Origin of the sequence: Brevibacillus sp. AG, assembly GCF_028369215.1 — a bacterium.
GTDB classification, from domain to species: domain Bacteria; phylum Bacillota; class Bacilli; order Brevibacillales; family Brevibacillaceae; genus Brevibacillus; species Brevibacillus porteri.
Window position 1 is genome coordinate 399,212 of the sequence record NZ_JAQMYO010000003.1, and the last position, 57,671, is coordinate 456,882.

Below are 57,671 nucleotides of genomic sequence, written 5' to 3' on the forward strand. Positions count from 1 at the left end.
CAGTCTGTCGACGATGTCAAATATTTTTGGCAAGGAGGCGACAAGGGCGCTTATCAATGGGCGAGCGATACGAACTGGTATAACAGCGTGTGGCAAATCTATCAAAAATTCCGCTCAAGCACGGAGTTTGATGCGATTCCAGAGTGGGAGAGTACCGCACCCGCACCTGTCCCAACCGAACCAACTGCCAAAGCTGCCTACCTCAAATCCGCCATCGTACAAGACTTGATCGCTTATGCAGGAATGTACGGCTGGCGCAGTAATCCGCAAGACATTTTCTACCCCTATGCCATTGTACAAGAGACGAGCTATACCCACGTGACGCAGGCGACAGGCAAAGTTTTCAAAGCTGTACCGGATAAAGAAGGCGAATTCGTTGAAGTCGATCCCGAATCCACTTTGACCCCAAAAGGTTGGAAAAATCCTTTTGTTGAACCACCCGGACGCAAATTCGAATCGTATCAATACAAAGTCGGAGAAGCCATCGCGGAAATCATGAAAGAGACGCCTTTCCGTTCCTATTGTGACCGTTACGGTACGTATCGCCTGGAAGAGATTGATATGAATCGGCCGATTGTGGCTACTTTTACCGAGCATGACAATTTGATCACGATTCATAAGACCATCGATTTTTCACGTGGCAAAAGCCATCTTGTCATTTTGGATGAAGAAAATAAGGTTGGTCATTTCGTAGACACGGAGATTTTGATGGAGCTGAAGGGCGAGGTACGTACAGGCGTTAGATCCGTTCCTTTTGCCAAAACAGACGAGCTGAAGAGGCTGGCTGCCCAGCGAACGTTTTTTGATTTGAAACGCTTGTGCCGTACGCTGCAAATTTCCATTCCCGGCAACCCTGCCTTGGATGTCCTCGATCGCATTTACATTATCGACTCCAATACAACCACCCGCGAAGCGTATACCATCAAAGGAATCCGCACGATGTTTGATGCGCAGAACGGCTATATGCAAATCCTCGATTTATTTTGGAGCAACAACGAGGGGGCGATTGTGTAATGGCGGGGATTGCCAATGATTATTTAATTTACCCGATCCTCGATCTGATCCGTGATGAAGTGCACCGTACTACGACAGTCACGGCAGACCCGTTCGCAGAGGAACCCTCTGTTCGTCTGATCCGGGAGCATCCTCTCGATCCGGAAAAGGTCACGGGCGCCAAGCTATTCTACGAGTCTGGCTACATGCTGGACATCTCCCTCACGTTTGGCTCTACCGACACTACCACCTTCCCCCTTGAAGTCGATCAGCTCCATCCAGACTGGGAGTACTATTCTCTTTGGCGCTTGACCTCAGTAACCACTGCGGGATACGCACCTGACGGAAAAACGGTAGGATCTTACCTGATCCGTCTACTCTATGATACGAGGGGCCTCTTAACTGGCACTGATGTCCTTCGTATAGAGAAAGAGAGGTGAGTACTAGTGGGCTTCTCCGTTGCTTATTCGGGCGGGGGCGTAATCGACAAGGTACGAGAGCTCCCCTACCCACACTTTTCCAAATTTACCGAGCCCTTCATTCGCGGACGCATGATTGATGTGACCGCGTCCAAGCAAGTCTTTTCCGATACCTATGCCCTTCCCTATCCGACAGAATTTTTATCTGTGGCGTTTGCTACCAATAATTATTGCGTCGGCGATTACTGGGAGCTGAGTCTGGACGGCGTGAAGGTCTGTGAAACGATTTATACCAAAGAGCTCCCGGAGTCCGTCTCGATGGGAAATAGCTTTGGGATCGTCTATCCGTTGAAGCCAAATGCGCAGATCCGCTTTGACTTCCACAACATTTCAGGTACGGAAAAGAAAGTTTGGTACAATGTAAAATTTTTACGCAAGAAACTGTAAAGGAGGCGTATGGATGCCTAGTAAACAAGTAGCTTGGATCGAGGGCGAGGTCACAGCCGATTTGCTTATCAACAAGCTGGCTGATGAAATCGTCAACGCCAAAATCCCGGATACGAAGAACCGATGGGAAAAGGTGTTTGAAGTCAATGAAGATACGTGGGTTACGTATAAGAAAACTACTGTTGCGGATATGCAAGGGACGTACAAGCATACGGATGGGAAGAGTTATCCGGTTTATGTGTTGCCTGATTTGAGGGAGTTAAGAGCCTCGTACGCTGATATTCCGCTCGTTGATGAAGATGGTTATGTCTATGAAACTCTCAACAATAGCAATACAAAGTCCGGTAAAAAAATCCAAGTCAAGGAATTTGGATATAAGGATGCTGAAGGCAACGATATGACCCTTTCTGTTCCAGGACTACTGGTGGTTAATATCGATGATGCTGATCCCTCTAACACTGTCGGTAAGAAATGCTATGTACTCCTTCAAGGTAAATACGAGCTTGATGGGGTTACTTTTACACCTGGTGTCGAATGGAACGAGTACAAGATCATGACACAATTGCCTTCCGATTGGAACGACCTACTTTCAAAAACGAAATGGACTACCTATTATTCGGGAGGTTACACCACTTACGTTAGTGCCCCACTATACAAATTCGGAATGGTCAAATACATTGCCAACCCCGTCCATCACTACGACCGCACTGTCGTCCTAAAAGCCGTTCCTGACGTACCTTCGGGCCAAGCGCCTAACGATTATTTCGTCATGCTCAAGCATCCCATCCAGCAATACAACTACTTGGATGTGTCCTACGGCAAAGGCTTCACAGGCAAAAATCCGGTTGGAAACTCTGCCGATACCTACATGCTCGCCTGCGATAAAAGTACCGTCATTCCTGGCAAAGTACCCGTCATCCTCGACCAAAAACAAGCCGAGCTTCAATACAGCAAATGGAACAATCCCGATGATACCGACAAATACACTCCACCTCACGAAGCATGGGCACTCGATTACGATGACAAAGTGGAAATCAAAAGCCCTTCCTCCCACTTTTTCTATGGTGCCGACTCTGTCGTCTCCTGGGTACCAAACAAGAAGCGTCGCCCAGACTACTGGGTCGAATACAATCTCTCCATCAGCAATGATCGTGTAGCAATCGTAATTGAGGGTGACCCTTCACCTGATATGGATGCCTACTACAGCAGCTTTGCTTATATCGGGAAAACCATTCCTTTTGCTGACTATGACCACAAAGGCAATTTTGGAATTACAGTTGGCATGGGCGATTTGACAAAGGAAAAATCAGGATTCCTTCCAGCCGACATCAAGCAGGACACCAATCCTAACTATTCGGGCTGGGGACGCTATACCTCCAACGGCATGTACTCCTTCTCCATGCTGCAAACCCGAAGCTCCGTCTACTTCCAGGCGTACTACCCCGCCTTCATTACTCAGCTCCCCAAATACGATGGAGTGGGCACGCTCCCTCCAGAGCTGTCCAAGATGGTACTCGAAGCAAACGGCTTCCAAAGCTCGAAATGGACGAAGAAATATCATGCATCACCGATCTATCTGGTACACCAGTTCGAAGGCTATCGGGGCTACCTCGATAGTGTCGTAGCAATCGAGGACCATAATCTAATCAACAAGGACGAGCTCGTCGTAGATACAGAGGAACCAAAAGACCCGAAGGACCCCGCTGCCGGAACCTGGACAGAGGTATACAAGTTCTTCCGAATCAATACCCCTGTCAACTTCTTCAAGTACTCCCCCAACCCTACAGATTGCACCATCGCCATCTTAAAAGAAGTATATTAAAGGAGGAATTTCACATGGCCAATTTTAAATACATTGAAAAAATCACCACTTCTAAAGAGCTCCTGGATACGATTAAATCTGAATTCGAACAACTTACTAACTATACCTTTAACCCAGCTGCCGGAGAGACACAAGAAAAATCAACCTGGACAGTCATGACCGATCTCACCAAAAAAGATACCGCTTCTGGCAAAACCTCCGAGCTGGTCCTAAAGGGTAGCTCCAAGATTAACAACGAGACCAAAGATTTTTATGTCAAATTCGTCAATCCAGGCTTCACCAACCCGAAGGAACACAGCTCCTTGACGGTTCAAGTATTGGCAGACTACAATTCCACAGCCAAAACCTTCGCGACAGAAGGACACCCAGTCAATTTTGAATGGGCTGACGAGAAATTCGTCGTGAATGGCAAACCGACAGATCGTACGATTGATAAACCTGTCTACCTGTACATGAACGTGATGAACAATCGCCTTTCACTCGTAGCTGTTGGTGATCCGGCTGTTCACTTTGAAGATTATCGCAAGAGCTTCCTGTATGTAGGTGCACTCAAGCCATTCAAGTACAACATGGATGACGTAGTTGGAAACATCATGCTGACAGCCGGAGCTGTCGCTGCTGAGCCTGCTGCTCCGGTCGCCCCACACGATTATGGTCAATACACCTCTTTTGGCAACAACACCTTGCAAATGCTAGCGACAAAATCGGGCATTCGCTTCCAAAAGCACTATCCTGCCTTCATTACCCAAGCTCCACAGCCGGGCAAGGCATATAAGGATGGTCCTCTAGGCGATACTGGATTGCTGCTGGAGCCTCAAGGCTTTAACGCATCTGCTTGGACACGCCGTTACCATTTGAGCCCGATTTATGTCGTGCACGGATATGATGGATACCGCGGCAGCTTGGATGCATGCATTGCTGTTTCGAAAAACAACATTCTCCACTTGGATGAATTGATCATTGATGTCGATCCGAGCGACACGACTAAGAAACACAAACAGGAAGTTTACCGCTATTTCGACCACAATACTGAGCAGAATTTCATGAACTACTCCGCCAACGTAAAAATGGGAGTCGCATTCCTGAAGGAAGTTCGCTACTAAAAGAAGTCCCTCTAAAACCGTATAGCTAGCAAAAGGGGGAAACTAGAACGCATCTCTGGTGTTCCCCCTTCTTTTTGGGAGGTGAACCATTTGACCGGGATTTCTTCTCTAGCAGCCTATCAATTCAGACTTGCAGACCACTACGCTTCTATTCGCAACTATATAGGAAACGTAACTTTCACGACTTCGCCCTCCCGTAAGTATTCCTTCGTCTATATTCCCTACGGACAAAGTGCCAGTATGGTCATGCTGGATTATTTGCTCGCGAATCGGAAATCATTTGCTGCTGATCTTCAAGACTCTTTGCAGGATATGATCCGGAATGATACCAGCATGGCCAATCCCATGGAACTGGTCGTGGTATCCGATCGCTCGCCGCTTAAAGAAAGCTTGCTTCAGGACGATGCCTTGGATGCTGACCGGATCATCAAGCAGCCATTACAAGTTATTCGTCGCGTTCATTTATCAGATCGGATCAAAACAGCAGGAATGGCAAAGCTCAATCCAGCCCAAATGTCCGTGCGCGTAAATAAGGATGAGCTGTATATTGATTTGCCACCAGCTGGAGCGAACCGTACCTTTTCCGCAGAAGCTGATCTTATGAAAGATCATTACAAGGCAACACGGACTGAGCGATTCGCCGGGAAAAAGATAGATGAATGGTTCACGGGAGAGCGTAATTCCACGTTTGATTTATTCGTCAACACGGAAAGAAGCTTAGCTGAGCGGAAGTTTTGGGCGTTGCTCTTTGTGCAGTTAGAAAGAGAATACGCGACTAGATCGAATGCTCACAACCTCACTGTGGAAACCGCCATTCCCCTATCCATCCGCGACAACAAACATGCCATGTTTACGGATTGGTCCCGTTCCATTGGTGAGCGTCAATTTGCCTTCCAGATGACCCGACACTTCGTGCAAGCCTTCCACCGGATTAAAACAAAGCCGACGAAGGTACTTCGCGACATGGACTGGGCTTATCTGAAAGCCCGTCAATATGATGCCTTACTGCACTTCCTTCACCGTGCAAGCAGGATCGCTACGCAAGATTTAGCTATCCATACGGCTTCCACAGGCTTCCGAACCATACACCAAGGTGGTTCTATTTTACAGAAGCACGACTGGGGTTATCGAGATTTCACGCGCCTTCTCTCCCTTGATTCCTTTTCACCAACAGCTTTCCGTCCGTACCAAGATGATTTGTTCATCATTAGCTCTCAACTCCATGCTTTTCGTCCCTATCAATCACCAGGCACACTCATGACACAATATACAATCGGTAATCGAGACGCAGCTTCGGACTTAGCTATTTTTATGTCACAACTTACTGGCACACGTTCGATTCAAACAGATGCATCGATCCTGAGCTATCTCGAACAAGCTTTTCGACGCAACAGTCCTCAACTGTTTATCCCCAATCCTCTCATTCATTCTCAGCGTGAAAAAGCCAGTAAGCTCTGGATTCCCCAGCACCTCGAACTTGGAAAGAAACATCTTTCTCGCCCCACTTCGATTATCAGGGATGACGTTCGCGCAGATCGCCAGCTCACACATGCTACTCATCTTTGGGAAAAGGAACGCGCCATCGATCTTAGCGGGGGCAAAGCACCTAAGCCATCTTTTTATCAGGATGAGGATGACATTTTCGCCCTCTTGGAAAATGTACGCCCAAGTCTCCTGGCTGAAGATATGGTCTTCGCGACCATCTTACGGTTACTGCCCGCTCATCTTTTGGAGGATATCCTCGCCTCTAAAGAATTTCCTTCCCACGTGATGGACGACATGATTTTTGCCTCCCGCCTTACAGACGGTCAAAGCATTTTGGAAGCACTCATGGAATGGGCACTGACCAACAAGACTTTCGAGGCTTATGTGGATGAAGAATTTTTGGAGGGTGTGCGTACGCGGGTTCAGGCATTGATCGAATCCGAAGTCATCTTCAGTAAGACGTTGCAAGAAAAGGCAGGGATTCTTTCCTTTGAGACATGGGAGTCCACCCGCCCGAACGAGGTTATCTCGCATCTTGAAGAGGACAGAGTTTTAGGGAAACGGGAAGTTTTACTCTCTTCCACGGTCGCAGAAGAAGGAATCGCCAGCCAATTAGAAGCGGCTCCTGCATCTATAGCAGAAACACTCGTTGGCGAAGATGTATTCCGTCCAGCCGAGCTGCAAATTGAGCATCCTTTTGGTTACATGGAACCCGATCCGTCCTTTTTGTTCGACGAGCATACCGCTCGTAAATCCGCTCACGCCAGCGATCTTGACGAATTGCCGGTCACCGCACTGCTGCGCAGCAGAATCACGGAATTGTGCAGCGGCTATCTCTTCGCTACCTCCCCGCATGAACGAGCCAGTTACCTCGTCGATTTATACGATGTGGCAGAAAAAAGCGCCCGCGATGGAGAACTGCAAGACGATGAATGGCGTAAGTATGCCAAGCTCGCGCTGGAACAAACGGTATTGCATGAGCAACTGATTGCCTATCAACCGGAAGCAGCAGCTCATTTGATCGAATCCATCCTCAGCTACAAGCAACCAGATCAAGCTGTTATGAACGCGGATTGGATAGCCAACAACCAAGAGCGTGCTACCTCACTTCTCACCCAAATCATGGGTAAAAAAGAACTCGCAGATGCCGTCATCCTGGAATACTTCGCTGGCCAATTGGATCGCGGAAAAGGTTATATCGAACAACCATTGATTTCGGTCCGCGACTACAAGAATGCCTGGGCAGATCGTATAGAAGAAATAGGACAAGGTTTGATCTACGACTACTCCAACGATGTACTCGAAGCTGAACACGATCCTGAGCATTGGTCAGGTGGTTTTTCTGTTCCAGAAGCATACGATCCCCACGATCCATTCAATGCGTACTACCCATGGGCGACAGATAGGAACGCACTCGCGATGGGGCAAGACAACTGGACTCGTTTTGGTTCTGGTACATGGGAGCATAATCGCGACCAAGGCACATTTACCCACACAAAAGGCTCTAGTGGCATGAGCGGCTACATTCGAAATGACTTTACCTATACAGACTATCAGTTTGAGGTCGATTTCAAAGTCGATGAGCCCGCAGATGGAGACAGCGCTGGTATCGTGTTCAAATATCACAACGACCAGAACTACTGGATGTTCGTCGTCAGTGATGGAAGCGCCAGCGGAATGCCGCGACCCATGCAGCTTTTCAAAGTAGAGAATGGCAGCTCAACCATGTACTCTACCCCGATGAACCCGTTTGCCTGGGAAAAAGAGAAATGGTATACGCTGCGTGTTTGGGTAACGGGTAACCGCATCCGCGTCTGGGTAGATCATAACCTGCAATACGACTTTACCGATTAGAGGTGATCATTTTGGGTCATACGTTTGGCATTTTTTCTAAATCAGTGGGCAACGTCACATTCGGAAAAATGCGCTCCTCATTGGTAGAGGGCGCATTCCACCCGAATCATCCGGACAATCCGGACAGCCCCAATCGTCCTCGCGCAGAGGATCGTTACGCTGGATATCAGAATCCGCTGCTAGGTGATCCCGGCAAGGGTCAGATTGGTCGTTGGCAAACTGTCAATCTCGACTCTCTCGAAAGCATGATCGATCAGATGATGGAACAATTTGTCCGGGACAAAAATTGGTACGCCAAGGTTCGTTGCCGCGAAGCGCTTTGGAACATGTACCGTCGCCTGGAATGGTGGGTCAACCAACAAATCGATCCGCAAAAAAACGACTACCAGCGCGCCTTGCTCATGGTACGAGATTGCATTTACAAAATCCTAAAAAACGCTGAGCAGCCAGATGGAACCCATCAAAATGTTTCGCTGCCAGTTTGTCCAGCTCCTTACTATCATCACTTCAGCGGCTACTACCTCAATCATTACGATGCCATCGATAAAGAAGTCCCGACCTTCGATATGCGGACTCTCCCACTGTCGGACAAGTTTCACGGCCTTTTCCGTTACGTATCCTCGACAGAAGATCAGGAATGGAAGATGGTTCACTCTATCGGCTCCAATGAGATGGCGGGGAATGAAAATATCATGAAGCTGGATGTGACCACGCTCAAGCATGGCAACTCCAGTAAAGTGACTTTTCAATGGCGCTTTAAAAAGCAAGGCTTTATTCGTTTCAAGTACATGGCTAGCACCGCTCCTGGCGATGGGTTGCTGTTTTTTATTAACAACAATCAGGTTGGCGGGGAATGGAATCAAAGCAACAGCTGGCAGGAGGCAAAGTTTCACGTCAAGCCGGGGCAGACGTACAAGTTTGATTGGTTTGTACGTCGGATGAGTGATCGGCGGTTTGGGAAAAATGCGGTTTATGTCAAGGATGTGGAGTGCGTCGAGGTGGTGCAGAGCCTGGATGAGCAGACTCCGCCGGATGTGGATACGTTGGGGAATAAGGCTTTTGCTGATCCCAAATGGGAATGGCTGACCAGATCAAGCAAAAGCATCATGACGACTTACTATAACGGTGAAGTAACCGAGGATATCAATGGGAGAGAAGTCTCCGTGTCACTAGACAACGAATGTGACGGAGTCTTTTCTTGGAGTCATAAAATGGGGAGAGTATCTCCTCCTTATCAATTTGATGTTAACACCTTTTTTGATGACACTTTTCAGCAAAACATTATGCATAGCAGTGGCCTCCACGGAAGTCACGCCTCTTCTCATCATGGCCCTCCATGGTCACTTGATCCCTACGAACACTATTCTGAAACCAAATCTAGTGATGCCAACATTACTTACGATGTCCACGTAGGAGATAAAACCACAGTCGACGTAAAAGGCGAAGTTGAAATAATATGCCCTCCGCTTTCGATCGATCATTACAACCCACAAGTTATCTCTGATCTGGACGCAGACACTGCATACTTCTCATTTTCCGGCGTAAACGTTTGGAAAAGATGGTCTCATCCCGATTTCAATAGGCAAGCATTGGTTATGGAAGACCCCATCCGTCAAGGTACAGGAGATGCTTCTACTACCGTTACTCTTTTTGACGATGGCTGGTTTGAATTTGATTATGCTTGTGATTTTCGTCCTTCTGAAATACTTGAGGTGCTGGTAAACGGGGAGCAGGTACTTGTATCAGCCTCTACCACAGAGATCCATTCGGCAAAAATCCCTCTTACCAAAGGCACTCATACGATTACTTTTCGAGTGACAGACAGTTATACGGAAGAGCCTTTTCGAGCTGAAAAGGACACAGACTTTGATTACGATGATGATTCTGAAAAAATACGTGGCCGCTTCGGAAGCTATATTTCTGTAGATCGCCCTAATGATTGGGACTATAATCGCACCAAAAAGATGGCAACTACAACCGAGAATCGAGCAGAAATAGATTATCGAGTGAAGCTGAACCCAGGTGCTTCACTGAATTTTGCAGAGAAAGTTTTACTGGAGCCTGCCATTGATGTAACAGACTTTGACCCGGATCGAACTAAATACGTTCGTATCTTTTCAGAGGACTTCAATTCAGGTGACGGACGTTGGAGCAGAGACATAGATGTTCGGGATAACTGGAAATGGGTAGACATTTACCAGCTATATCATCCTGAATCGAACACAGGCGATATTGATGATGGCGTATTGATGGTCAAAGATCAGGATGGAACCACAAACCGCGTTTATTTGCGTGATATTAAATTGAAGAATCCTGGCTTTGTCCGCTTTGAATATGGAGGAAAGTACAGTCGTTATGAATCGTTGAAGCTATATGATAACAACAAACTGATTTGGGAAGGAAACGAAAATCACGAAGCAGCCGTAGGTCTTTATCGGGAAGTGCCACTCTCTACTGGAAATCATTCCTTGAAATGGGTTTACGAGGATTTAGAAGAAATCGAGGTAGAGGTAGGATCTGGTTCGGGATCTGGAGGCAGTGGTTCAGGAGGTACTGACGGCTCTGAAGAACTTACCCCGGAGGAAGGGGGACAAAAATGTTACAAGGCTGGGATTAAGAATCATGACATAGATTATTCTCTTTACGATAGTGGATTACCTAGTAGTATCACAGGAAAAATGTTATATAAGGGACATGAGCAATCAAAAAATGGCGGAATTGTCACTCGGGAAGTGACTGCTCCTAGTTTTGCCTCTTATACCTATTCCGAGAAGCTTAAAGTTTTTGGGGGAACAGGCATACCGAATAACACCCCTTCAAAAACTTATCTAGATTATAGCGGATTGAAACTAGATTCAAATCTGAAAATAATAAACGGATATCCCGTTTTATTTACAGATTCAATCGTTCCAGGGAACACGGTTGAACACGTCATCAGTTTTTCTGGTGGCGGTATTATAACTTTGCGTTTTAATTTCGCTTCTTTAGTAAGAGACCTGAATAAAAAAAATAAATCAAAGCTAGGTAAAGAATATACAGGCACTCGAGCATCCTTTAGGATGATATTATCCGCTAAATCAGAAGGTGGCGGTGAGGTAATATTTGACTCTGTCAAAAATGAAGGTAGCTCTCTTAGTTATGCAAATATTGATTGGTCAAAATCTTTATTCGTCACCAAAAAGGCAAATTCCGGAAATGAAATGGACGTAAAAAAATGGTATTTACGACTTATCTTTAAGGATGAATACTCTGATAATGATCAGGTGGATAGTAATCTTCAGTTTGCCGCCATCAATAACTTAGTAATAACCACCACAAAACGGGATAACGAGGGAAAGGATATTTATGACACGACAGAAGTAAAAATGGAAGTAATCGATAAATCCACAGGAAAATCAATAGGTAAACCATATCCTGCCTACTTTAACGGTGTAAGCTCCTACAATAAGGCAGAGAGGGAGCATCCTATACAAGTGGTCATTCCACCAGGTAAAACCTATCAAATCCGATATACACTTGTAAAAGGCCCTGGAACGAAAGGCGGATTACACGGTAATGGCGGATCATTTCGATTGTCTGAAGGAAAATTCAAAGAGAAATGGGAAGATTATTGTCACGACTCCAACGGACATTACTACCCCAAAAAAGAAACCCCTTATACGGGAACTCCTCCAACCCAACCTGCTACAGAATGGGTAATCCCACCCGACTCATGGTGCTGGTTAGATGCCATCGAAGTATGGGAAAGCCCTGATCCTGTTCGTTTGTGCAAAGACACGAGATTGCGTGTCAGAGTCTATGACGAGGATTCCGACGAATTGATCTCCGAGGATGAATACGATGGTGATGACGAGCAATTAATCGAAGTTGCATTAAGCAACAATACCCCAGAAGCCAAAAGGTATAGAGTGAATTATCGATTTTTAACGAAATGCGACGACATGGTTTCCTTATCGGACGCACATGTGCAATTGGAAGACGTGAAGCCTCTCGAAAAGTCATCCTGTACCGTCATTGGGTTCAAGGTGACCGAAAACACGGCTGTTTGGATGGGTGGATGCAACGGAAGCAAGATGTATTTAAACGTGTATGGACAAAACGGAGCTTTGATACATTCACAAACATTTCTGGAAGAAGGCAAGCAATCCTTTGGTCTCGCTTCTCTCCTACCTACCCCTACCCCTTCCTATCGCTTTGAATTCATCACCGAACAAAAAGGCACAACTAGCGCCGTCACCGGAAAAGAATACAAAACAACATTCCGCATGAGGGATTTCCAAGCTATTGAAACATGGGAGTTGATTCCCGAACCTTTCAACTCCAAGCTCGAATTTTATATCGACAACGTATTAATGGACACTTTCACGCAACAAGGCGGCTTCTATGATCACTACTACCCTGTCGAAGCAGGCAAACATACGTATAAGTGGAAATTCATCGCACAAAGCAGTGGACAAGTCTGGGATGGTTGCGAAGTAGACTACATCAAACTAACCAACTGGATCTGCGACAAGGTTCTCGTCACCCCCTACTGCGATCCCGGCAGTGGAGACAAATGCGTCGAAGCACTGATCAAATGCTTGCTCGCTATCTGGAAACAACGCCCTGAGGCATGTGTGATTGGCAAACGAATATGGCTATTTACGTAAGGAGGTACTTCTATGAGTGTGGTTTCTCTGCGAAAATCGGGGTTTCTCTTCGAGGATCCTTTCGATTCTCTTACCCTAGATTCCAAGTGGAACATGGCACCAAATGATTCTTCAAGGTGGTCGCTATCAGACGCACCAGGCTCGCTCCGTTTAAAAGGCGGAGCTGAGCCACTTCAACTCTTTTTAGATTCACTGACACCCGTAAAGCAATTCGTCCTCGATATGAAAAATTCATACAATCCAAAAGCTTCCGGAAGCACAGGCGGATTGACTGTCTTCATAAACCACAATGACTCTTTCCGCATCGAAGAATATTACGATGCATCGCAAGGCACTGCGAAAACCTTCCCCTGGCTCCGGTTAGTACGCGACTACAATACCTACACCGCTTATTGGTCCGAAGACGGAGCCATCTGGAACATCATCGGCTCAGAAGAATTCAATCGCCTCGCTCCCAAAATCGGTATGTTTCTCAACAGCAACGCAACAGATGACTATCTGGACATGGAACACGTCCGCGTTTTCTCCCTCCCCACTCTCACTGTCTCAAACCTTTCCCCCGGCACCCGCGTGGAGCTGCTCGATTCCAAAGGAGCTCCTATCGACTCCAAAACGTGTCGGACAAGCCAAACATCCATTCAATTTGACATGACCCAGCATCCTATTCCTTTTACAGGTTCCCTCCGTTTTATTGAGGCAGACGGAAAAACAACCATTAGCTCCAGCGACCAGATGGAAATGTGGGGTGGGGACGAATACAGTTTTTCCCCTTCTCCCACCCTCTTTTTTATCGATGGCGAAGGAAATGAGGTCCCTCTGCAAGACAACACAGAGGAATTTCTCGGTCATATGCTCCAAGGCCAGTACAAAGAAGTGAAAATGATCGCCCGAAATACGATGCGTCATGGAACTTTTACGGGTATCCAAGGTGTTCTCACCTCCTATGCAGGTACCGATCAGTACAAGCGGCTTGTAGATGTCGCCACAGACAAAAACGGTGTGCCCGGCGCGTGGGGCGATTCCTTCACCCTGCCAGATACTGCGGCAGGAAATGAACAAGTTTTCTGGACGCGGATTTCCCGAGAAACCGATCCATCCCTCATAGATAAAACGACGCATGTCCATTTCGGTCTCAATTTGTCCGCCGTTTATACCAAATAAATCAAAAAGGAGCTGAACGTATGTCGGTCAGAATCACCCGAGCAGGCACCGAAGTCGTCCTCGATCATAAAGAGTTGGCCAACAAGGGAAAACGTACCCATGCCGAAATCGACTCCTACCTCCAGGAGCTGGATGATGCCAGAGAAGATAAACCGAGCTTAAAGGATAAATTCCGTGAGCTAAAAGACAAAGATGATGAACAGGATCGTCAGCTTGATGCCGTGAAAAGTGATGTTTCTACCTTTCAAACGCGGCTGAATACGTTATCATCAACGGTCAGTGCGGCAGAAGCGAAAAATCAGGCGCAAGATCTCCGTCTGTCACAAGTCGAACAAAAAAACGCGCAGCAAGACCAAGCCATTTTGAAGCTGCAAAGCGATGTATCCTCTAACCCGAACGCCGAGGTGGTCGCTGCACGCCGGGATCGGGATGGGAAGACTTTTCCCAGTCTAAAAGCTCGGTTGGATGATATGCAAGGGAAGATTAGTACGGGAGGTGGCGGAGGAAATAATGGGGGAGCCTCAAGCAGCTCCTTTGATTTACAGCCCCCAATCAATATTTTGCTGAATACCTTCCGTGATGCGGAAACACATAACAGATCGGCCTATCGTCAAAACAACATGTATGTAGATGTATTTAGCGATTCCTCAGGAATTGATATCGAAAAGTCGTCTTCTTTTGCCATTATAAATGGTACTGTCTCACCCGGGCTTTACAATACAAACATCATCATGTCCAGTCCAACTGAACCCGCCCCTTATCACGTAACCTCGTCTAGTGAAACATCTGGTTACCCTGGATGGATGGGAATCAACGGAAATTTAACTGATTCCTATTATACAGATGGAGCGACTCCTCCGGCAGAAGGTCATTGGTGGCAAATTGACTTTTTCGTCCCCAAAATTATTACTAAGCTCGCAATACGAGCTATTGGAATCTCAGCTGGACAGTACAGTCTTGCCACGTTTACTCTGCAAGGTTCACAAGACAGTACGAATTGGACAGATTTATACGCAGGATCTCATGCAAACACAGGTTCAGAGTTAGAACACAGCTTTACGAATACCTCTGCATACCGTTATTACCGCCTGGCCAAGCTTCGCAGTTATCGTAGTGCACACCCGGTAATTTATACCGGCTGGCACGAGATTAAATTCTATGAAATTATTGACGCGGTTACTCTCGTGACTAAGGCAATTAATGTTGGCCGCTCACCAAACAAGATTATTACGACTGCGGAGTATACTGACGCGGTCACCTTCGACCTAACCCTTGATGGAACAACTTGGGTAAACAACATCGATTTAAACAAGCTACTCGATACCTCTTCACTAAAAGGTACAAACCTCCAATTACGAGCTAACATTCCAGCTACAGGCAGTTTAAAATCTTTAGGGTTTACTTGGTATGACGATAGCATGCTTATTGAGATGCCAGGTAAAGAAGGGGGAGGCCGGGATCAAAGCAGTACCAAACCGTTAGTAGACATCGTGGCAGCTACTAATATTTTGCGTAATGCTTATCGCACTTTGGAATATACGAATCAGGGAGCGTCGGTTCGGCATAATTTGTATGCAGACGCTTTTGTAAATTCATCTGGGGTCGATGAATCTAAGTCAGAAGCATTTCAAATACGAAATGGAAAGTTTATCAAAGCTGCTGGAGTACCTTTCAACTGGAAGGATCTAGGTGTGCAAACCGCTTCATCTACTGGAGATTGGTATAATAGTAGCACCGGTTTTAGACCTTACAAATCAAATAGTACTTCCCCAACCTATGCCGTTGAAAAAATCGCAGACGATAATGCTATTGCAACACCAGGTGGATACACCGATTACTGGCTTCATAGTAGTACAAGTGCTGACTTATTCATGAAATGGGTAACACCTGTAGAAATATATAAAATCATTCTTTGGATGAATGGTAGTTTAGGACAAAACGGACACGATTACTGCGATCATCAAATTTTTGTAAAAAATCCATCAACAGGTAAATGGGAAGCAGTTACCCCAAGGATTAATCTTGCTTCTAAGACCGATAAAGGCGTCCATGGTGACGGTTCATGGCACTACCCCATCAACCTAGACTATCTCATTAATGAAGTCAAAGTAACTGTCTGGAATAAAAGTTCATATATGACCGTCACTGAGATACAAATATTGCAGGCATCTGATAAAAATCCTGTTATGGTTTCCAAGGCAATTCCATTGGCAAAAGCCCCGACCCATCTTTTATTGGATGCAGAGTATGAGGGTAACGCCAGCATTGATTTGTCATTCGATGGAGGAACCACGTTCACAACTGGTTTTCCTTTGAATCAGTTGGTGGACTTAAGCACTTTCCTACCGGGTAATTCTCTTGTCATTCGAGCCAACCTTAGTGATAAAGCAGTCCTAAACAGTATTGGCTGCATTTGGTATGACAAAGACACTCTCCCTACCTATACAGATACGGTAGGAGGTGGTTTAGGGGGTAACGTACCTGGAATGATCCAAGTAGAGAAATATGGCGTTATCGCATCTCCTGTTTCTCCTTCAGAAGTAAATATCACCATCCCCTACACTTCTAACTATAAATTACCCCCTATTGAGGTTCTGAAATTTGCCCCCGGTGAACAAATTTACACTCACGAAATTGCATCCTTTTCTAGCAACGAGGCCTCAAACTTTGATCATGACCATTATATGGAGTTGGATGGTACATTACGGCTTAAAACCGACTACTCAATTGAATTGACAGAAGACGCAATGCTTCCATCTGGTAATAGTGTGTATTCGCTAACCCTTGATGCGAATCAATTTTTGAGTATAGAGAAAATCAAGGTGAATTGAATATGTCTCTGATTAGAGAGCAATTTAGCATTAAGAAAAGTTCAATGAATTGTTGAGGTGACAAAAATGCCAATTCCAGCAACAACCGGACAATTAAGAACAAAAATTTCAGATATGCAAATCGGTGACTACGTGAAGTGTTGGTACTCCTTCCACGGAACTAGTGGAAGCTTGACTGATAGTCCAGCAGGGATATTAGTTGGGTTAGGGACAGATACTTTCTCTACGGCTGAAGAAAAGCCAGTAACAGGAGAGTCCACTACTAACAACTCCAAATTATTTTATTTTGTGAAAGTTGCCAAAGGATTGCTGATCGCTGATAGGGTGTGTCAACACTCCATCTCTTGGGATGCCCTGAATACAGGGAAGGTGATACAAGGGAATCCCTATTCGTTTAGTACAAGCTCGAATATCTCACAAGGCTATGCTTCGAGTGAGAATATTTCAGGTACACTCCGATCTCTCTCAGGTGGAGTAGCTTATGCAGATACAAATGAAAATAAAACCTTAGATGCCAGATTGAGCAATGGAACATGCTTTCCTGTGAACAACGAATATGATAAGTACTTAATGGGATTTCCTCAAAGCATGATAAAAGATGGATATACAGTAGATGATGTATTTCATTACAAAGTACGTTTTACAACTACGCAAGATACCACTATGACAGGTTCTCGTATATCAAGTACAGGAACTATTGAAGTTCAAGACAATACTTGGCGAGTTGGAAGGGGAAGTGAGGATAATTTCCCAATATGGAAGGGTTTAGGGATGGGTAAAACATCAATTGCTTATGCGAGTACAGGTTTTCGTCCAGTATTTGAATATAGGGAGGTGTAATACATGGCTACAATTGGAGATCAATTAGCTGTACCAGAGGCAGGATGGAAGCGGTATGATAACACTTATCCGTCTATTGCATATAATGGAACATGGGCGAAAAGAACAGGATATGCAGGTAGTTATGAATTAACAGATACCTACACTTCAACAGCAGGAGACACGGCAACGTTTGACTTTGTAGGAACAAAAATCCGTATCATATCTTTTTTCTGGAACAACTTCACGGCAGATGCGAAGATCACGATTGATGGGGTCGCACATACATTTAGTGAAAGAAGTGCTTCCAATACTTCACAAGTCATCGTATTTGAAAAAATGGGATTGTCTGAAGGTAAGCACCGTGTTGAGCTGAAATTGTATTCTGGGACAGATTATCTTGGAATTGATTCAATTGATATTGATGATACAGGGTCTATTGAATTTCCTATCGGCGTTCAATTAACTGCACCAGCTCAAGGTTGGAAAAGGTATGACGACGGTGATCCATCTATAAAATACTTGGGGACTTTCGTAAGAGAATCAAATCAAAGCTTTTATGGTGGGGCCTCCAACTATGCAACAAGTGCAGATTTTAAAATAAAATTTAATTTTATCGGCACTAGAATCAGAATTATAGGTAACATGTACCAGAACAAATTCCCTAATGTTCCAATAACTATTGATGGTGTAACTGAAACATTCAGTCAGTATGGGGATTTAAAGTTTCAAGCTTTACAGTACGAAAAAATAGGGTTAGAGAATAAAATGCATACTGTAGAGATTACAGTTCCTTCCTATGCAGGAAGGATTGGTTTTGACCCAAATAACGTGAACGTGAAGAACATACAGATTGATGCCGTTGATATTGATGCTAATGGTAGGATTCTCCACCCTGATGAAGTAGTAGATGTTAAAGATTTAACAGTAGGAAAACGTATTCGTTTGAACTACTTGGCACCTGCTGGTGCGTTCGGAACCATATCGATCGGAAAAGAAATGTCAGGATTTCTTCCCAATGCTTCTGGAACAAGTGCAAATGGTGATGGGTATTTCATTATGTACGGTACAAATCACAAAGGTGATAAATTGCTGATGGCTGACCGCAATATCCAGATCATTTCATGGGATGCCTTAAATACAGCAGGAATTGCAAGCGGAAGCGGGCTGTCAATAAAAAGCCTGCACACCATTCCAGGATTGTCTGGGTATTCTTCTGCCGTGTGTAACGTTTCTGCTTCAACAGAGTATGACACAGCAAGTTATCAGGCATGGAAGGCTTTTGATGGATCAGAGACTACGTACTGGACAAGTACTGCTGCTACTGAAAGAACAGAAGAGATGTTAAAGATCGAGTATTCAACGCCAACAATCATTACTTCGTATGATCTATATGCTATATACAGTCCGAAAAAATGGGTCTTCGAAGCTTCTAATGACGGAACTTCATGGGATATCTTGCATAATGGAAATGAAGTATCAAGCTGGCACGGTCTTAAAAAGACCTTCTCATTCAATAATGATAAAGCTTACACACAATATCGGATCAGAGTATCAGAACGTTTTGTGTGGAACGGACATTATTATGTCGGCTTTTATACTGCCCAATTATTCACATCCTCTGATATAGAAATAACATTGCGACTGCCGACAGGTGGAGTAAATGCATCGGATAAAGACAACGAATGGGATAAGTACATTACCGATGACCAGATCTGGAATAATGTAAATCACGGTTCATGGACCAGTACAACTGATCAATCCAATTCAAAGACCCGCGTGATTCGAGGTTATAACGGTCTCACAAACTGGACATCTGGATCAACAGATCTTACAACCCCAGGTAGAGGCTTCCGTCCGGTTCTCCTGATTGAGTCAATAAACAATAGATTCCTCGTACAAGACGGTTCAGACGTGAAAACGTACACTTCTTCCGGCTGGGAAACCGTTGGTACGACTCCCCCCACAGACGATATGTTTCTAAATAAAGGCATGCTTGATCTCAGTGCATGCGCCCCATACTTGAAAGATTTAAAAGACACATCCAACCTCAAAATCCTTGTTTCGAAACCTAAAAAAGAACCAACAGTCGCTCATCTCACTGGAGTTCCTGTACCAAGAATAGTGAAAATGAAAAATGATACTAGCTTTCTTGGCGTAGCTAAAATCAACTCTTTAACCTTATCAGGTACAGAGAAAGGCGTTTTAAGAGTCGCAATAAGTACGGACAGTGGAACAACATGGGAAGCAAAACAAAAAAATGGCTCGTGGACAACAGTTGATGTTACTAACCCCATTGATTTCAAAGTAAAAGCAATGACAATAGACGATTTCAATGGCATCTCAGAATGGGACGAGAAGATTGGCCAAGCTAGAAACTTGCGATGCGCGTTCTACTTCGAACAGTCTTCATCCACTGATGAAACATGTCTAGACTCATTGACCATGAATGTCGACTTACTAGATTCCTGGGACATGTCGATGCCCGGAGTCGATTACAAATACGGGTATAATCGAAATACCAATCTCCGAGTACTTTTACTCTCAGATGGAGATTACAAGATAAACGTAGGCACTGGCGGTAGCAATGGCTCCACGATCACAGAAGTAGATGGAGGCACATTCTAATGACACTGCCAATCAAATTCAAACGAGGTCTAAAAAATAATCTCCCTTCCGCTGCAGCGGCGGGAGAACCTCTTTTCACCACAGATACCAAAGAATTATTTATCGGAACGGGTGACGGGATCACAGCAATTGGAACCGATCCAACTCTGGCAGAAAGAGTGGGCCAACTAGAGAAATATCGTAGTTCCGTATCTCGGACCTACACGGAAACATTTACTTCACCAAAGGTTGACATTGAGAAAACAACTGCATGGTATTCAACCATCGGTGTACGTACCTCTAAAATTCCCTCCATTACAGAGAATTTCACAGATTTGAGCGCTGTTGATCAAATCAATTCTTACGGCGTTAACTTCGACATTGAAAACGGATTAGTAAGATTGAGTAACACCCTTGAAGGAGTCGTTGTGTCTTCTCCTTTCCCAGTAGTAGGAGTTGATAAGCTAACTTTTCAATCAGACTATTTACTTCCTAACGCATTAGGCGTCATCTCTACCAAAAAAGTAACCGGGGAGATGGCGTCAAAATTCTCTCACCTAGAACCCACCATTTTAGTTGATCGGTTAAACAGGACTTGGGTTATCAGTTCTGTCGACCGTGAAGGAATTTATGCGGTTGTAACCAATTCAGATGATTCCGTTGCCTTTGAAGGGTATTTGCATTCGTACAGAGGAACTGGTTACTATGTAGTCTCTAGCATTACGAATGCAGTAGTTGACCATAACAACAATGTATGGATAGCAGCAGCCTTAACAAACATGCCTGGATTTATCATTTCAATTAAGCCTGATTTTCAAGCCTTTTTATCTCCCATTTCTGTAAAAGGAAACACTAGCATTAACTCCTACACTCCATTTTTAAAACTCCATGTCGATAAAAACAACCGGATTTGGTACTCGTGGGGGTATTCAATTAATCTCTATTACGGATGCGTTAATGCAGATGGTACCTTTTTCATCCCTACTACTTCACAAACTTTCACCCCATCTACGGGAGTTGACAATGCTGTAATGGTAGAAGACCGTACAAAAGGCTATCTTTGTTTCATCATACGAGGTTACAGCAATAACACGGTAAGAGCTCTTCGATTAAATTATGATGGAACAAACCCAACCCATTTCTCTTCGATCGGTAAAGCCACAAGTAAATGGTTAAACGCAACCCACCATGAATCAACGGGTATTACGACTATCTTATGCGTTGATAACAATGCTCCGGTTGTACACCGCCTAAACTTGTCAACGGGATCATCCACCACTTATTCCTTGACCGGATTCATGGCCATTGATCCTTCTTTACCAATTGGATTTGTGTTACAAGACAATATTATGCGGGTATTTTATCATCAACAAACGGTTGGCTCTACTCGTTTTATCTCTATTGATCTAGCTACTTTATCAGTTGTGGAACCGGACACACTCATTCAAAGCGGGACCAATACAACACGAGTATCTGGCTGTATTGACGGAAAAGGGAGACTAACTATTGTCTTAAATACGACCGAGTATTCTTCAAGCTACTATAGCCTGATAAAAATGTTACGTTACGATACCGTACCTACCTCTGTAACTTTCCAGATTTCCCCTGATGGTGCTTCGTGGTTTCCATTGGTACTCGGTGAGGAACTCACCCTTCCAAATAAAACAGACAAGTTAATCATGAAGATAAAGATGCAGTCACCAAATTTCGGAATTTCCCCTACAATTAGAAACTATCGTATTTCACTAGGCGGAACGGCAGGAGAAATCACACAAACGTATACTTCATCAACCTTACCATCTGTTACCCCCATTTCTCGTGTTACACTTACTGCCAATCAAATTCTCGATGGCGGAGAAATCCTCTGGGAAGTGAGCAACAATGGTGGCGGGTCTTGGCAAACTGCTGAGCTGGGTCAAGAGATTGAATTTGCCAATCCAATCAACAGCGATCTTCGAGTCCGTACGATTCTCCATTCTCCTGCTAGCGAATCAAACACCCCCTCTATCCGAGATTTCACTGTAACAAGCGCCAACTTATTATTGAACCCCTCCATAGCAGACCCCAACCTCCCCCAACGAGTCATCGATCTTGAAACCAATCTACTAAAAACAAATTTCCAGCTAATCACTTACATGAACGCGCCAAAATATGGATTAAAAAACATGGTTGTCGATACTTTCACAGATCTATCTGGTATAGATATCCCGAATAGCCAAGCTGTCTATGACCATACTCAAAAAAAATACACTACTGGAATCGTAGATATTGTACCGCCCATGACTGCAAACGACTCCCCCGCCCCTTTTATTGTGAGTGCAGACAGTGTTACTGGTGGAGCTGTGTTTCATATGTTTGACCTCAACTTAGCAAGTGGCTGGAGCACAACTGCAGGTGGACATCATTGGATCAAAATTTTCCTGGGTGAATACAGACAGATTGTTGATCGATATCTTTTATCTGGAGGCGCAAATTACGCTCCTACTACCTGGCAATTGCAAGGTTCCAATAATAATACGACTTGGGATACGCTCCATTCTGTTTCCGGCTATGTTTGGACTCGATATGAAGGCAATGAATTTACTATTCCTACTGAGAACATCAAACCTTATAAATACTATCGATTCTACTCTACCTCTTCTCAATACGGGTCTGGTGCGACTCAAATTCAGGAATTACGATTACAAAAGGCCGTAGACCAAAATCATCTACAATCCAAACCCGAGAAAACCACTACACCGCCAAATAAAATCGTGATTGTCGGAGATGAGACGGTTAATGGTGGAAACATCAAATACCAGGCATCTCGGGATAGTGGAAACACTTGGACAGACGTTCCTGCACAAACGTTAACGGATATTTCCAGTCAACCGGTCGGAACACAACTCGTCGTAAAAGCAATCATCACTGGGAATGCAGAGCTCAATGCGTGGGGCTACTACTATGAGTAAGACAGGCAGCATTCAAGCCTCGCACTCCGACGACTATGTTGTGGTAGCATTTTCACTCAAAACACCGTGAGAAATCTCCCAAACTGTCTACTCTATATATAGACCTCACAAGAGAAAGCGGGTGAATAAACGGATGATCCAAACACTACTCAACTCTTCCACTCTCCCTTTGGTAGTATCCAGTGTACTGACGGCAATCGTCACTTATCTGGTCGCTCGCCACAACAACAAGAAAGAGTTGATGATTACAGACAGGCAGCAAATCTCGCAGGAAAACCAGCAAATTCGTCAGGAGCTTCGTCAGGAAATGGACAAGCTTCGGGAAGAACTCCACGTTTGGCGCAACCGTTGCATGGAGCTTGAAACCATCGTGCAGGAGTGGCGAGATAAATACACGACGCTGGTAGTAGAAAGACAACAGCTAGAGTACCGTGTCAAAGAGCTAGAAACCGAACTCAAAACGTACATGCAAGCGAGGATTTCCTAGATGTTGCAACGTTAACCACAAAGGTGACACCTCCCTTCCTTGGGGCGAAATCTCGCTTCGCGAATTAACTCCCTTCCCAATGAATGACGGCTGGATGTTTGTTTATCAGCCTTGATCGCCTCTGACTCCCCGAAGCATGCCCCGCTTTACCAACAAAAGGAGGAACAACCTTTGATTGACATGGACCAGTTCATTCACAGCCTGAGTTTGCTTACTTTTATGGCGATCTTGATCGAAGCCGTAACCGAAATTTTAAAGAATGCCTTCCCCGTATTAAAAGATCGCTCCACTTACATCCTCTCTATCCTCATTGGCATTTCGCTCTCCCTCGCTTTTCAAGTCAACCCCTTTGGTCTTGAGGGCAGCGGCTACTACGTTTCTGCCGTGCTGGCTGGTATCCTCACCAGCCGCGGAGCGAACTACCTCAACAGCTTTGTGAAAAAGCTGAATACATCCTCGAAACAATAACCTCTTCTTCCTCACACAAAAACAAAAGCACCTGCCCCGATGCAATCTCTCTCGCATCAAGGCAGGTGCCTTTTCTTTTCTTTTCTCTCTATACTTCCTCTATCAACCGCGCCAACAAAGTAGCCCGCGTCGATATTTCTCCCAGTTCGATCCATTCATCCGGTGAGTGGGCGTAGCCACCCCTTACACCAAGTCCATCCAGCGTCGGGACTCCACAAGCAGCAGCGAAGTTGCCATCGCTGACTCCACCTGTACCCGACTCTTCCAAAGCCATCCCTAGTTCATTGATGCTAATCGATTGTGCAAGGGAAAATAATTTGCCTGTCTCTTCGGTGCGCTCCATCGGCGGTCGGCGAATGCCTCCCTTTACGCTGATGTTTGTACCTGCGAGCACTGGCGTGAGTTCACTCATTACCTTCTCGATGCGTAATGCCTCTTCCATCGAGATAAACCTCACGTCTACTTCTGCTTCTGCCGAGTCGGCTACGACATTGGAGCCAATCCCGCCCTTGATGACGCCCACATTGACCGTGGTGCCTTTCTCGTAATCGGTCAAGGCATGCAGAAATTGCACCTGTCTCGCCAGCTCTTCAATGGCAGAGACACCTTTTTGATGATCGACGCCAGCGTGTGAGGAAATACCGCTGACTGTCACGGTAAAATAGGCGCTTCCCTTCCGCCATGTTTTGAGTGCACCGCTCGGTTCGGTTGGCGGCTCCAACACAAAGCTTGCCACCGAACGCGCTGCTGCTTCTTCTACCAGCTGGCGAGAAGTCGGGCTGCCAATCTCCTCGTCACTGTTTAGCAATAACACAATTTTTTTATCTGCAGGCAGGCGATCCAGCTTTACCAATGCACGCATCGCGAACATTGCTTGCAAAACGCCCGCTTTCATATCGTATACGCCCGGCCCGTACGCTTTCTCATCCCGGATCGCAAATGGTCGGCGAGCTGCCTCTCCTTCTAGCCATACGGTATCGTAATGGCCGATGATGAGGATTTGCTTTTCCCCGTTGCCCAGCGTACAACGCACCTGATCGCCATACGTCTTATTCGGGATCAGCTCTGCTACTCCCCCTGTCAGCCGTTGAAACTGCAAAGCGAACCAGCCCGCCATGCGGTCGCCCAGCTGTTTGTCACGAGAAGGCGAGTCCATGTTGACGGCCTCTTCGAGTAGCTGTAGATAGTGGGACATATTCTCTTGTACATAAGTGTGGATTGACATAGTGCCTCTTCCTTAGTGAGATTGTGAATTGAGTCCGAACAGGCGCTCTAGTCCGTACACTTTTTCCAACAAGACGATGAACACCAGACTCAGCAGGATGACCACCGAGGAGATCGAAGCCACCAACGGGTCAAGTGTTTCCTGCATATAGGTGAAAATCGCGAGTGGCAGCGTCGTCGTATCCGGTGCCACCAAGAATAAGGAAACCGTCACATTGTCAAACGACGTCAAGAACGAAAAGATCATCCCCGACACGATGGCCGGACGCAACAGTGGCAACGTAATATCCCAGAACACCCGAAACGGATGGGCCCCCAACATGTATCCCGCTTTTTCCAACGTATAATCGAACGAGCTAAGCCCTGTGAGCACCAGCCTTACGACATACGGAATCGAGATCAGCATGTGCGCCAGCAAAAGCCCCGTAAACGTCCCCGCGATACCAATTCGTGTGAAAAATAGCAGCGCGGAAATCCCGATAATGAGCGAAGGAACGGTAAGCGGTGAAAGCATCAGTGCGTTGATGATGCCGCTCCCACGAAACTTGTATTTGGACAGCGCGAATGCAGCCAATGTCCCTATGAGAGTCGCCAAAATTGCCGTTACCGTAGCTAGCTTAAGACTGAACCACAGCGAATCGATGAACTCCGGTCGATCCAAAATCATTTCATACCACTGCCACGAAAACCCTTCCGGCGGAAACCCGAGATATCCTGCTGCGGTAAAGGAGCTCGGGATGATGACCAGAAACGGCAGATTGACCAAAACAAGCACAAAGAATGTGATGAGTCCGAGTACGTTTATTTTTTTCATGACGCAAACACCTCTTTATACCGCTTGGTTTCAATCAGCTTCGTATACAAAGTCACCAATAGAATCGTGCTACCCAGAAGCAGGAAGGCAAGTGCCGCACCCAAAGGCCAGTTCAGTGTCGCCATGATTTGCTCATAGGCGATGACAGGCATGACCTTCACGGACGTTCCACCCATCAAGGCAGGTGTTACAAAAGCACTCATCGACAAGCTGAACACCAGTGTCGTACCAGCAATCATCCCCGGCAAGCACAAGGGTAATGTCACACTGAAAAACGTACGTGCGCGGGAAGCCCCCAAAATCGATGCCGCCTTATTCAGGGACGGATCGATGGCATACAAGCTGGTTGCAATCGCCAGAACCATGTAGGCAATAAAGGAATCCGTCAGACCGATCACAATACCCAGCTCGTTGTACAACAGCCGCAATGGTTGATCGATCAACCCCAGACTCATCAATGTTTCATTGATCCACCCTTTTTCCCCCAATACCACTACCCAACCGAAGTTGCGAATAACAACACTGATGAGGTGAGGGGCTAGGATCAGCATCGTGACGATTCCACGCATTTTCCCTGTGGCCTGCGCCATGTACATCGCTACAGGAAATCCAAGCAAGAGGCACGCCAGTACCGTCCAGAGACTCACGCGAATTGTCCGCCACAGAATCTCCAAGTAGTACGGATCTTGTACAAATAATGAATAATTGTGAAAAGAGAACGCCTGATTCTCATCCTGAAAGCTGAGCAAAAGCATCATCAGCATCGGAAGGATGAATACGCCAAGCAGCAAAATCATCGCAGGTGCTGTCAACAATGTAACCGAGAGACGCTTGCTCATCCGTCATCCCCTTCCTGCGGGCATGACCAGTACGTCGTCCGCGTTCCATTGACAGTAAACCGTTTGACCTTCTTGGCGGTCCACCGAACTATCGGTCATTTGGACTTTTACCGAAAGCGTATGCTCCCCGACCTTGACCTCACATTCTGTGTACGAACCCAGGAAGGAGGCAAGCTGCAAATGTCCTTTTACCCGATTCGCTTCCTCACTGACCGCTGTATCAGTCAGCTTGATTTTCTCTGGTCGGATAAAAATGATCACTTTTTCATGGAGTGCCACTGTTCGCTGTTGCTTTGCCGCCTTCACGAGCATTCCACCAGTCGTCCGCAGCGTAAGTACATCCCCGTCAATTCCGATGACTTCCCCTTCCAAACGGTTCGTCTTACCGATGAAGGTATGTACGAATTCAGATGCGGGCTGATTGTAAATCTCCAGCGGTGTACCGATTTGCTCCACAAATCCGTGATTCATAACCACGATGCGATCAGAGAGCGCGAGCGCCTCTTCTTGGTCATGTGTAACGAAAATAGTCGTAACGCCGATTTCGTGATGTAAGCGCTTTAACTCATCGCGCAGCTCTTCCCGAAGTTTGGCATCCAAGTTACTGAGCGGCTCATCCAAAAGCAAGAGCGACGGCTCAATAACAAGCGCCCGTGCAATCGCAATCCGCTGACGTTGTCCGCCAGAGAGCTGTTTCGGGTAGCGGTCTGCTACGTTTGGCAGCTTGACCAGGCCAAGTACACGATTCACACGCTCTTGCATTTCTTGCTTGCTCACTTTGCGTAATTTCAAGCCGTAGGCGATGTTTTCCGCCACAGTCATATGCGGGAACAGCGAGTACGTCTGAAACACCATTCCCAGTTCTCTTTTGTACGGAGGCACGCCATTCATTCGCTGCCCCTTGATCAAGAGGTCTCCGCCATCCGGGTCCAAAAAACCAGCAATCATATTCAAGGTCGTGGTCTTACCGCAACCAGATGGGCCGAGGAACGAGATGAATTCGCCTTGCTCCACCTGCAGGTTGAAGTTTTGAACCACGACATTGCTTTGAAATTTTTTCATGATGCCGCGCAGTTCAACGTCAATCACCTTGGTCACGTGAATACCTACTTTCCTGTTTTAGGTGCGATTTCTTTGTTAAAGCGATCCAACCAAGCAGATGTTTCCTTGCTCACTACGCTATAGTCGAAGTCGACTACCTTTGTACGATCGAATTCCAATGTTTTCGCTACATCGTCTGGCAGCTTCACGGATGTTGCCGGATTGTAGTACAGCTTCGTTGCGTACATCGTTTGAATTTCATCTGTCAAAAGGAAATCGACGAATGCTTTAGCGGCTTTTGGACTCTTCGAACCTTTTACCAGCGTAGCTACGTTCGGTACGATGTTTCCGCCCTCTTCAGGGAAAACGAACTCCAATGGTACGCCTGCTTCTTTTTGTGTCAAGCTACGCGCCATTGTCCAAGTGGTGTACGCTGCGCTCTTGTTTTGCAGATTTTGCTGAAGCTGTGCTGCACTCTTTGCAAAGGTCGGCATGTATCCTGCAATCGTTTCCATTTGTTTGAAGCCCTGTTCCATATTTTTCTCGGACCCGCCATTTGCGTACGCCAGCATGATCATCGCAGAACGTCCGAAGTTGCTCGCTACGTCTGTCATCGTGATGTAGCCTTTCACTTCAGGCTTCGCCAGATCATTCCAGGACTTCGGTACAGGCAAGCCTTTTTCTTTTACCAGGTCCGCATTGTAGGAAATCCCCATCGGCGTAAAGTTTACGACTACACCGCTCTCCTCCGTCACATGCAAATCTTCCGGTACGTTTTTCATGTTCGGAATATCTGTTGCGGATACGGTTTCCCACAAGCCCTCTTGGCGACCCTTCTCTTGCTCGCCGCCCTCAACGATGGTCAAGTCGATTTGCGGAGCATTTTTTTGTGCCTTAACCTTCGCTACGATGTCCGTAGAAACCCCGGAAACATAGGTCAGCTTTACATTCGGATATTTCTCGTTAAACTTTTTGAAGACTTCATCCTTCATCATCTTTTCAACGGTTGCGCCGTTTCCTGCTACTACCAGAGTGTCTTCCAGCTGAGCTTGTGCTTCGGTGCCGCTTTTGTTGCCAGCAGCCGGTGCAGGAGCAGATGTTTGTGGTGCGGATGAGCCACATCCAGCCAGCAAGGAACCAGTCAAAGCGAAAATGGACAAGACGGATAATGCCTTTTTCTTCATGTAAGTTCGACCCCCGATTATCTGTTTTGTTCACGAATAGAGAACAGCGTTTCCTATTAGAGAACGATAATGTTATACTAGCATAAAGATACAGACTATTCAAGGTAGTCGTAATAGCATCATCATTGCCCGAATTGCGAGATTGTCAGCATTGTTTCTTACACGTAAAATAAGGCTAATGTAAGCAAAGGAGACGTTTGTATGGACCAAGTATTGTCTTCTGTTCGAAATGGCTGTCGGCTGTTAAAAATATTTCTCGATTCGCCAAAGGAACTCGGGGTAACGGAGCTCAGCAAAAAGCTCCAGCTGTCCAAGGGAGCCGTTCACAAGCTCCTGTCCACGCTGGAGTCTGAAGGCTTTATCCGCCAAAATGAAAAAACCAAGCAGTATACGCTTGGTTACACGCTTTTGGAGCTGGGCACTAAGGTGCTCACGAATCACGATATCGTTGATTTTTCCAAACCGTTCTTAGACCAGCTTGTCTCACGGACAAACGAATTGGCGGTCTTATGTGTACAAGATTCCAAGGACGCGATTTATGTAGCCAAAGAGGATTCACTTCACCCTGTTCGGTTTACCGTAGAATCCTTCCGGCGTTTTCCCCTTTACTCTACCTCCGCCGCCAGGGTTTTACTCGCCTATCAGCCGGAGGAGTTTCAGGACGAGATATTGCAGGAACATCCCCTGAAAAGCTACACGCCTCATTCGTACACGTCGGTCGAGCAAATCAAAGAGGACTTGGTGACGATCCGCGAGAGAGGTTATGAAATCAGCTCGAATCGACGTAACACAGGCGTGACCGGAATCGCTGCCCCGATTTTTGATTCGACTGGACACATAACTGCATCCGTCAGTGTCATCGGTCCCTCTGACCGTGTGATGCCGAAAAAAGACGAGATTTTACAAGAAACGCTAGCGACGGTACGTGCGATGTCTGCTCAGTTAGGGTATCGAATGTCTTGAAATCTGCTTGAACTGCTATGAAAAAACCTCCTGTTCATCAGTCTGCTCTGATGACAGGAGGTTTCTCTTTGTGCTGACTCGCTTGTTTTGCCAATGATAACAGCTCAATCCGTTCACTTACTTTTCACTCGATATAGTTATGTTAAATTTTTCTTCTTGAGGCGAAACGGTTTCGTTAGTTTTTCGTCCTACTAATTGTGAAAAGTATTACGCGCAAATAGAAAGGAATTGACAACCTATGAGAAAAACATATTTGCTGCTTTCTTCTTTGTTATTCTGTTCATTGCTTGTTACTGACGCTCATGCAGCTTCACAGCAAGGAACGGTTGCGCCTGTTCCTCCCCAAGTAATTGTTCCAACAAGTAGCAAGGATAAACAAGGAAATACCCTTGAAAAATCAATGGCCTATGTGAAAACGTTACAAGTGAAAAATGGAAAGCTACTCGTCTCGCTTGACTATGTTCAATGGTTTTTCGGTGAGGCAGCAGTAAAAGCTTATCGTCAAGATCATCCATCGGAAAAAGAAGACTATCCAATGCCATATTACATTCGTAATAGCAGTCCTAAAATTAGAACATTTGAAATTTCTCCAAAGGCTTCGTTTACTCTTCAAACCAACTCTACACAAAAAGATGGGAATTTCCATTGGAATGAAGCAGTAAACACCGATACTTTTAAAAAGTTTGTGCTTTCCAAGGGAATTCCTTATCAGATACCGTTCCACGTTGAAGTAAAGAATGGCATTATCACAAAAGTTACAGAACAGTACGTCCCTTAATTATTAGCAGCACTCCCTTTTTGGGATGCTGCTTTTCATTTTTTCTCTTTTGTTAAACCGGGATCGTTTGATCGCCGTTTAATAATCGATTAGCGCACTATTCGCGATTCTCCCTGTTCTATTCCTCGCCCATGTCCTTGTGCAAATAAGGCTCCCATGCACGTTTCAACAGACAAACGCCATCCTCAATCTCCTCGATGGTCTGCCCCCCGAAGCCGAACTGAAAAGCCGGCAGCCCATTTTCCTGCGGATGAACCCATTTATGTGCGGTTGGATAGACACGAACGCCTGATGCAGCCGCAATTTGCTTCAACTGTTGCGGAGTGCTCTCACTTTTCACTTCTACCGTTACGGACAGCCCGGCATCCTGACCTTTGATCCGGATGTACGCCCCGAAGTGTTCCTGCAAGCACTGAAGCAGCGCCCCATGCTTTTTGCGGTAAAGCGTCCGCATCTTGCGAATATGCCGTTCCCAATCGCCATTTTTCATGAACAAGGCCAGCGTCTCCTGATGAATTCGTGATGCCGACTGGTCAAAATCCGCCAACTTCTCCTGAAACACCGCCAATAACGTTTGTGGCAAAACCATATAGCTCATCCGAATCGACGGCAATAACGCCTTGGAGAACGTCCCCAAATAAATGACGCGTCCCTGCGTATCCAGCCCTTGAAGGGAAGGAATTGGCTTGCCATGATAGCGAAACTCACCATCGTAGTCATCCTCCATGATGTAGCTCCCTGTCTGATTCGCCCAGTGTAGCAGCTTTAGCCGTTTGGCATACGGCATGACAATTCCAGTCGGGTCCTGATGAGACGGAGTGATATAAACCAGCTGCGCTCCACTCTCATTGAGCGCTTCCACATCAATCCCATCCTCCGCCAGCCTGATCGGGCGTACATCATAGCCCAAATGAGAAAACACGGCACGAACACCGTGATAGCCCGGCTCTTCCATCGCAACAGCCTGTCCTCGTGTCCCGAATAAGAACCCCAATAAGCTGATCATCACTTGCGTCCCCGCACCGATCACAATTTGTTCCGGCGTAGCTTGTACACCTCGAGCACGTCCGAGATAGCGTGCGAGCTCCTCCCGCAGCTGCGGCTCGCCTTGTTGGTCACCGTAGTAGAGTACATGCTTGTTTTCTTCCTGCATGCATTGGTTGGTGTACTTGCGCCAACGGTCAAAAGGAAAATGCTCGGCATCTACGCGTGCTTGGTGAAAATCATATTGAACTGGGACTGGTGAGGTCGTAGGTGGAGGCGTTTGGACGTGAACCGTTTTAACTGGTGGCTGCCCTTTCCCTGTGGGTACAGGCATTGGCCCATCCCAGTCCACATCGACCACATAAAATCCGCTGCGCTCCCGACTCTCGATATAGCCTTCTGCCATGAGCTGGTGATACGCGCTTTCGACTGTCGTTTTACTTACATGCAAAAATCCACTCAATGCCCGAACAGAGGGCAGACGCGTCCCGGAGATCAAGCGCCTCCCTTGTATTTCTGTACAAAAATAGCGATAAAGCTGTAGATAGAGAGGCTCGCTCCCTTCTACAAAGCGGGAACTAATATCAAGCAAGCTACATCCTCCTCGCTGACGAAATGAAAAACCGACGGAGACAAAAATCCCCATCGGTACTCACGTTTCTATTACGCCAAATACGCCTCTCTTACCTGCGGATTCATCAATAATGTCTGGGCGTCGTCTTTCAAAATAATTTCGCCTGTCTGAATCACATAACCGCGATGCGCGACAGACAGTGCCTGATTCGCATTTTGCTCGACCAAGAGAATCGTCATGCCTTCCTTGTTCAGCTCCGTAACGATGTCAAAAATCTGCTCCACCAGAATAGGCGCCAATCCCATCGACGGTTCATCGAGCATGAGAATTTTGGGCTTCATCATCAGTCCACGAGCAATCGCCAGCATTTGCTGCTCGCCCCCGGACATCGTGCCACCTTTTTGATTTACCCGTTCCTTCAATCGTGGAAAGTAAGCAAAGGCACGCTCGATTCCTTCTTCGATCACCTTTTTATCAGATACACTGAAGGCACCCATCTCCAAATTCTCGCGTACGGTCAGCTTAGGAAAAATGCGGCGACCTTCCGGAACGTGGGCGATTCCTGCTAAGGCAATATCATGTGTACGCATCTGCGTAATGTCTTTGCCATTAAAGATAACTTTTCCTTCTTTGGCACGAGTCTGCGCACATATCGTTTTCAACGTGGTCGATTTACCTGCCCCGTTGGAACCAATCAGTGTCACCACTTCGCCCTCGTTTACCGTCATGCTCAATCCTTTTAATGCGTGGATGCCGCCGTAATACGTATGAACGTTAGTCAGCTCTAGCAATGCCATCGATTTTCCTCCTTCTACGACACGTCCGACGCACTTTTTCCGAGATAGGCCTCAATGACGTTAGGGTTATTGCGGATTTGTTCGGGTGTTCCTTCTGCAATTTTTCTCCCGTAATCCAGCACGTGAATGTATTCGCTAAGTCCCATGACCAACTTCATATCATGCTCGATCAAGATAATCGTCAAATCGAGCTCTTTTTTCAGCCGACGAATAAAATCCGTCATCTCAACCGTCTCGCGAGGGTTCATCCCTGCCGCTGGTTCATCGAGCAAAATGATTTGCGGATTGGTCGCCATCGCCCGGGCAATTTCCAATCTTCGTTGTAACCCGTAAGGCAGACTCCCTGCTGCTTCATTGGCAATATGTGAGATCCCGACATACTCCATGAGCTGATAAGCCTCAACGCGCGTCCGCTCTTCCTCCTGGCGTACCCGTTTGGAATTGAACAGGATTCCGAGAATTCCAGCCGATAAGCGGCTATGCACACCCACCATGACATTTTCCAATGCCGTCATTTCTTTGAACAGACGAATGTTTTGAAAAGTACGGGTGATACCGCGACTCGCGATCTGATCAGGACGAAGCTTCTTGATGCTTTTGCCGTTCAGCAGGATTTCTCCCTCGTCTGGCTCGTAAAATCCGGTAATCATATTGAAAAAAGTCGTTTTTCCGGCCCCATTCGGACCGATGACAGCCGTAATGCTTCCTTTTTCGATCCCAATCGAGACGTCTTGATTGGCTACCAAGCCACCAAAGCGCTTCGTTAAATTTTTTGCCTCTAACAATGCCATGCTCATTTCCCTCCTCGTCCGCTATGACTGTTTTCCAGAAGTCAATTGGGACAGTTTACCGAGAATCCCCAGCTTTTCTTTGCCAAACTCGCTATTTTTGATCGCATCGAGATCGTTTTTCTTCCGTTTGGCCGGAATCAATCCGTTAGGGCGATACAAGGCAACGAGAATGAGCATAATTCCGAAAATGAGTCGTTGGAACTTGGATGGGTCCAGCTGGTTAGGCAAACTGATGATCCCCGCATTTTGCAGACCGTGCAGGAAGTTGGAGAATTCTTTTAACAGCTGTACCTGCAAGATTGTGACAAAAGCAGCACCAAGCACAACCCCTGGTATGCTGCCACTACCACCCAGAATGACCATGACCAATATCCCGATCGATTCCATCAGCGTAAAGGAGGTCGGATCGATAAACGTCTGCTTGGCCGCAAAGATAACACCGACGACACCAGCAAAGGAAGCACCCAAGGCAAATGCAGCCAGCTTGGTATTCAACAGGGAAATCCCCATAGACTGGGCAGCCAGCTCATCCTCACGTACCGCAATCCATGCACGGCCCAAACGAGAATGCTCAAAGCGTATATTCGCCAAAACGATAAAGGCAATCACAAACAACACGATGAAGTAAAAGTAAAACGGCGTCCCCATTTTGATCCCAAACAACTCTGGAGACGGAATCGGCGTGATTCCCTGCGGACCGTTGGTGATGTTGATGGGCTTATCCAGGTTGTTGAAAACAATGCGAATGATTTCACCGAAGCCCAAGGTCACGATCGCGAGGTAATCTCCTTTTACTCTGAGAACTGGCAATCCTAACAATATTCCGAAAACAGCAGCCACAATCAAGCCGACTATGAGAAATGGCCAAAACCACTCACCGGATAGCGGGAACAGGTTCCCTGCAATAAACTCATTCGCTTGCGAAGTCGAGAAAATCGCGTACGCATAAGCCCCAGCAGCAAAAAACGCGACGTAACCCAAGTCAAGCAGACCAGCAAAGCCTACTACGATATTCAGGCCCAAAGCCATCGCTACGTAAATGCCTACCTGTGATGCTACCTCCATGTAGTAACGGTTTTCACCAGCTACCAACGGAATGATCAGGAGGAGAACGATAGCGCCAATCACCATCTTGATCGTCTTTGAGGTATTGGTGTAATAGACAAGCACAATGGAAGAAAGAATACCGAGAAACGCAATGACCGATTTATCCATAAGGTACAACGCGGCAGAAAAAGCTACAATCCAAATCAACGTGAATACCAGCGGAATGCCTTTAAACGATTTCCAAGCGAGATTTGCCATTTATTTCACCTACACTTTCTCTTTTACAGCTTCGCCAAACAGTCCTTCCGGCTTGAAGAGAAGCACGAGAATTAAAATACTGAACGCGAACACGTCTTTGTACTCTGCACCAAAGGCTCCGTTGGTCAACGGCCCCATAAAGGCACCGGACAGGGATTCCAGAAGACCGAGGAGTACGCCACCGATCATCGCACCACGCAGGTTCCCAATCCCGCCGAGTACGGCAGCTGTAAATGCTTTTAATCCAAGAATAAAACCGATATACGGATCGATCGTCCCGTAGTTTTGCGCAAACAGAACACCTGTAGCGCCACCCAGGCTGGAGCCAATCAAAAACGTAAGCATGATTACTTTGTTTACATTTATGGTCATCAGCGAAGCCGTACTCTGGTCTTGTGCGACGGCGCGCATGGCGATTCCCCATTTTGTTTTATTCACAAATAACGTCAACGCAATCATCATGACGATCGCAATTACAATTACGATCAATCCTTTTGTTGGAATCGTAGCAATACTTCCTAATGGAATCGAACCTGTAAAAAGAGCGGGACTGTTCAGATAAAACTCATTACGAGCCAGTGCTTCTGTAAAACGTACGAGGTCTTGCAGCAAAAACGATACGCCAATCGCCGAAATCAACGGCACAAGCCGAGGTGCTCCGCGCAATGGTCGATAGGCAATCCTCTCAATTCCTACCCCCAAAGCACCAGTTAATACCATGGCAATTATGAGTGTTATGAAAAGTGCGACAAATGGATTCATACCTTCAAGTGCCCCTAGCGCATCAGAGATCAATAATACCTCTGTACCGATAAAGGCTCCGACCATGAAAATGTCTCCATGGGCAAAGTTGATAATTTCCAAAATCCCGTAAACCATAGTGTAGCCTAAAGCCACCACTGCGTACATAAATCCAAGTGTCAATCCGTCAACCAACACCTGCGGCAAAATATTGATCATGCTTTCCCATCCCTCATTTCTCTTGTAGACTTGTACAAATTTTCTGCATCCATTCCGTTGACTGGACTTATTTTCTCGTGGAAAAGGGGCCAACACCGGCGTGCAGCCCCCTATCCTGATATGAGGCATGGGAGTGTGTGCGCGTTGTGTGGTGTGATTACTCGGCCTTGCCTACGAAAATGGATTTGTCCTTGTCAAACTTGTAAATGAATACATCTGCATTTGTGTTGTCACCTTTTTCATCAAAGGTAACCTTGGTGAATTGACCCTGAAAATCTTTGGTTTTGTGAACTGCATCGAGGACTTGCTCGCGGGTTGGTTTTTTGCCTCCGTTCGCTTTGGTCGCTTCCAAAACACCATTGAGGATGACGTTCATGGAGTCAAAACCGTAGACGGAATAGGTTTCCAGAGGCTTGTTTGTGGCTTTTTTGTACTCTTCAGCCCATTTCTTGCCCTCTTCGGTTTGCGTTACGTCCCCTGCTACTGACGTAAAGACTACACCTTCGACAGCATCACCGGCTATTTTTATCATATCAGAAGAATCCAAGCCGTCGCCACCCATAAAATAACCCTTAAATCCTTTTTCACGAGCTTGCTTGACCATAATTCCACCTTCTGGATAAAGACCGCCGAAGAAGATGATGTCCGGTTTTTTCACCGTTACCTGGTTAAGTACCGCGCTGTAGTCCTTTTCGCCCTGAGTAATGCCCTCAAAGCCAAGGATTTGGACTCCGTCCTTTTCGAATTGCATCTTCACTTGATCGCTCAGACCTTGGCCGTATGCTGTCTTATCATGGATAATATAGGCCGTTTTTACACCAAGTGTATTTTTTGCATAAAGAGCAGCCTTTGGTCCTTGTGCGTCATCGCGAGCACAAATTCGATGGACAGTTTTCTTGCCTTCCTCCGTGAGCTTCACCCCTGTATTGGCTGGGGATACCATGGTCAGCTTGCCTTCCTCGTACTTCACAGACGATGGAATCGCAACACCTGTGTTATAGTGCCCAACTACACCGTACACATCGGGATCAGAGATAAGCATCTCCGCATTGGATACCCCAATTTTTGGGTCACCTTGATCATCCTGAGGGAAAAGCTGGAGATCAAAGCCAAGTGCTTTAAACTCTTCCTTGCGCTTTTCGAGAGCGTAACCCGCGCCAGTCTTAATCGCATCTCCGACTGCGGAATTGCTCCCAGACAGAGGGGATTGTGTGGCAATTTTGATGAGACCACCCTCTGTCGTTCCGCCACCGCTGTTGCCTGGAGTTGATTGACTTTGCCCCCCGCTTGCGTTACTTCCGCCGCTTGAATTACTGTTTCCTGCGCAACCTGTTAATGCCATACTCGCAGCCAATACCGCAGATAAAACCCCGACATAAGAACGCTTTTTCATTCAGAATGAATCCCCCTTTTATCATTCTTTGTTCTTGTTACCCAGTCCATCTACCTCGTTAGCCAGGTTGCGACTTTCAAAAATGATGACTCTTCGGGGATAAAGATAGATGAGGCTTGGTTGCTTTTATTTTAAAATAAATCTGATAATTTACAAGAAGTAAAATATTTTTTATGTACATATATCATTGATGCACAAACAAAAAAACCCAAAAAAATACTCCCTCAAGGTAAAGGGAGTGCCGGAACAACGATTTGCCCACTCTTAATGTCGACAATGCCATCTGCCGTCAGACGCGCATATGGCAAGTGAGTAGCGGTAAAAAACAGAATTGAATAAATTGGATCGAGATGGACATGGCCTTTGGCACGGAGCTGATTTACCAAATTTTCACCCATACTGATCACTTCCTCCATCGGCGCAGACGTGAATTTTCCAGCAAGAGGCAATGGGCATTCGCAGATCATTTTTCCTTCATCCATCAGGACAACCCCGCCTTTTATTTCCCGAATACGCTCCAATGCTTGCGCCATCGCTTGGGGATTGCGTCCGATTACGATCCAATCGCCAGACGCGGAATAGGTGCTGGCCAGCCCTTCAAGCTGCTCACCGAAGCCACGAAGCACTGCCAATGTTCGCTTGCCGCCAGTCGCATCGATGATGGCGATAAGCGCCAACTGCGGATCATGCTGCAAAGTTACATAACCATCCTTATCAACGGGCATGTCCTCTAGCGACAACCGCGTGATAACGGCATTCAGCATTTCCAAGACCGGGGCCTTCCTGTCTTCATCTAGCCGTAGACGGAACCATTCGGGATTCGCTCTCTTCGCCAAGGGATCTTGCAATTCCAACGAAGCTTCATCCCATTGTGGCTGAACCGTTGGAACAAGCAAGATTCCATTTTCTGCTGCCAGTTGTCCATTTGCAATCACGATGGATGGTGTCGGTTGATCCTTTGCAGTCAACAACAGCATATCCGCGATTCGTCCCGGTGCAATTCCGCCGATCTCCGCGTCCAGCCCGTAATAGACAGCCGGGTTCAACGTCGCCATGACATATGCTTCCTCTGGCGGCATCCCCGCTTCGATGGCCACACGGATCGTACTATTCATGAACCCGTCACGATGCATCGGCGGTGTGCTTCCATCCGATGTCAGCATCATCCGTGATGACCACGGCACCCCCAGCGCAAGCCACCCTTTCACCAGCTCCGGCAGATCAGGGCGAATGGAGGAATGGCGCAGTGTCGCATACATGCCTAAACGGATGCGCGACAACAAATCTGCTGCATGGATGGCTTCATGACAAGCTGTTACGCCAGCTGCTGCGGCAATGTTCAAGGTCTCGTAAGAAGCTCCCGGATGATGCCCTTCCATCCTTTTGCCTAAATCCCGCGCATGCTTCAAACCAAAAAGCAGCGTCTCATCCTCTTGTAAAACCCCGCCCCAATTCGTCAACTCCCCACCTTGGATCACTCTTGGATGCTCCAACATTCGCGCCAAGCTTTCCTTAGTGAACGCCGGATGAGCCCTCCCTGTCTGCGGATCGAGTCTGCCCCAGAAAAATTGCTTCACCGGATGAGCTGCCAGAGAATCCATGATCGCTGCCGTTTGCGAAAAAGGAAGATGCATGAGCATCAGTGAGTCCGACACCATTCCAGTCGTTCCCGTTTGCAGTGCAAAGTCAGCCAACGTGTAAGGGTTATACCATTGAAACGGATGCGCGTGTGGCTCGATGTAACCTGGCACGAGATACTGCCCAGCCGCCTCCATGATCACGGTCTGGTCATCGACCAACGGCTCTTTTTCTCCTACATAAGCAATACGTTCTCCTGCCACTACGACGTGATGCTCTTGCCATTCTTTTGTGTACACATTGAGAACGCTTGCGCCTTTTATCCAGAGGCTTGCCGGTGCCTGACGTCTGCTCACGCGAATCATGTTCAAGTAATCACGATCTGATATGGCTCGTACGCGCATCATTTCTTCTCTCCTTGCTGGTCTGCCGATGTTTTCAAAAAATGAACGATCATTCATTGCTCTCTACAGCTTCGCCGCCCATAAATCATTCCCCTGCAAGCTTGGTGATGGTAGTAACAATTCCCACGGGTGTCTTGTCGCCCTTCATCGCAGACTATCGAATAGAAGTCATTGCGACAGGAGGACAACTCTCATGCATAAAAACGTAGGTAGAACGGATGCCATGATTCGTATGACTGGCGGTCTGTTAGGCTTGGCATACGGCATCGGAAGAATGAGTCGTCGCCCATACAATGCTCCATGGCTGCTCATGGCATTTTCAGCAATGAAAGTAGCAGAAGGGGCTACGCGCTTTTGTCCGATGTACGCAGCGATGGGCATCAATACGACAAAAGGGAATGGCATGCAGGGCATGATGGATCAGCTCAAGAAAAAAGGCGTGCAGATGGCGGTCAATCAGTTCACGCGCTCCATGAATATTGCGCCCATCAAAGACTCGAACAATAGCCAAGATGATGCGAGCAACACTTCAGCGACAACGAATAAGGCAAACATACAGTATTCTGCAAGCCCACAATCATCAGCGAACCAGGAAAAACAACCAATCGACAATCAGCAAAACGCGCAGCTTACTCCCGAGGATCAACTTCTCGAAAAGGCGGCAAGAGAGTTCATTTCATTTCGTTCCCAAGAAAATAACAACAGCAGCAATCGCTACCCCACGTACACATAAGGAGAGGAGGCACTGCATATGCTTGTCGGCTCCCAGATGTATGAATGGATGTCGCATAACTTCTTTGTCATTGCCATGATCATTGGCGTCATCGGCGTGATGGGATATTACTTCTTTCGAACGTCGAGAAGAAAAGGAAGGTATCGTCAGTAAAGGAAAAGCAACCAACCGCCTGTCATCGGGCGGTTTTTTCCATTTACATAATTACTTGTTATACATATAATTGTCATTGCAAGTATTTTTGAACGAAAGAGGGTCATTCCCCTGATCGATCATTGGCAAAAAGAACCGGTTGGATTTCTCGTTGGAAATACATACCGGAGAATGATTCATTATGTCTCTCTTTTTTTAAAGGAGTTTGATTTGACCACGGAGCAGTTTGCCGTCCTGTATCGGCTACGAGAAGAAGAGGGTATCAATCAAAAAGAGCTGGCCCAGCGCTCGGCCAAGGATCAGCCTTCCATGACACGCATTTTAGACACACTCGCCAAAAAAGGCTTTATCGAAAAGACATTGAGCGAACAAGACCGCCGTGCCTACATCATTACCCTTTCCCCGAAAGGACGGGAATGGATTGAGCAGGCGATTCCCGTAGAGGCTCATGCCGTTGCAGACATTTTGGAAGGGATCTCTCCTGAAAAGCTAGCCTTCTTGCGGGAAATCTTGCTGGAGATGAACGAGAACATCAATAGAAAAACGACAGACTAGGAGTGACAGCATTGGGAGAGAGTAGAGAGAGACTGTGGACGAGAGATTTTGTCCTGTTAACGGTATGTAATTTGATGTTGTTTCTCACTGTTCAAATGCAGACCCCAACATTCCCTGCCTATGTGAAGGAAGCGTATCAGGCCAATGATTTTGTCGTCAGCCTGGTCATTAGCTTGTTTTCACTTTCAGCAGTGGTCGCAAGGGTGTTTACTGGGGAAGCATTGAAAACGAAAAACAGTAAGATCTTGGCGATCGTAGCACTTGGATTCGTCGCTATTTTTAGCGCAGGCTATTACTGGGCTGGAAGCATTGTTTTCTTTCTTCTGTTGCGAATCTTGGTCGGCATCGGCTTTGGTATGGGCAGCACGACCTTTCCGACGATTGTCTCCAATGTGATTCCAGCCAAACGGATCGGCGAAGGCATGGGGTATTTTGGCTTATCGACCAGCTTGGCTATGGCGCTCGGTCCGATGATTGGACTTGGACTGTTGAATTCGTTTGGGTTTGGCTGGATGCTCATGGTTCTCGTGCTACTCGTTGCTATTATTTTTCCGTTGATGCATTTCATTCGTGCGTACAATCGACTTCCTGTGTCGACCGAAAACACGCCCTCCGTCACAGGCATTCGCCGGTTCTATGATAAAAAGCTGCTGCTTCCAGCTGGATTGAATTTTTGTCTATCCATTACGTATGGCGGGATTCTCAGCTTTTTGGCCTTGTACGGAAAAGAAGCCCACATTGAGAATGTTGGCTGGTTTTTCCTTACGAATGCACTGGCGATGGTGTTGATTCGTCCTTTTTCCGGCAAGCTGTATGATCGCAAAGGGCACATTGCCGTCCTGCCTCCTGGTGCGATTTTCGTCGGGGTCAGCCTTTTGCTCCTGTCCCTGACAACAACAGAGTCCTTGCTTCTCGTCTCTGCTGCCTTCTACGGGCTTGGCTATGGCATGATTCAGCCTTCTATCCAGGCGTGGATGGTAAAGGTCGTCACACCTGAGCAACGCGGCATGGCGAATGGACTGTTCTTTAATTCCATCGATCTGGGGATCGCGGTCGGCTCTGTGCTCCTCGGTGTCATTGCTACACATTCGAGCTACTCTGTCATGTACCGCTGGTCGGCAGCGTGCTTGCTGCTGTTCCTCATCGTTTATTTCCTTTCGCAGCTGGCTGCTGCCAAGGCGAAAAAGGCGGCGCTGACGAGTGAAAACGTTGGTGTGTAGTTGAAACAACCTATTTTCCCCATAAAAAAGCTGCTCCCTATGAACAAATTTCTTCATGGGGAACAGCTACTTCGTTATAACACCTATGGACTAGTAACCAAACAACATTTGTAACCTTCTGCATCCGGCTCATGATGAAAAATAATCGTCCAGGTTAATGTAGAGTCAAAGATATACAGATCAAAAGTAAAGCGGGTGTATGATTGTAATAATCGCTTGGTACTCAGCCTGAATACTTTATTTCGAGTGAAGTCTCTTCCAATCGAACTAACAGAATCCCAGAAAAATAATACTTCTTCTTTGTCATGAAGATAATCCATCGCTTCTGAAACTGTTAACCCTGTGGTTCTGTCTCCCTGGATAAATCCCCATAAATAGCCTTTGTCTAGTTTTACGTACCGTTTGTAAAAAAACTCCCTTACACAATCACCCTTGACGTTAAAAAATGTATGAATGTATTGCTCTCTCAATTGGATTGACACTTCTTTAGAAAGTACAGGTATGTTACGAATGTTCAATACATCTTCTCTATACTCAACTGGACGATACATGTGCACAACAGTTGCCGTCTCGTCTTTTAGCATGAGAGTTCTAAATTCAATCTTTTCGATATCCTCATAATTCGTCATTGCAAACAGATCGTGTTCATTATTGGTTTGGCTCTTATGGATCATTGCAAAGGGACCAGTGGGAATGGTCACCACGACACACCCGTCAGGAACATGAGTGATGATACTTACTCGTCTACCTATCATTTTCTTTTCCGAAATCGAATTCCAAACTTCATAGTATAAATGACTGTCGACGACATTATTAATTTCACACAATCTGGAATCTGGCGCTTGCAAGAACTCGTCCCGATCATAGTAACAATCCACTTCAATACCAACTATAAAAAATGCTTCAACGTCAACAACCTTTAGTCGCATGGTATCTCCTTATTTTTCAGCAATCATATCAAGAAAGGGCGTAACAGAAAATAATGTTACTTCGAATCAGTTAACCTATATTTTTACCAAGGGAAGAAATGATGTCCGTCTAATCTTACCCACTGTCCACTAACCTTCTTTGTTAAATGGAAATGAGGAAGATTAGCTACCATCAATCTGCCATGCCTATCAAAATAATGGGGATCTTCGTATTCAAATTTATAGTTCTCCTGTGTTACAACTTTTTCTGCATAATTTTTGCTAACACTGAAGGTTTCCCCTCCCCTTCTTGCTTCTAATTGAGCCTGACTGAGAGTTAAAGGTTCAGAAATTATTATTCCACCGTCTGAGTTTAAATAAGCCTTGAAATGTTTTACTTTTTTCTTTTTAATTTGATATTCAACTTCTTCACTCATTGTAACACTTTTAGTCACAAATTTAATAAAGGACCTGCCAAAATATTCCCCTATTTCCTTAGCAAGGGCACCCTGGTTTGCAACATAATCGCCTACAAATTCACCTGTTATTACCGCTCCTGTAACAAGAGCTATAAAATCCCCAACAGGTATTGGGCCATCAATCGCAGCAATAACCCCCAATGCTGCTAAGCGTTTAAGTAACTGTTTCTCAGTTATTTTAATCCCTATATCTTCTAATACTGTTAGAGCGTGGCTCGTCGTTATACTTCTGATCTCCACCTCTTCTGGGAATTCATTGTGGATCTGATAGTAATCATAATATTCTTTAGCAAGCGCATCTATTCGCTCAAAGTCCCTCTGTAAAGCTTCTTTATCTATTACCGGCATATTATTATCGTTGTTCTCAGACTGAGTTGTATTATCTGCATACTCATCAACAATTAAGGCAATTTCTTCGAACAAGTAATATTCGTTATTTTCCAAGTACTTATCTAACTCAGCACTCAATTTTTTGGAATTATCTGTACCCTCTTCTGACAACATGTTTATATACTGTTCAATTTCATTTCGCTGAATATAGCCGTCATTCTCATCGCTCGTTTTTGCAAAAATACCACTAGCATTTCCAAATAACAATGCGATGACCATAAACACCGTTATCCACCTTTGATTCTTAAACATAAATTCAGTTGATACTACATATTGTAGCAATCAACCTTCCGCCCCCTTCAATAAATATTTTTGGTAAATATTACATATATTTCCATAAACATTTATACTACATTCACCATCTTCGGTAAATAGATTCAATAACTTTTGGAAAATTAAGTTATTTAATTCAAGGATTTGAATAAATAAAAGTGAATGCTAACGTGAACTCACTTATCTTTCAAAAAAAAACTGTTCCCTAGTAGAAATCCCCACTAAGGAACAGTTTCTTTTGCTGTTACGATTTTTGCTGATACTTCATCGCTCGTGCCGCAATATCCGTGCGGTACTGCGCCCCATCAAACGAGATCCCTTGGACCTTCGCATACGCTGTCTCACGCGCTTGCGCCAAATCCGCTCCGGCTGCCACGACGCCAAGCACACGGCCACCGCTCGTAACGATGCCTTCCTCGGTTGCCTTCGTACCTGCGTGAAACACCGTAGCTCCCTCGTTTGCCTGACCCAGTCCCTGAATCAACGCACCCTTTGGATATTCTCCCGGATAACCCGGGGCTGCCATGACGACACAGACAGCACTTCCTTTTTGCCACGTCACATCAACTGCATCAAGCTCACCATTGATCGTTCCGACAAAAATATCGAGCAAATCTGTTTCGAGCAACGGCAAGAGCACCTGTGTCTCTGGATCGCCAAAACGCGCATTGAATTCCACGACTTTCGGGCCTTGCTCCGTAATCATCAGACCTGTGTAGAGAATGCCTTTGAACGGAATGCCATCCTTGGCCATCCCTAACGCCATCGGCTGGACAATCGTTTTGACGATCTCGTCTACCAGCTCAGCAGACATTTGCGGTACCGGGGCGTATGTTCCCATGCCGCCTGTATTGGGACCTCGGTCATCATTGAAGATTCGCTTATGATCCTGAGAAGTAATCATCGGCTTAACTGTCTCTCCATCGACGAAAGACAGCAGCGACAGCTCTTCGCCGAACATGCACTCCTCAATGACCACGCGCGCTCCCGCTTCACCAAAGACGCTTTCCTGCATGATCTGACGGAGTGCCTCTTCCGCTTCCTCCACTGTTTCTGCGACAACGACCCCTTTCCCCGCTGCCAAGCCGTCCGCTTTGACAACGATAGGAGCTCCCTGCTCTCTCACGTACGCACTCGCGGATTCGTAATCCAGAAACGATTCATAGGCAGACGTCGGAATCTCGTAGCGTTTCATTAAATTTTTCGCAAAAGACTTGCTGCCCTCGATCATTGCCGCTTTTTGGTTCGGGCCATAGATCGGCAGATTGCGCTCCTGGAAAAATTCAACAATCCCCGCCAGCAAAGGATCTTCCGGGCCAACGACTGTCAGATCAATTCCCTCATCTTTGACGAATTGAGCCAGTGCAGCAAAATCGAAAACGCCAATCGGCACGTTTTGTGCTATTTGGGCGGTGCCCCCATTTCCTGGCGCACAGTATACCTTTGTCACTTTAGAGCTCTGCAACAGCTTCCAGGCAATCGTGTGTTCTCGACCGCCACCGCCGATCACTAATATTTTCATTGTATTTCCTCCTGTGTGAGAGGTAATCCACTCTTAAATACGTGATAAAAAAGCGAACGTTACTCCCGAATAGCCTCTTTTAGTGCTTGAAATGACGAGTGCCGGTAAAGATCATCGCAATGCCCGCTCGGTTGCAAGCATCAATCGATTCTTGGTCGCGAATGGAGCCGCCTGGCTGGATGATAGCGGTAATCCCTGCTTTGGCTGCCGCTTCCACGGTATCTCCCATCGGGAAAAAGGCATCCGAAGCCATAACCGCGCCACTTGCCAATGCACCTGCTTGCTCGATGGCGATTTTCGCTGCCCCAACGCGGTTCATCTGACCTGCACCCACGCCGATGGTCATATTGTCTTTTGCCAAGAGAATCGCATTCGATTTGACGTGCTTGACGACTTTCCAAGCGAATTTCAGCTGTGCCAGCTCCTCTTCCGAAGGCTTACGGTCTGTGACCACTTGAATCTCGCTTTCTTCGAGCTGCTTGTAGTCGAAGTCTTGAATGAGTGCCCCGCCTGCAACAGGAGCCACGCGGAACAGATTGTCCACTTTTTTGGCTGGTTCATTCAGCGCAGGAATACGCAAGAGACGCAGGTTCTTTTTCTCATCCAGAACAGCCAACGCCTCTTCGGTGAAGTCTGGTGCAATGATAATTTCCAGGAAAATCTCTTTCATCGCGAGTGCGGTGTCACGGTCAATCGAGCGGTTTGCAGCCACGATCCCACCGAAAATAGAGACAGGGTCTGCTTCGTAAGCTTTTTGGTAAGCGGCGCGAATATCAGTACCGATCCCTACTCCACAAGGGTTGGAGTGTTTGATCGCAACGACAGCAGGCTCAGCGAATTCGCGTACAATCGCCAACGCTGCATCTGCGTCATTGATGTTGTTATAGGAAAGCTCTTTTCCTTGCAGTTGACTAGCATTCCCGATGCTCAACTGATCCGATAACGGCTCACGGTAAAATGCCGCACGTTGATGTGGATTTTCCCCATAGCGCAAATCTTGTGCTTTCTCGTAAGTCACCGTGTAGCTCTCAGGCAACAGTTCACCCACCTGCTCACTCAAATAGCGAGAGATCAAGGCATCATAGGCAGCCGTATGACGGAATACTTTTGCAGCTAGCTTGCGACGGGTTTCTAGCGTAGTATCGCCATTTGCCTCAATTTCTTCTGCTACTTTTTCGTAATCGGCTGCATCGACTACGACACTGACGAACGCATGATTTTTCGCAGCAGAGCGCAGCATCGTTGGTCCACCAATATCAATATTCTCAATGGCATCTTCATATGTCACGTCTGGCTTCGCTATCGTTTCCTTGAAAGGATAAAGGTTCACGACAACCAGATCAATGGTTTCAATCCCAAGGTCTTTTAGTTGCTGCACATGTGCTTCACTGTCCCTTACAGCCAAGAGGCCGCTGTGGATATTGGGATGCAACGTTTTGACGCGACCGTCCAGAATTTCTGGAAATCCAGTCACTTCAGAAATGCCAATGACGGGAACTCCCTCTGCTTTTAAGAGAGAAGCCGTACCCCCGGTAGAAATGATCTGTACCCCGGCGGCTACCAATCGACGGGCAAACGGAATCAATCCTGTCTTGTCAGAAACGCTGATCAACGCTTTTTTCACACTCACGGATAGAACCTCCTGAATTTTAGTGAAAACATGGGTAACTATTGACCAAAACACGAACAATACTTATATATTATAAAATAATTGTACGCTATTATCAACAACTTCGTCAGGAAAACAAACGCAGCCGCCCATGCCTGTTCGGCACTTGCGACTGCATACACCTACATTTGCTTTGATGAAGTTATCGTTTTTTCTTGCCTTTGCCTGATAGCTTTTTAATGCGACCTGACAGTGAGACTGATTTGCTTTTGGCATTCGCCCTGATTGGCTTGATCTGCTTCTTCGACTTGCGGCTCTTCGCCTTTACTTCTTTGGGCATTAAGTTCCCTAACTCTTCCATAGAGATGGATTCGCCGTCCTTTACACGATCCCTGACGCGCTCTTTCGTCTCCTCTGGCACTTCGAATCCCATGTTTCCCAGCTCATCGAGCAGTGCATCTACATTGGCTCCGCCCTTCGGCATTTTTTCCGCTAGCTTCATAATATCGTTAAGCGTCCATTGCCGCCCTGTTTTTTGGCTTAGCTTATCGAGCAAGTTCGAAACAAAATCTCCGCTCAAGTCGGCCCCTCCCTTTGTGGGAATATCCCTCTCTTACTGTATGTCACAAGAGTTGATTTGGTTTGTCATGATTCGCGGAGGAAGGAGAGCTGTCCAAATATTGACAATGATTTTCAGTTTCCTATAACATTTAAATGATACCAACAAAATCCAACAGTCCGGGGGCCCATATGAACTTTATTCGAAATTCTCTGTTTTCTCCGCCTGTTGACGGTTCTTTGGGTGGCTTGTCGTCCTCTACCCTACATGAAACCCTTTTACAACCAATCTTGGAGCATATGGAAGCAGGGGTGACTGTTTACGGGCTTGACGGCAATGTCCTTTTTTTCAACAAAGCTGCCAAACACTTCGGCATGTCCGAACCGATAAATCTGCACGAGCAAACATACGGCTCTTCTGCCTTTTATCATCCAGACGGCATTACTCCTGTAGCTTTTGGGGAGTTGCCGTCTGTTCGAGTATTATGCGGGGAAATCGTCAATGGCCAAGAATTGTGGACACAACCGAGCGGAAAAGCCGTTTCGATTCTCGTAGCCAATGGGAAGCTCCTCACCCAAGCATCTGGTGAACCTGTTGGTGCCCTGATCGTTACACACGATATTACGGAGCGTAAATGGGCTGAGCAACGGCTGGAGGTTAGCGAGCAGCGCTACAAATCACTGTTTGAGCACAACCCGGACATCGTGTGCTGGCTGGATCTGGCAGGCAAGTTCTTGAATCTGAATCCGGCGTTCGAAGTCGTCACTGGCTACAGCCTGAACGATCTTCGCAACCAGTCTTTTCAACAGTTGCTGGACAGAGAAGGCGTCAAGCGCGTCCTCTCCATGTCACGTCATACACAAAAAGGCGTATCCGATAATTACGATCTGTCTGTGCTCCATAAAAATGGAACGCGCATTGAGCTAAACGCCACCGTCGTCCCTATTGTCGTAAACGAGACCAATGTCGGCTATTTTGTCATTGCCAAAGATATTACCAAGCGCAAAGAAACCGAGAGAATGATTCACTACCTTGCCTACCATGATACACTGACAGGCCTGCCCAATCGCTCCTTATTCCAAAGCAAGCTGGAAGATTCGCTACTCCATGCCTCTCACCAAGCACAACCGCTTGCGATCCTGTTTCTGGACTTGGATCGCTTCAAATACATTAACGATACACTCGGCCATTCCACCGGGGATCATCTGCTTACGCAAGTTGCCGAGCGCTTGCGAGACAGCGTCGGTCCTCATGACACCGTTTGCCGTCTAGGCGGGGACGAATTTACCATCATCCTGTCAGGAATGGCTGACGATGAAGCGATGCATTTTGCTGAAAAGCTCATGCAAAAGCTCATCTCGCCGATCTTTTTGGGCAACCAAAGCTTCGTGGTCACTACCAGTATGGGCATCAGTCTCTTCCCTCAAGATGGAACTGACGCTGAAACCTTGATAAAAAATGCGGACACAGCGATGTACCAAGCCAAGGAACACGGCAGAAACAACTATCAGTTTTTTTGCCCCGAACTGAATATTGCTCTCGCCAAAAAAATGATGCTGGAAGCCGGTCTTCGAACCGCATTGGATCACAACGAGTTTCAGCTACATTACCAGCCGCAGTACGATCATGAAAAGATTGTCGGCCTGGAAGCCTTGATTCGTTGGCAGCATCCTGCATACGGAATTGTGTCCCCTCTTGATTTCATTCCCCTAGCCGAGGAAACGGGCTTGATCATCCCAATCGGTCAATGGGTGCTGGAAAAGGCCTGCCAACAATGCGTGGAATGGCAGCAGCAAGGCTTGCCACCTGTACGTCTCGCCGTGAACTTGTCCATGCGCCAGTTGCAAGACAAGCATCTGGTGACTATGGTCCAGCAAACGTTGCAGAAGACAGGTCTCGCCCCTGCTTACCTTGAGCTTGAAATTACCGAGAGCATCGCCATGCATCGACTCGATACAGTCATCCCGCGTCTTCAGGCACTTCAAGACATGGGGATCCATATTTCCATCGATGATTTCGGGACAGGCTATAGCTCGTTAAGTTGCTTGCAGTCGCTCCCGATCAACTCTTTGAAAATCGATCAGTCTTTCATGCGTAACATGTCCACCAACACGTCCATCGTGTCCGCGATTGCTGCCATGGCACATAGCTTGAGTCTTTCTCTAGTAGCCGAGGGCGTGGAGACAGAAGCGCAGCTGGAATTTTTACGCTCACTTGGCTGCAGCACCTTCCAGGGATATTTTTTCAGCAAACCTATTTCAGCAACCGAATGTGAGTGGTTGTTGGCAAACCTCGCAGCAAAATAGGGTGAGTCGGTCATAGTTAGAAGCCGACACCGTATGAAAGGACATGAATAACATGCATGTAGGACGAGAAAACATGATTGACAAATATTGGTGACAGGAATACGATGACAAAGTCAATCATTCATCCTCGTTAGGTGAGGCTCCTATACAAACATAGGCCACTGCCCGGAAATATCGAAAGATGCCAATGGGTAGAACAGGAACTGCCGAACTAAGGCTTTTCTTAAGGTGGCTAAGGAATGTTTCCTTTACGTTGTATAGTGCCAAAGCTCTGGTAGGGGGAGAAAAAGTGGTGTTATTTTGTGCACTTTTCTAACCCTCTAGATTCCCGCTAGAGGGTTTTTATTTTGAAAGGGGGGAACGTTTTAATGGACAGTAGTCCAAGGTACCGAATGAATAACTGCAATCAAGATTGTGTACGGAGAATTTTCCGGCCTTGTGGCGCTGCGGCATGTTCCCCATACCTTATTTGACATTCTCCCTTTTTATGGGACGAGTGTATGTAAGTAACTTTATGTAGACATGCTTGCGCAACATGGTCGTCCGATCCTTATTTGCGAAAGGATGAGAAAACCATGTTGAACATTTACAAAACGAATGCCATGGGAAAAATAGAAGAGCTGCATCAATTTGAAAAAGGCTGCTGGATCCATCTGACCGATCCTTCTGAGCAAGAAAAGCAACAAGTCGTCAGGGAGTTGTCGATTGATCTTCATTTTTTGCAGGATGCCCTTGATGACGAAGAAATCGGACGGATCGACAAGGAAGGAAACCGCGTGAAGCTCTACGTGGACATCCCGATCTCCACGAAGGAAGCGACGAAGGACCACTATACGACCGTTCCGTTGGGAATTATGGTGATGGAAGATTATATCTTAACCGTTTGCCTGGTAGAAACGGCTGTCATGAATGAGTTCGTCCAAGGGAAAGTGAAAAACTTTCACACGCATATGCGAAACCGGTTCGTCCTGCAAATTTTATCGAATACGTCGCATGATTATTTGCATTACTTGAAAAAAATCAACAAGCAGACAGAAACGATGGAAAAATCGTTGCGACAATCGACGAAAAACAATGAACTGCTTACCTTGCTTGAATTGCAGAAAAGCCTCGTTTATTTTTCGACGTCCCTGGAAACGAACAGTCTGTTGATCTCCCTGCTTCGGAGCGGCAGTTATTTGAAAATGTACGAAGAAGATAAGGAACTGCTGGAAGAAGTAAAAATCGAAACCAAGCAGGCCATCAAAATGACGGAAATCTATACCGCCATTTTAGGGAACATCATGAATGGCTTTGGCTCCGTCATCTCCAACAATCTGAATCGCGTAGTGAAGCTGTTGACCGCCATTACCATTGTTATCACCTTACCTATGGTGATCGGCACCTTTTATGGCATGAACGTCCCGCTTCCTTTTCAGGATCATCCGCACGCATTCACAATCATTATGATCATGTCCACCGCCATTACGTCCGTAACAGCCCTCCTGTTTTGGAGAAAGAAGTATTTCTAAAACGGATGACCAAAAAACCGACATCGTAAAAGGATGTCGGTTTCTTCTTTATCTCTCGATTTACGTCAGCTGGACAAGCCTTCCTTCCAGCTTCACTCTCTCTTCTGCTAAATAGCCAATGACCTTCACCAAAAGCTCATGCTCCACGGCATGGATACGAGCCGCCAAAGTCTCAGCCGTATCTGCATCTTGCACCGCTACGGGAATCTGGGCAATGATCGGCCCTGTATCCAGACCGGCATCAACCAGATGTACCGTTACCCCCGTTATCTTTACCCCGTATGCGAGTGCCTGACCAATCGCGTCTTTTCCTGGGAAAGCAGGCAAAAGCGACGGATGCAAATTGATGATTTTTCCTTCGTAGTCAGACAAAAGAGTGTCGCCCACCAACCGCATGTAGCCTGCCAGCACAACCAGCGATATATCGCGTTTTTGGAGCTGCGCCACTATTTCCTGCTCAAACGCAGCCTTGTCTGCATACTCCTTCGGTTGAAAAACAAAGGTGTCGATCCCTAAACGCTCTGCCCGTTCCAAAACCTTGGCGCCAGGCTTGTCGCACACGAGCAGGGCAACCTCTACACCTGGGAGCCTGCCGTCCTGTACAGCCTGCACGATCGCTTCAAAGTTGGAGCCGCTGCCTGAGGCGAAAATGGCCAGCTTTCTCACCATTCCACCCCGTTGTATACGACTTTGCGCTCTCCCGCTTGAATATGTCCGATCAAATACGCCTGTTCTCCCAACTCTTGCAGCTTTTCCATCACACTCACTGCGTCTTCTGGCTTCACGACAAGCATCATGCCAATGCCCATGTTGAACGTTTTGTACATATCCGGGTATGAAATGTTACCCGCATCCTGTACCAGCTCGAAGATCGGCAGCACCGGCCAGGAACCAACGTTGATCACAGCCTGCATTCCTTCTGGAAGCACGCGTGGAATGTTTTCAGTAAAGCCGCCGCCTGTGATGTGTGCCAGAGCTTTCACTTCATGTGACTCAAGAACGGATAACACTTGCTTCACGTAAATGCGGGTCGGTGTCAGCAGCTCTTCGCCGAGCTTTTTGCCCAATACGTCAACATGATCATGCAGGGACATGCCTTTGTCTGCCAAAAGAACCTTGCGAACGAGCGAGAAACCGTTGCTGTGCACGCCGCTGGAAGCCAGACCAATCAGTACATCGCCTGCCGCCACGGACGCTCCCGTAATCATTTTGCTCTCGTCCACGACACCTACGGTGAAGCCTGCGATGTCGTACTCGCCTTCTGCGTACATGCCAGGCATCTCAGCAGTCTCCCCGCCAATCAGCGAGCAGCCGGACTGGGAGCAGCCTTCCGCGATCCCTTTGACAATCGCTTCGATTTTTTCCGGAATGACCTTATCTACTGCCAGATAATCGAGGAAAAAGAGCGGCTCTGCCCCTTGAACCACTACGTCATTGACGCACATAGCGACAGCATCGATGCCGATTGTATCGTGTTTGTCCATGGCAAAAGCGAGCTTCAGCTTGGTTCCTACTCCATCTGTGCCAGAAACGAGAATCGGTTTCTCGTATTTTTTGGTATCCAGGCGAAACAGCGCTCCGAACCCGCCCAAATCCGTCATAACTTCCGGGCGGAATGTTCGTTTGACGTGCTTTTTCATGCGTTCGACGGCTTCGTTGCCCGCATCGATGTCTACACCAGCTTGTTTATATGCTTCACTCATCGTTTCTCCCCCTAGCAAGAGGTGCTTGTATTAGCATTTGAGCGCAGGAAGCGCTTCTTCGAATTCAATCTCAGTCGGATATTCTCCGTTAAAGCATGCGAGGCAGTGTCCTCTATTCGGAGCCGAATCGGTGCGGCCAATTGCATCGATCATTCCTTCAACAGACAAGAACGACAGCGAATCAGCTTCAATGATTTGACGAATTTCCTCTACGGATTTGGTCGATGCAATCAGTTCCTCACGCGACGAGGTGTCGATGCCATAAAAGCAAGAATTCATAACAGGCGGAGAGCTGATACGCACATGCACTTCTTTGGCGCCAGCCTCACGCAGCATACGGACGATCCGATTACTCGTCGTACCACGAACAATGGAGTCGTCAATCATAACTACGCGCTTGCCTTCCACTACCTTGCGAACCGCAGACAGCTTGAGATAGACAGCACGCTCGCGCAGCTCCTGACTCGGCTGAATGAAGGTACGTCCGACATAGCGGTTTTTGATCAAGCCGATTTCGTACGGAATTCCTGTCGCTTCAGCAAATCCGATAGCAGCAGAGATACTCGAATCCGGTACACCTGTGACGACATCCGCATCAATCGCGGATTCCAATGCCAGTTGCTTGCCCAGACGTTTGCGCGCCATGTGGACATTGATTCCGTCGATGTCACTGTCTGGTCTGGCAAAATAAATATATTCAAACGTACAAATCGAACGTTGTGTCGTTTCTGTAAACTTGCTTTCGGTAATGCCATCCTTGTCGATGACGATCAGCTCACCCGGTTGCACGTCACGCCAATATTGGGCGCCAATGATATCGAACGCACAAGTCTCGGACGCGACAGTGATCGCATCTCCGAGTCGTCCCAATGACAGCGGACGCAAGCCATTCGGATCGAGGGCGATCACGAGCTGATTCTCGTTCATGACGAGAAGGGCATACGCTCCCTTGATGTATTGCAGGGCGTCCTTTACCGCTCCCGGCAAATCCTTGCACTCAGAGCGGGCGATTAGATGTGCGATCACTTCTGTGTCACTGGTCGTCTGGAAAATGGAGCCTTTTGCTTCCAGCTCTTTCCTAAGCACGGCGGCATTCACGAGATTTCCGTTGTGGGCAACAGCCATGCTGCCTTGCGCATAGCGGAAAAAGAGCGGTTGGGCATTTTCAATCTTGCTCGAACCAGCAGTCGTATAACGGGTATGACCAATCGCGATATGACCGCTGAACTTCTCCAGATCGCCCTTGCCAAAAGCCTCTGACACAAGACCCATTCCGCGGTGCTTATACCATTTCTCGCCGTCGGAGGCGCAGATACCTGCGCTCTCCTGACCGCGATGTTGAAGGGCGTGCAGACCCAGATAGGTCAATTGGGATGCTTCTTTGTGGTTGTAGATGCCAAAGACGCCGCATTCTTCGTTCAATTTGTCCCAGATTAGCCGATCAAACATGGAATCGCATCCTTCCAGGCTGCTTTCACCTCTTGAGTCGAAGCGTTGATCGCTTCTGTACCGTTCACGTTTACTACCAGACGATTGCCGCCGACCGTACCGATGTTTTCGGCAGGTACGCCATGTTCACCTGCCAATGCGAGAATCGCCGCTGCTTTCTCCCCAGAAGCACTGAGCAAGATGCGAGATTGAGATTCACTGAACAAGAGCACGTCAGTACGCAGCTCGGACGTAAGAGCCACCTGCGCACCGAAGCCTTTGCCGAAGCAAGATTCAGCCAGCGCAACACCCAGACCGCCTTCGGACAGATCGTGTGCGGAGTTCACCAGACCTTGGCGAATCGCTGTGAGAACCAGCTTTTGTACTGCCGCTTCCTTGGTCAGATCGATTTGTGGAGGACGTCCGGAAATGCTGCCGGTAGCCATCTTTTGATACTCACTGCCGCCCAACTCAGCGAAGGTCTCACCCAACAGGATGATCGCGTCGCCTTCATTTTTGAAATCCTGCGTCGTAATATGGTCAACATCAGTGATCAAGCCGACCATTCCCACCGTTGGGGTTGGATAGATCGCGTCACCGCTGCGTTCATTGTAAAAGGATACGTTTCCGCCGATGACCGGAGCATCAAGTGCTACGCACGCTTCGCTCATGCCCTCACACGATTTTTCAAATTGCCAAAACACCTCAGGCTTTTCCGGGCTTCCGAAGTTCAAGCAGTCCGTAATCGCCAGCGGTTCTGCACCGGAGCAGACGACGTTGCGTGCAGATTCTGCAACCGCAATGGCACCGCCCACTTTTGGATCGAGGTATACATAGCGACCGTTGCAATCCGTACTCATGGCAAGAGCCTTGCGAGTACCGCGCACCATGACAACAGCAGCGTCAGAACCAGGCTTTACAGCTGTGTTTGCACGCACGATGTGATCGTATTGCTCGTATACCCACGCTTTATTCGCCACTGTTGGCTGAACCAGCAAGCTTTTCAGCGTAACATTCAGATCTTTCGGTTCACTGATTCCAGCCACTGCATCTACATTCGCGTTTGCTTCGTAGTAAGCTGGCACCGCAGATGGACGATGGTAAACAGGCGCATCATCTGCCAAGCTGTCTACTGGCACTTCGGCTACTACTTCTCCTTGATGCAACAGGCGCAGCTTGCTGTCTTCCGTTACTTTTCCAACTACCGCGGACGCTAGACCCCATTTGTCAAAAATCGCGATCGCTTCTGCCTCTTTGCCTTTTTCCACGACGACGAGCATACGCTCCTGCGATTCAGACAACATCATTTCGTATGCAGACATGCCAGCTTCACGCTGTGGCACCAGGTCCAGATTCATTTCGATACCATTGCCCGCCTTGGACGCCATCTCGGAGCTGGAGCTGGTCAAACCAGCCGCTCCCATGTCCTGAATGCCGACAACGATACCCGTGTCGATCAACTCCAGGCACGCTTCCAGCAGGAGCTTTTCCATGAATGGATCGCCGACTTGTACCGCCGGGCGTTTTTTCTCCGACTCTTCGGTGAGCTCCTCAGACGCAAAGGTCGCCCCGTGAATACCGTCGCGCCCTGTGCTGGAACCAACGTAGATAACAGGGTTGCCGATACCGGACGCTACCCCTTTTTGAATCTTTTCGTGGTCGATCAAGCCGACGCACATAGCGTTGACAAGCGGATTGCCTTCATACGTAGGGTCGAAATTCACTTCGCCACCCACAGTCGGAATCCCGATGCAGTTCCCGTAACCTGCGATACCTGCAACGACGTTTTCGAACAAATATTTGACACGAGGAGACTTGAGCTCTCCGAATCGAAGCGAGTTGAGCAGCGCAATCGGACGCGCGCCCATCGAGAATACGTCACGGATGATACCGCCCACACCAGTCGCAGCCCCTTGGTACGGCTCGATCGCAGATGGGTGGTTATGGCTTTCGATTTTGAAAACAACCGCCTGATTGTCACCGATGTCGACAATACCCGCACCTTCCCCCGGTCCTTGCAAAACGCGAGGTCCTTTTGTCGGGAAACGACGCAGGACAGGCTTGGAATTTTTGTAGGAGCAGTGCTCCGACCACATGACGCTGTACAGACCTGTCTCCGTCCAGTTCGGTTTGCGGCCGAGAATTTCTACGACACGCTGATATTCTTCGTCAGTCAGACCGATTTCTTTGTAGAGTTTTTGATCGGCAATTTGTTCGGCTGTCGGTTCTTTATGCGTGAGTTGTGGCACTGTTCTGCTCCCTCCAAGTCTTCAGGATCGAGGTAAACATGCGGCGTCCGTCATCGGAAGTCATCCAAGAATGGACGGCACGCTCCGGGTGAGGCATCATGCCAAGTACGTTTCCACGTTCGTTGCAAATGCCTGCGATATCTTCCAGTGAGCCATTCGGATTCTCGCCATGATAGCGGAAAACGATCTGCTTGTTCGCTTTTAGCTTCGCCAGCGTTTCTTCATCACAGTAGTAGTTCCCTTCGCCGTGTGCGATCGGAATTTGGATGACTTCCCCTGCCGCGAAATCACGGGTAAAGGAGGTATCGTTGTTTTCCACACGCAATTCGGACAGCTTGCAACGGAATT

General features: G+C 47.0%; 46 protein-coding genes and 1 riboswitch (2 of these 47 running past the window's edge). Of the genes, 22 read left to right on the forward strand and 24 right to left on the reverse strand.

Annotated features, from left to right (window positions below; all coding sequences use genetic code 11):
* The 6 genes from POF51_RS10785 to POF51_RS10810 form a co-directional block, all read left to right on the forward strand.
* Positions 1-1,014 carry the end of a M23 family metallopeptidase gene (locus POF51_RS10785; protein ID WP_069847291.1) on the forward strand. The gene continues 2,028 nt to the left of window position 1, outside the view, so 1,014 of the gene's 3,042 nt are visible here — the last part of the coding sequence; its start codon lies beyond the left edge, outside the window; the stop codon is at positions 1,012-1,014.
* Positions 1,014-1,433: a hypothetical protein gene (locus POF51_RS10790; protein ID WP_069847294.1), complete on the forward strand. Its 420-nt coding sequence runs from the start codon at positions 1,014-1,016 to the stop codon at positions 1,431-1,433. The genes POF51_RS10785 and POF51_RS10790 overlap by 1 nt, the downstream gene beginning before the upstream one ends.
* A 6-nt stretch (positions 1,434-1,439) precedes the next feature.
* Positions 1,440-1,859 (forward strand): hypothetical protein, encoded by a 420-nt coding sequence (locus tag POF51_RS10795; protein WP_017249750.1) that lies wholly within the window; start codon positions 1,440-1,442, stop codon positions 1,857-1,859.
* A gap of 13 nt (positions 1,860-1,872) precedes the next feature.
* A complete protein-coding gene (locus tag POF51_RS10800; protein WP_069847296.1) occupies positions 1,873-3,681 on the forward strand; it encodes a hypothetical protein in 1,809 nt (602 codons plus the stop codon).
* 14 nt (positions 3,682-3,695) lie between these two features.
* Entirely contained in the window at positions 3,696-4,784 is a 1,089-nt protein-coding gene (locus POF51_RS10805; RefSeq protein WP_069847298.1) for a hypothetical protein, read from the forward strand.
* 81 nt (positions 4,785-4,865) lie between these two features.
* A complete protein-coding gene (locus POF51_RS10810; protein WP_271755365.1) occupies positions 4,866-8,123 on the forward strand; it encodes a family 16 glycoside hydrolase in 3,258 nt (1,085 codons plus the stop codon).
* Between the two features lie 179 nt (positions 8,124-8,302).
* On the opposite strand, the gene POF51_RS10815 is transcribed toward POF51_RS10810, so the two are convergent.
* Both POF51_RS10815 and POF51_RS10820 read right to left on the reverse strand, forming a co-directional pair.
* Entirely contained in the window at positions 8,303-8,497 is a 195-nt protein-coding gene (locus POF51_RS10815) for a hypothetical protein (protein ID WP_271755366.1), read from the reverse strand.
* 54 nt (positions 8,498-8,551) lie between these two features.
* Positions 8,552-8,776: a hypothetical protein gene (locus POF51_RS10820; RefSeq protein ID WP_271755367.1), complete on the reverse strand. Its 225-nt coding sequence runs from the start codon at positions 8,774-8,776 to the stop codon at positions 8,552-8,554.
* A gap of 39 nt (positions 8,777-8,815) precedes the next feature.
* On the opposite strand from POF51_RS10820, the gene POF51_RS10825 reads away from it, so the two are divergent.
* From POF51_RS10825 to POF51_RS10860, 8 genes are all read left to right on the forward strand, one after another.
* Complete coding sequence (locus tag POF51_RS10825; protein WP_271755368.1) at positions 8,816-12,772, forward strand: hypothetical protein; 3,957 nt, start codon at positions 8,816-8,818, stop codon at positions 12,770-12,772.
* A gap of 12 nt (positions 12,773-12,784) precedes the next feature.
* Positions 12,785-13,933 carry a hypothetical protein gene (locus POF51_RS10830; RefSeq protein WP_069847305.1) on the forward strand — a complete coding sequence of 383 codons (1,149 nt, stop codon included), beginning with the start codon at positions 12,785-12,787 and terminating at the stop codon, positions 13,931-13,933.
* A 20-nt stretch (positions 13,934-13,953) separates the two neighbouring features.
* Positions 13,954-16,764, forward strand: coding sequence for a galactose-binding domain-containing protein (locus POF51_RS10835; RefSeq protein WP_271755369.1), 2,811 nt, complete (start codon positions 13,954-13,956; stop codon positions 16,762-16,764).
* 66 nt (positions 16,765-16,830) lie between these two features.
* Positions 16,831-17,604 (forward strand): hypothetical protein, encoded by a 774-nt coding sequence (locus tag POF51_RS10840; RefSeq protein WP_069847310.1) that lies wholly within the window; start codon positions 16,831-16,833, stop codon positions 17,602-17,604.
* A 3-nt stretch (positions 17,605-17,607) separates the two neighbouring features.
* A complete protein-coding gene (locus tag POF51_RS10845; protein ID WP_069847312.1) occupies positions 17,608-20,211 on the forward strand; it encodes a hypothetical protein in 2,604 nt (867 codons plus the stop codon).
* A complete protein-coding gene (locus tag POF51_RS10850) occupies positions 20,211-23,141 on the forward strand; it encodes a discoidin domain-containing protein (RefSeq protein ID WP_271755370.1) in 2,931 nt (976 codons plus the stop codon). The genes POF51_RS10845 and POF51_RS10850 overlap by 1 nt, the downstream gene beginning before the upstream one ends.
* Positions 23,142-23,274: 133 nt before the next feature.
* On the forward strand, positions 23,275-23,628 hold the full coding sequence (locus POF51_RS10855) for a hypothetical protein (RefSeq protein WP_017249740.1): 354 nt from the start codon (positions 23,275-23,277) through the stop codon (positions 23,626-23,628).
* A gap of 180 nt (positions 23,629-23,808) precedes the next feature.
* The gene (locus POF51_RS10860; RefSeq protein ID WP_026043182.1) at positions 23,809-24,096 is read left to right on the forward strand and encodes a hypothetical protein; all 288 of its coding nucleotides are present in this window, start codon (positions 23,809-23,811) and stop codon (positions 24,094-24,096) included.
* Between the two features lie 88 nt (positions 24,097-24,184).
* Here the strand turns inward: POF51_RS10860 and POF51_RS10865 are convergent, their stop codons facing one another.
* The 5 genes from POF51_RS10865 to POF51_RS10885 are packed head-to-tail and all read right to left on the reverse strand — an operon-like array spanning position 24,185 to position 29,198.
* Entirely contained in the window at positions 24,185-25,321 is a 1,137-nt protein-coding gene (locus tag POF51_RS10865) for a M20 family metallopeptidase (protein ID WP_069847317.1), read from the reverse strand.
* A 12-nt stretch (positions 25,322-25,333) separates the two neighbouring features.
* Positions 25,334-26,134: an ABC transporter permease gene (locus tag POF51_RS10870; protein WP_048031089.1), complete on the reverse strand. Its 801-nt coding sequence runs from the start codon at positions 26,132-26,134 to the stop codon at positions 25,334-25,336.
* A complete protein-coding gene (locus POF51_RS10875) occupies positions 26,131-26,973 on the reverse strand; it encodes an ABC transporter permease (protein ID WP_069847320.1) in 843 nt (280 codons plus the stop codon). The genes POF51_RS10870 and POF51_RS10875 overlap by 4 nt, the downstream gene beginning before the upstream one ends.
* A gap of 3 nt (positions 26,974-26,976) precedes the next feature.
* Positions 26,977-28,071 (reverse strand): ABC transporter ATP-binding protein, encoded by a 1,095-nt coding sequence (locus POF51_RS10880; protein WP_017249735.1) that lies wholly within the window; start codon positions 28,069-28,071, stop codon positions 26,977-26,979.
* A gap of 8 nt (positions 28,072-28,079) precedes the next feature.
* On the reverse strand, positions 28,080-29,198 hold the full coding sequence (locus tag POF51_RS10885) for an ABC transporter substrate-binding protein (protein ID WP_069847322.1): 1,119 nt from the start codon (positions 29,196-29,198) through the stop codon (positions 28,080-28,082).
* A gap of 201 nt (positions 29,199-29,399) precedes the next feature.
* Between POF51_RS10885 and POF51_RS10890 the strand changes: the two genes are divergently transcribed.
* Together POF51_RS10890 and POF51_RS10895 are read left to right on the forward strand one after the other, a co-directional pair.
* Positions 29,400-30,161, forward strand: coding sequence for an IclR family transcriptional regulator (locus POF51_RS10890; RefSeq protein WP_017249733.1), 762 nt, complete (start codon positions 29,400-29,402; stop codon positions 30,159-30,161).
* 238 nt (positions 30,162-30,399) lie between these two features.
* On the forward strand, positions 30,400-30,939 hold the full coding sequence (locus POF51_RS10895; RefSeq protein ID WP_069847325.1) for a hypothetical protein: 540 nt from the start codon (positions 30,400-30,402) through the stop codon (positions 30,937-30,939).
* 118 nt (positions 30,940-31,057) lie between these two features.
* On the opposite strand, the gene pdxR is transcribed toward POF51_RS10895, so the two are convergent.
* The 7 genes from pdxR to POF51_RS10930 all read right to left on the reverse strand — a co-directional run bounded on the left by pdxR (position 31,058) and on the right by POF51_RS10930 (position 39,725).
* Positions 31,058-32,515 (reverse strand): MocR-like pyridoxine biosynthesis transcription factor PdxR, encoded by a 1,458-nt coding sequence (pdxR, locus tag POF51_RS10900; RefSeq protein WP_069847327.1) that lies wholly within the window; start codon positions 32,513-32,515, stop codon positions 31,058-31,060.
* Positions 32,516-32,586: 71 nt separating this feature from the next.
* Complete coding sequence (locus POF51_RS10905) at positions 32,587-33,294, reverse strand: ABC transporter ATP-binding protein (protein ID WP_069847329.1); 708 nt, start codon at positions 33,292-33,294, stop codon at positions 32,587-32,589.
* 14 nt (positions 33,295-33,308) lie between these two features.
* Positions 33,309-34,085 carry an ABC transporter ATP-binding protein gene (locus POF51_RS10910; protein WP_144617864.1) on the reverse strand — a complete coding sequence of 259 codons (777 nt, stop codon included), beginning with the start codon at positions 34,083-34,085 and terminating at the stop codon, positions 33,309-33,311.
* Positions 34,086-34,106: 21 nt separating this feature from the next.
* The gene (locus POF51_RS10915; RefSeq protein WP_069847335.1) at positions 34,107-35,390 is read right to left on the reverse strand and encodes a branched-chain amino acid ABC transporter permease; all 1,284 of its coding nucleotides are present in this window, start codon (positions 35,388-35,390) and stop codon (positions 34,107-34,109) included.
* 9 nt (positions 35,391-35,399) lie between these two features.
* Positions 35,400-36,446: a branched-chain amino acid ABC transporter permease gene (locus POF51_RS10920; RefSeq protein WP_017249727.1), complete on the reverse strand. Its 1,047-nt coding sequence runs from the start codon at positions 36,444-36,446 to the stop codon at positions 35,400-35,402.
* Positions 36,447-36,507: 61 nt separating this feature from the next.
* Positions 36,508-37,743: a branched-chain amino acid ABC transporter substrate-binding protein gene (locus tag POF51_RS10925; protein WP_017249726.1), complete on the reverse strand. Its 1,236-nt coding sequence runs from the start codon at positions 37,741-37,743 to the stop codon at positions 36,508-36,510.
* Between the two features lie 224 nt (positions 37,744-37,967).
* Positions 37,968-39,725 (reverse strand): adenine deaminase C-terminal domain-containing protein, encoded by a 1,758-nt coding sequence (locus POF51_RS10930; protein WP_069847518.1) that lies wholly within the window; start codon positions 39,723-39,725, stop codon positions 37,968-37,970.
* A gap of 193 nt (positions 39,726-39,918) precedes the next feature.
* On the opposite strand from POF51_RS10930, the gene POF51_RS10935 reads away from it, so the two are divergent.
* The 4 genes from POF51_RS10935 (at position 39,919) to POF51_RS10950 (ending at position 42,386) form a co-directional block, all read left to right on the forward strand.
* Complete coding sequence (locus POF51_RS10935) at positions 39,919-40,458, forward strand: YgaP family membrane protein (RefSeq protein WP_017249724.1); 540 nt, start codon at positions 39,919-39,921, stop codon at positions 40,456-40,458.
* Between the two features lie 18 nt (positions 40,459-40,476).
* A complete protein-coding gene (locus POF51_RS10940) occupies positions 40,477-40,611 on the forward strand; it encodes an EYxxD motif small membrane protein (RefSeq protein WP_017249723.1) in 135 nt (44 codons plus the stop codon).
* Positions 40,612-40,782: 171 nt separating this feature from the next.
* Positions 40,783-41,166: a MarR family winged helix-turn-helix transcriptional regulator gene (locus POF51_RS10945; RefSeq protein ID WP_442869531.1), complete on the forward strand. Its 384-nt coding sequence runs from the start codon at positions 40,783-40,785 to the stop codon at positions 41,164-41,166.
* Positions 41,167-41,177: 11 nt separating this feature from the next.
* Positions 41,178-42,386 (forward strand): MFS transporter, encoded by a 1,209-nt coding sequence (locus POF51_RS10950; protein ID WP_174230738.1) that lies wholly within the window; start codon positions 41,178-41,180, stop codon positions 42,384-42,386.
* A gap of 83 nt (positions 42,387-42,469) precedes the next feature.
* Here the strand turns inward: POF51_RS10950 and POF51_RS10955 are convergent, their stop codons facing one another.
* The 5 genes from POF51_RS10955 to POF51_RS10975 all read right to left on the reverse strand — a co-directional run bounded on the left by POF51_RS10955 (position 42,470) and on the right by POF51_RS10975 (position 48,147).
* The gene (locus POF51_RS10955) at positions 42,470-43,315 is read right to left on the reverse strand and encodes a hypothetical protein (protein WP_173622584.1); all 846 of its coding nucleotides are present in this window, start codon (positions 43,313-43,315) and stop codon (positions 42,470-42,472) included.
* Between the two features lie 83 nt (positions 43,316-43,398).
* Positions 43,399-44,382, reverse strand: a complete 984-nt coding sequence (locus POF51_RS10960; RefSeq protein WP_100169720.1) for a hypothetical protein — start codon at positions 44,380-44,382, stop codon at positions 43,399-43,401.
* A gap of 298 nt (positions 44,383-44,680) precedes the next feature.
* A complete protein-coding gene (gene purD / locus POF51_RS10965; protein WP_271755372.1) occupies positions 44,681-45,958 on the reverse strand; it encodes a phosphoribosylamine--glycine ligase in 1,278 nt (425 codons plus the stop codon).
* 79 nt (positions 45,959-46,037) lie between these two features.
* Entirely contained in the window at positions 46,038-47,588 is a 1,551-nt protein-coding gene (gene purH / locus POF51_RS10970) for a bifunctional phosphoribosylaminoimidazolecarboxamide formyltransferase/IMP cyclohydrolase (RefSeq protein ID WP_069847346.1), read from the reverse strand.
* A gap of 181 nt (positions 47,589-47,769) precedes the next feature.
* Positions 47,770-48,147, reverse strand: coding sequence for a hypothetical protein (locus POF51_RS10975; RefSeq protein ID WP_106834480.1), 378 nt, complete (start codon positions 48,145-48,147; stop codon positions 47,770-47,772).
* A 170-nt stretch (positions 48,148-48,317) separates the two neighbouring features.
* Here POF51_RS10975 and POF51_RS10980 point away from each other — a divergent pair, with 170 nt between their 5' ends.
* A complete protein-coding gene (locus POF51_RS10980) occupies positions 48,318-50,432 on the forward strand; it encodes an EAL domain-containing protein (protein WP_271755373.1) in 2,115 nt (704 codons plus the stop codon).
* Between the two features lie 119 nt (positions 50,433-50,551).
* A riboswitch (M-box (ykoK) riboswitch) is annotated at positions 50,552-50,720 on the forward strand.
* Between the two features lie 287 nt (positions 50,721-51,007).
* A complete protein-coding gene (locus tag POF51_RS10985; protein WP_069847350.1) occupies positions 51,008-51,943 on the forward strand; it encodes a magnesium transporter CorA family protein in 936 nt (311 codons plus the stop codon).
* A 60-nt stretch (positions 51,944-52,003) separates the two neighbouring features.
* On the opposite strand, the gene purN is transcribed toward POF51_RS10985, so the two are convergent.
* The 5 genes in view from purN to purQ are tightly spaced (at most 30 nt apart) and all read right to left on the reverse strand, a layout consistent with a single transcriptional unit that may run on beyond the window.
* Positions 52,004-52,612: a phosphoribosylglycinamide formyltransferase gene (gene purN / locus POF51_RS10990; protein WP_069847352.1), complete on the reverse strand. Its 609-nt coding sequence runs from the start codon at positions 52,610-52,612 to the stop codon at positions 52,004-52,006.
* Positions 52,606-53,646, reverse strand: a complete 1,041-nt coding sequence (purM, locus tag POF51_RS10995) for a phosphoribosylformylglycinamidine cyclo-ligase (RefSeq protein WP_069847354.1) — start codon at positions 53,644-53,646, stop codon at positions 52,606-52,608. The genes purN and purM overlap by 7 nt, the downstream gene beginning before the upstream one ends.
* Before the next feature lie 30 nt (positions 53,647-53,676).
* Positions 53,677-55,095 (reverse strand): amidophosphoribosyltransferase, encoded by a 1,419-nt coding sequence (gene purF / locus POF51_RS11000; protein WP_017249711.1) that lies wholly within the window; start codon positions 55,093-55,095, stop codon positions 53,677-53,679.
* Complete coding sequence (purL, locus tag POF51_RS11005; protein WP_271755374.1) at positions 55,080-57,323, reverse strand: phosphoribosylformylglycinamidine synthase subunit PurL; 2,244 nt, start codon at positions 57,321-57,323, stop codon at positions 55,080-55,082. The genes purF and purL overlap by 16 nt, the downstream gene beginning before the upstream one ends.
* Positions 57,304-57,671, reverse strand: partial view of a phosphoribosylformylglycinamidine synthase subunit PurQ gene (gene purQ / locus POF51_RS11010; RefSeq protein WP_069847358.1) — the 3' portion only. The gene runs 325 nt beyond the window's last position; the window shows 368 of its 693 coding nt (coding positions 326-693); its start codon lies beyond the right edge, outside the window; it ends in the stop codon at positions 57,304-57,306. The genes purL and purQ overlap by 20 nt, the downstream gene beginning before the upstream one ends.

Coding starts and splice junctions, on each gene's coding strand:
- POF51_RS10935 (WP_017249724.1), top strand. CDS start 39,919: ATGCATAAAAACGTAGGTAGAACGGATGCCATGATTCGTATGACTGGC.
- POF51_RS10875 (WP_069847320.1), bottom strand. CDS start 26,973: ATGAGCAAGCGTCTCTCGGTTACATTGTTGACAGCACCTGCGATGATT.
- POF51_RS10930 (WP_069847518.1), bottom strand. CDS start 39,725: ATGCGCGTACGAGCCATATCAGATCGTGATTACTTGAACATGATTCGC.
- purN (WP_069847352.1), bottom strand. CDS start 52,612: ATGGTGAGAAAGCTGGCCATTTTCGCCTCAGGCAGCGGCTCCAACTTT.
- purM (WP_069847354.1), bottom strand. CDS start 53,646: ATGAGTGAAGCATATAAACAAGCTGGTGTAGACATCGATGCGGGCAAC.
- POF51_RS10840 (WP_069847310.1), top strand. CDS start 16,831: ATGCCAATTCCAGCAACAACCGGACAATTAAGAACAAAAATTTCAGAT.
- POF51_RS10790 (WP_069847294.1), top strand. CDS start 1,014: ATGGCGGGGATTGCCAATGATTATTTAATTTACCCGATCCTCGATCTG.
- POF51_RS10890 (WP_017249733.1), top strand. CDS start 29,400: ATGGACCAAGTATTGTCTTCTGTTCGAAATGGCTGTCGGCTGTTAAAA.
- POF51_RS10925 (WP_017249726.1), bottom strand. CDS start 37,743: ATGAAAAAGCGTTCTTATGTCGGGGTTTTATCTGCGGTATTGGCTGCG.
- POF51_RS10800 (WP_069847296.1), top strand. CDS start 1,873: ATGCCTAGTAAACAAGTAGCTTGGATCGAGGGCGAGGTCACAGCCGAT.
- POF51_RS10835 (WP_271755369.1), top strand. CDS start 13,954: ATGTCGGTCAGAATCACCCGAGCAGGCACCGAAGTCGTCCTCGATCAT.
- POF51_RS10855 (WP_017249740.1), top strand. CDS start 23,275: ATGATCCAAACACTACTCAACTCTTCCACTCTCCCTTTGGTAGTATCC.
- POF51_RS10845 (WP_069847312.1), top strand. CDS start 17,608: ATGGCTACAATTGGAGATCAATTAGCTGTACCAGAGGCAGGATGGAAG.
- POF51_RS10945 (WP_442869531.1), top strand. CDS start 40,783: ATGATTCATTATGTCTCTCTTTTTTTAAAGGAGTTTGATTTGACCACG.
- POF51_RS10915 (WP_069847335.1), bottom strand. CDS start 35,390: ATGGCAAATCTCGCTTGGAAATCGTTTAAAGGCATTCCGCTGGTATTC.
- purD (WP_271755372.1), bottom strand. CDS start 45,958: ATGAAAATATTAGTGATCGGCGGTGGCGGTCGAGAACACACGATTGCC.
- POF51_RS10980 (WP_271755373.1), top strand. CDS start 48,318: ATGAACTTTATTCGAAATTCTCTGTTTTCTCCGCCTGTTGACGGTTCT.
- POF51_RS10895 (WP_069847325.1), top strand. CDS start 30,400: ATGAGAAAAACATATTTGCTGCTTTCTTCTTTGTTATTCTGTTCATTG.
- POF51_RS10825 (WP_271755368.1), top strand. CDS start 8,816: ATGAAGCTGGATGTGACCACGCTCAAGCATGGCAACTCCAGTAAAGTG.
- POF51_RS10860 (WP_026043182.1), top strand. CDS start 23,809: ATGGACCAGTTCATTCACAGCCTGAGTTTGCTTACTTTTATGGCGATC.
- POF51_RS10955 (WP_173622584.1), bottom strand. CDS start 43,315: ATGCGACTAAAGGTTGTTGACGTTGAAGCATTTTTTATAGTTGGTATT.
- POF51_RS10985 (WP_069847350.1), top strand. CDS start 51,008: ATGTTGAACATTTACAAAACGAATGCCATGGGAAAAATAGAAGAGCTG.
- POF51_RS10885 (WP_069847322.1), bottom strand. CDS start 29,198: ATGAAGAAAAAGGCATTATCCGTCTTGTCCATTTTCGCTTTGACTGGT.
- POF51_RS10870 (WP_048031089.1), bottom strand. CDS start 26,134: ATGAAAAAAATAAACGTACTCGGACTCATCACATTCTTTGTGCTTGTT.
- POF51_RS10865 (WP_069847317.1), bottom strand. CDS start 25,321: ATGTCAATCCACACTTATGTACAAGAGAATATGTCCCACTATCTACAG.
- POF51_RS10940 (WP_017249723.1), top strand. CDS start 40,477: ATGCTTGTCGGCTCCCAGATGTATGAATGGATGTCGCATAACTTCTTT.
- POF51_RS10910 (WP_144617864.1), bottom strand. CDS start 34,085: ATGGCATTGTTAGAGGCAAAAAATTTAACGAAGCGCTTTGGTGGCTTG.
- POF51_RS10905 (WP_069847329.1), bottom strand. CDS start 33,294: ATGGCATTGCTAGAGCTGACTAACGTTCATACGTATTACGGCGGCATC.
- POF51_RS10850 (WP_271755370.1), top strand. CDS start 20,211: ATGACACTGCCAATCAAATTCAAACGAGGTCTAAAAAATAATCTCCCT.
- POF51_RS10960 (WP_100169720.1), bottom strand. CDS start 44,382: ATGGTCATCGCATTGTTATTTGGAAATGCTAGTGGTATTTTTGCAAAA.
- purF (WP_017249711.1), bottom strand. CDS start 55,095: ATGTTTGATCGGCTAATCTGGGACAAATTGAACGAAGAATGCGGCGTC.
- POF51_RS10805 (WP_069847298.1), top strand. CDS start 3,696: ATGGCCAATTTTAAATACATTGAAAAAATCACCACTTCTAAAGAGCTC.
- POF51_RS10830 (WP_069847305.1), top strand. CDS start 12,785: ATGAGTGTGGTTTCTCTGCGAAAATCGGGGTTTCTCTTCGAGGATCCT.